38 protein-coding genes, 1 CRISPR repeat array and 1 riboswitch are annotated in these 42,464 nt (G+C 41.0%); of the genes, 22 read left to right on the top strand and 16 right to left on the bottom strand.

All coding sequences use genetic code 11. The features are described from left to right. Window positions 1-51: 51 nt before the first annotated feature. A CRISPR array of direct repeats spans window positions 52-499; the repeat unit is 28 nt; unit sequence TTTCTAAGCTGCCTATGTGGCAGAGAAC. Window positions 500-628: 129 nt separating this feature from the next. The 7 genes from cas6f to BCU68_RS16710 form a co-directional block, all read right to left on the bottom strand. Further along, complete coding sequence (gene cas6f, locus BCU68_RS16740; RefSeq protein WP_102565868.1) at window positions 629-1,276, bottom strand: type I-F CRISPR-associated endoribonuclease Cas6/Csy4; 648 nt, start codon at window positions 1,274-1,276, stop codon at window positions 629-631. Window positions 1,277-1,294: 18 nt separating this feature from the next. Further along, window positions 1,295-2,275 carry a type I-F CRISPR-associated protein Csy3 gene (csy3, locus tag BCU68_RS16735; RefSeq protein ID WP_102565867.1) on the bottom strand — a complete coding sequence of 327 codons (981 nt, stop codon included), beginning with the start codon at window positions 2,273-2,275 and terminating at the stop codon, window positions 1,295-1,297. 18 nt (window positions 2,276-2,293) lie between these two features. Then, window positions 2,294-3,475, bottom strand: a complete 1,182-nt coding sequence (csy2, locus tag BCU68_RS16730; RefSeq protein WP_102565866.1) for a type I-F CRISPR-associated protein Csy2 — start codon at window positions 3,473-3,475, stop codon at window positions 2,294-2,296. Continuing rightward, entirely contained in the window at window positions 3,472-4,992 is a 1,521-nt protein-coding gene (csy1, locus tag BCU68_RS16725) for a type I-F CRISPR-associated protein Csy1 (protein ID WP_102565865.1), read from the bottom strand. The genes csy2 and csy1 overlap by 4 nt, the downstream gene beginning before the upstream one ends. Then, complete coding sequence (gene cas3f, locus BCU68_RS17200) at window positions 4,992-8,285, bottom strand: type I-F CRISPR-associated helicase Cas3f (RefSeq protein WP_102565864.1); 3,294 nt, start codon at window positions 8,283-8,285, stop codon at window positions 4,992-4,994. Before cas3f ends, csy1 begins: the two co-directional genes overlap by 1 nt. Then, on the bottom strand, window positions 8,282-9,259 hold the full coding sequence (gene cas1f, locus BCU68_RS16715; RefSeq protein ID WP_102565863.1) for a type I-F CRISPR-associated endonuclease Cas1f: 978 nt from the start codon (window positions 9,257-9,259) through the stop codon (window positions 8,282-8,284). The genes cas3f and cas1f overlap by 4 nt, the downstream gene beginning before the upstream one ends. Window positions 9,260-9,478: 219 nt before the next feature. Continuing rightward, entirely contained in the window at window positions 9,479-10,042 is a 564-nt protein-coding gene (locus BCU68_RS16710; RefSeq protein ID WP_241901399.1) for an OmpA family protein, read from the bottom strand. A gap of 205 nt (window positions 10,043-10,247) precedes the next feature. On the opposite strand from BCU68_RS16710, the gene BCU68_RS16705 reads away from it, so the two are divergent. Together BCU68_RS16705 and BCU68_RS16700 are read left to right on the top strand one after the other, a co-directional pair. Continuing rightward, on the top strand, window positions 10,248-10,904 hold the full coding sequence (locus BCU68_RS16705; RefSeq protein ID WP_102565861.1) for a thiol-disulfide isomerase: 657 nt from the start codon (window positions 10,248-10,250) through the stop codon (window positions 10,902-10,904). 9 nt (window positions 10,905-10,913) lie between these two features. Continuing rightward, window positions 10,914-11,387 (top strand): FKBP-type peptidyl-prolyl cis-trans isomerase, encoded by a 474-nt coding sequence (locus BCU68_RS16700; RefSeq protein ID WP_102565860.1) that lies wholly within the window; start codon window positions 10,914-10,916, stop codon window positions 11,385-11,387. Window positions 11,388-11,497: 110 nt separating this feature from the next. Here BCU68_RS16700 and BCU68_RS16695 read toward each other — a convergent pair whose 3' ends face one another. From BCU68_RS16695 to hutW, 4 genes are all read right to left on the bottom strand, one after another. Beyond that, entirely contained in the window at window positions 11,498-13,666 is a 2,169-nt protein-coding gene (locus tag BCU68_RS16695; protein ID WP_102565859.1) for a TonB-dependent hemoglobin/transferrin/lactoferrin family receptor, read from the bottom strand. A 105-nt stretch (window positions 13,667-13,771) separates the two neighbouring features. Beyond that, the gene (hutZ, locus tag BCU68_RS16690) at window positions 13,772-14,305 is read right to left on the bottom strand and encodes a heme utilization protein HutZ (protein ID WP_102565858.1); all 534 of its coding nucleotides are present in this window, start codon (window positions 14,303-14,305) and stop codon (window positions 13,772-13,774) included. Continuing rightward, window positions 14,302-14,820: a heme utilization cystosolic carrier protein HutX gene (gene hutX, locus BCU68_RS16685; protein WP_102565857.1), complete on the bottom strand. Its 519-nt coding sequence runs from the start codon at window positions 14,818-14,820 to the stop codon at window positions 14,302-14,304. Before hutX ends, hutZ begins: the two co-directional genes overlap by 4 nt. 12 nt (window positions 14,821-14,832) lie before the next feature. After that, on the bottom strand, window positions 14,833-16,185 hold the full coding sequence (gene hutW / locus BCU68_RS16680) for a heme anaerobic degradation radical SAM methyltransferase ChuW/HutW (RefSeq protein ID WP_102565856.1): 1,353 nt from the start codon (window positions 16,183-16,185) through the stop codon (window positions 14,833-14,835). A 157-nt stretch (window positions 16,186-16,342) separates the two neighbouring features. Between hutW and BCU68_RS16675 the strand changes: the two genes are divergently transcribed. The 12 genes from BCU68_RS16675 to tenA all read left to right on the top strand — a co-directional run bounded on the left by BCU68_RS16675 (window position 16,343) and on the right by tenA (window position 26,007). Next, window positions 16,343-17,077, top strand: coding sequence for an energy transducer TonB (locus BCU68_RS16675; protein WP_102565855.1), 735 nt, complete (start codon window positions 16,343-16,345; stop codon window positions 17,075-17,077). Window positions 17,078-17,080: 3 nt separating this feature from the next. Continuing rightward, on the top strand, window positions 17,081-17,734 hold the full coding sequence (locus BCU68_RS16670; protein ID WP_102565854.1) for a MotA/TolQ/ExbB proton channel family protein: 654 nt from the start codon (window positions 17,081-17,083) through the stop codon (window positions 17,732-17,734). Next, window positions 17,715-18,134 (top strand): biopolymer transporter ExbD, encoded by a 420-nt coding sequence (locus tag BCU68_RS16665; RefSeq protein WP_102565853.1) that lies wholly within the window; start codon window positions 17,715-17,717, stop codon window positions 18,132-18,134. Before BCU68_RS16670 ends, BCU68_RS16665 begins: the two co-directional genes overlap by 20 nt. Next, a complete protein-coding gene (locus BCU68_RS16660) occupies window positions 18,134-19,033 on the top strand; it encodes an ABC transporter substrate-binding protein (protein WP_102565852.1) in 900 nt (299 codons plus the stop codon). The genes BCU68_RS16665 and BCU68_RS16660 overlap by 1 nt, the downstream gene beginning before the upstream one ends. Window positions 19,034-19,040: 7 nt before the next feature. Then, the gene (locus tag BCU68_RS16655; protein ID WP_102565851.1) at window positions 19,041-20,096 is read left to right on the top strand and encodes an iron ABC transporter permease; all 1,056 of its coding nucleotides are present in this window, start codon (window positions 19,041-19,043) and stop codon (window positions 20,094-20,096) included. Then, on the top strand, window positions 20,096-20,875 hold the full coding sequence (locus tag BCU68_RS16650) for a heme ABC transporter ATP-binding protein (protein ID WP_241901398.1): 780 nt from the start codon (window positions 20,096-20,098) through the stop codon (window positions 20,873-20,875). Before BCU68_RS16655 ends, BCU68_RS16650 begins: the two co-directional genes overlap by 1 nt. A gap of 194 nt (window positions 20,876-21,069) precedes the next feature. Beyond that, window positions 21,070-21,480: an alternative ribosome rescue aminoacyl-tRNA hydrolase ArfB gene (arfB, locus tag BCU68_RS16645; protein ID WP_102565849.1), complete on the top strand. Its 411-nt coding sequence runs from the start codon at window positions 21,070-21,072 to the stop codon at window positions 21,478-21,480. A gap of 96 nt (window positions 21,481-21,576) precedes the next feature. After that, a riboswitch (TPP riboswitch) is annotated at window positions 21,577-21,676 on the top strand. A 74-nt stretch (window positions 21,677-21,750) separates the two neighbouring features. After that, window positions 21,751-22,599, top strand: a complete 849-nt coding sequence (thiD, locus tag BCU68_RS16640; protein WP_102565848.1) for a bifunctional hydroxymethylpyrimidine kinase/phosphomethylpyrimidine kinase — start codon at window positions 21,751-21,753, stop codon at window positions 22,597-22,599. A gap of 5 nt (window positions 22,600-22,604) precedes the next feature. Beyond that, the gene (locus tag BCU68_RS16635) at window positions 22,605-23,375 is read left to right on the top strand and encodes an ABC transporter ATP-binding protein (RefSeq protein WP_102565847.1); all 771 of its coding nucleotides are present in this window, start codon (window positions 22,605-22,607) and stop codon (window positions 23,373-23,375) included. Between the two features lie 31 nt (window positions 23,376-23,406). Next, the gene (locus tag BCU68_RS16630) at window positions 23,407-24,195 is read left to right on the top strand and encodes an ABC transporter permease (protein ID WP_102565886.1); all 789 of its coding nucleotides are present in this window, start codon (window positions 23,407-23,409) and stop codon (window positions 24,193-24,195) included. Between the two features lie 104 nt (window positions 24,196-24,299). Then, window positions 24,300-25,241: an ABC transporter substrate-binding protein gene (locus BCU68_RS16625; protein WP_102565885.1), complete on the top strand. Its 942-nt coding sequence runs from the start codon at window positions 24,300-24,302 to the stop codon at window positions 25,239-25,241. Between the two features lie 103 nt (window positions 25,242-25,344). Further along, window positions 25,345-26,007: a thiaminase II gene (gene tenA / locus BCU68_RS16620; RefSeq protein WP_102565846.1), complete on the top strand. Its 663-nt coding sequence runs from the start codon at window positions 25,345-25,347 to the stop codon at window positions 26,005-26,007. An 88-nt stretch (window positions 26,008-26,095) separates the two neighbouring features. Here tenA and viaA read toward each other — a convergent pair whose 3' ends face one another. Both viaA and BCU68_RS16610 read right to left on the bottom strand, forming a co-directional pair. Further along, complete coding sequence (gene viaA, locus BCU68_RS16615; protein ID WP_102565845.1) at window positions 26,096-27,541, bottom strand: ATPase RavA stimulator ViaA; 1,446 nt, start codon at window positions 27,539-27,541, stop codon at window positions 26,096-26,098. An 8-nt stretch (window positions 27,542-27,549) separates the two neighbouring features. Beyond that, window positions 27,550-29,211 (bottom strand): ATPase RavA domain-containing protein, encoded by a 1,662-nt coding sequence (locus BCU68_RS16610; RefSeq protein WP_102565844.1) that lies wholly within the window; start codon window positions 29,209-29,211, stop codon window positions 27,550-27,552. A gap of 284 nt (window positions 29,212-29,495) precedes the next feature. Between BCU68_RS16610 and BCU68_RS16605 the strand changes: the two genes are divergently transcribed. Next, window positions 29,496-30,020 carry an NUDIX hydrolase gene (locus tag BCU68_RS16605; RefSeq protein ID WP_102565843.1) on the top strand — a complete coding sequence of 175 codons (525 nt, stop codon included), beginning with the start codon at window positions 29,496-29,498 and terminating at the stop codon, window positions 30,018-30,020. Window positions 30,021-30,083: 63 nt separating this feature from the next. Here the strand turns inward: BCU68_RS16605 and BCU68_RS16600 are convergent, their stop codons facing one another. Beyond that, the gene (locus tag BCU68_RS16600; RefSeq protein WP_102565842.1) at window positions 30,084-31,070 is read right to left on the bottom strand and encodes a GTP-binding protein; all 987 of its coding nucleotides are present in this window, start codon (window positions 31,068-31,070) and stop codon (window positions 30,084-30,086) included. Between the two features lie 270 nt (window positions 31,071-31,340). Here BCU68_RS16600 and BCU68_RS16595 point away from each other — a divergent pair, with 270 nt between their 5' ends. From BCU68_RS16595 to BCU68_RS16585, 3 genes are all read left to right on the top strand, one after another. After that, entirely contained in the window at window positions 31,341-32,387 is a 1,047-nt protein-coding gene (locus BCU68_RS16595; protein WP_102565841.1) for a polysaccharide lyase family 7 protein, read from the top strand. 422 nt (window positions 32,388-32,809) lie between these two features. Further along, window positions 32,810-34,213: a H(+)/Cl(-) exchange transporter ClcA gene (gene clcA, locus BCU68_RS16590; protein WP_102565840.1), complete on the top strand. Its 1,404-nt coding sequence runs from the start codon at window positions 32,810-32,812 to the stop codon at window positions 34,211-34,213. 143 nt (window positions 34,214-34,356) lie between these two features. Further along, window positions 34,357-35,325 (top strand): TDT family transporter, encoded by a 969-nt coding sequence (locus BCU68_RS16585; RefSeq protein WP_102565839.1) that lies wholly within the window; start codon window positions 34,357-34,359, stop codon window positions 35,323-35,325. Between the two features lie 118 nt (window positions 35,326-35,443). Here the strand turns inward: BCU68_RS16585 and folE are convergent, their stop codons facing one another. Further along, complete coding sequence (gene folE, locus BCU68_RS16580) at window positions 35,444-36,097, bottom strand: GTP cyclohydrolase I FolE (RefSeq protein ID WP_102565838.1); 654 nt, start codon at window positions 36,095-36,097, stop codon at window positions 35,444-35,446. 151 nt (window positions 36,098-36,248) lie between these two features. On the opposite strand from folE, the gene moeA reads away from it, so the two are divergent. Together moeA and moeB are read left to right on the top strand one after the other, a co-directional pair. Further along, a complete protein-coding gene (gene moeA, locus BCU68_RS16575; RefSeq protein ID WP_102565837.1) occupies window positions 36,249-37,487 on the top strand; it encodes a molybdopterin molybdotransferase MoeA in 1,239 nt (412 codons plus the stop codon). 8 nt (window positions 37,488-37,495) lie between these two features. Further along, on the top strand, window positions 37,496-38,260 hold the full coding sequence (moeB, locus tag BCU68_RS16570; protein WP_102565836.1) for a molybdopterin-synthase adenylyltransferase MoeB: 765 nt from the start codon (window positions 37,496-37,498) through the stop codon (window positions 38,258-38,260). Window positions 38,261-38,310: 50 nt separating this feature from the next. Here moeB and BCU68_RS16565 read toward each other — a convergent pair whose 3' ends face one another. Then, window positions 38,311-39,330 (bottom strand): sugar-binding transcriptional regulator, encoded by a 1,020-nt coding sequence (locus BCU68_RS16565; RefSeq protein WP_102565835.1) that lies wholly within the window; start codon window positions 39,328-39,330, stop codon window positions 38,311-38,313. Window positions 39,331-39,788: 458 nt separating this feature from the next. On the opposite strand from BCU68_RS16565, the gene tal reads away from it, so the two are divergent. Next, entirely contained in the window at window positions 39,789-40,739 is a 951-nt protein-coding gene (gene tal / locus BCU68_RS16560; protein ID WP_102565884.1) for a transaldolase, read from the top strand. An 87-nt stretch (window positions 40,740-40,826) separates the two neighbouring features. Further along, the coding region (gene tkt / locus BCU68_RS16555) for a transketolase (protein ID WP_102565834.1) at window positions 40,827-42,464 on the top strand (1,638 nt) is incomplete at its 3' end.

Below are 42,464 nucleotides of genomic sequence, written 5' to 3'. Positions count from 1 at the left end.
TGCCTATGTGGCAGAGAACCAAAAACGCCCGCTTTGCCACTCTGTGAACTTTTTCTAAGCTGCCTATGTGGCAGAGAACCCTTCCCTTAAATTGCACGAGCATTACGGAATTTTCTAAGCTGCCTATGTGGCAGAGAACTATGGTTATACATTTGAAATTAGGGCGAAAAATTTCTAAGCTGCCTATGTGGCAGAGAACGTAGATCCTGACGCCTACAAAAAAGCCATCGATTTCTAAGCTGCCTATGTGGCAGAGAACTGATCACGCCTCTAGGTAATCCTGCACCAGGGTTTCTAAGCTGCCTATGTGGCAGAGAACTGAAAGTATTCTGAATTTTCAGCAAGCCATGATTTCTAAGCTGCCTATGTGGCAGAGAACCCTTAGCAACAGCTTGGGGTAAGACACAAGGTTTTCTAAGCTGCCTATGTGGCAGAGAACGGTCACAGGTGAAGTCACGACGCGATCTTACATTTCTAAGCTGCCTATGTGGCAGAGAACACTAGAATAACAAGCAAAAAATAAGTTACAACAGATAGCTAGGTAAAATTAGCCCTTTTTACCAAACTTTCTAGCACTGTCGTAACCTATTGTTTTATTTTTTGATTTGTTAAAGAGCAAAATTAAAGGTTAAAACTGGGGAATACTTGCAAACAGTCCTGCTTTGTTATCGTTTGCACTCAAACCGTAACAATTAAATACACCCACCTGCCGATCTACAACTTCAACTCTTTTAATAAATAATGGAAACTTTTGACTTCCACCTAAATTACGCTGTTTAGTTTCTTGGCTTTCTAACCAAATAAAAGGTAATTTGGCTTCATCTCTATTTGCTTTAGGCTTGCTTTTTTCCAGTGACTTCAAACATTCATTAATCGGTTTATCAAATTTACTAGATAAGTATTCAGCCTTAGCTTGCATCTTCTTCTCAACACCGATTAAGCCTTTAACTTGCTGTCGAATGAAACAAACATGCGATACATTTTCAGGTACAGGTTTTATCGACTTAATATGCGTGTAATCTTCAAGACGGTTTAGCCATTTGGCGATATTTAATTTAGTGAGTTGAGACTCTTCATTAGCGAGTAACCTCAATTGATCACCTAACGGAAATGCTTGCTCTGCATAGCGAGGAAAACTCACTGCAATCACTGACTCGTTTTTATCTACTTTATTATCAACTAATGCAATATGTACTTGTTGATAAACCTTTTGCCAAAGAAAGCCGAGATTGACGTCCGAATCTGGTAAAAGGGTTATGTCGAGATAATAGTTCATAGGCACCTCTCGCTTCTTTTACTTAGATGACTTACTAAATACACCACCACGAATTAAATTAGCGGTAACATATGCTTGTTGCTCTGGGAGTAATTCGCCATCATTTACCCAATCCACCATTAATGAATATAAGTCACCTTCTTTTTTATTTTTACGAAAAGCATCACCTATTTGGGTAACCGCACCGAAGGGCTCAATCGCGATAGGCTGGCCCTGTTCTTCGTATCGATTATACCAAGTATCAATAGTGCGAACCGCATTACCTATTTTTACATTATGAATAGCAGCGCAGCCTTCAAGTTTAAATAATACCTTGCCTTTTTCACCCATGTTCATTTCTTGTGAAGGGAACACGTGTTGTTGATTGCCTAATTTCACAAAGGCATTAATTTCAACCAGCACAAAGCTTTGTTGATCACCTTGCAAACCCTTAGCAATGATCGTTGCTAACTGTTGCAACTCTACATTACCACTAGATTTTTCAAACTCATTTAAAGAAAAGTCATAAGCATTAAATTTAAAGCTACTGTCCCCTGCTTTGACAATAATCATTATTTCTTCAGCACCAACACGGTTACGCCATAAAAAACGCCCATTGGCTAAGTTGTAAGCATAACGATAAGCTAAGGTATCAATCCCTTCACTTTCTTTAAAATCCGTTGTTTTAGCTTTAATTGCATCACTAAAAGCAGGTGAGTTACAGCCAAAAGGAACACCTAGATTACCTACTACTCGCAAACTAAAGCTTACTTTTAATGTGTTATGTTTCAGCGGTAGGTTAGCATCATCACTATCTGATGATACGGGATTAGGCTTGGTTTTATCCGCATCACTTGTGCCATGTGCACTTTGAGTAGAGCGGTTTTGTCTTTTGGTAATGGGAATAGCCTGCCATTTTGCAACAGATGCAATATTTTCCCACTCGCCTGAGAACATTAAAGCGTCGGAAGTTTCAATTTTACGTTCAAAAGCTAACATACTTGGTAGTTGGATAGTCATAGATCTTACCTTTTTAAATTAATAATAAACTTCATCGGATGTTGGTTCGTTGGTTAATTCTTGGAATTCTGTTACTACGCCTTGCTGACACAAATACCAACCTTTTTCATAAGTCGCATAGTTCCACACACTCGCTTGCCATTGTTCTTGTTTTTTTAGGCGATGCACGCTTTGCCATTCGCCAACAGAGTGTACGGCTTCGACAAAACACAGATCTGTTACAGAGTCTCTAGCACCGTCAATTTCTCCTGCAGCGTAAACATCTGTAATGGCTTTATAACCTGTCATTATTGGCACCAAGTAACCCATTTGTTGTGGTTTTTTGACGTATTCCCAATTTGCTGATGTTTTTCCAGTGGGCTCTAAGTAACTTTGCCACTGTGTTAAAGTTTTCGGGTTAATACTTTCCTGCTGCTCTGAAAAGTAAGTAATGATCTCATTCGGTAGGTTTTCTTGTTGATAGGGCTGACTTTTATGCTCAAGCCAAATATCATTCAACGCTGAAAGCAATGCGGATTTTTCTGCTTGCTTGGCCAAGTGCTTATCTAATAATTCACAGGCAGGTCTAGCCACTTGTTTTAATGCAATAAAGTCAAACCATGCATCTAGTAACTCGGCTTTGGGGTTACTCTCTTTAATAGTTGAAAAATGCTCTGATAAAAAGTCAGATCTATCTTGTAAAATAAAACCAGGTAGTAGCTTTCTTCTAGTGCTTTTAAGTTGCTCTTCATTCGCTAAATCCACAATATCTACATTTGCAACAGATAACACCGTTCCACCAGCCAATCGCTGTATTTGACATGCGTTTTTAATAAACGCTATCAATAAGTCTTGTAAACCACCTAAGTAGCCATCTACTGGTATTAATAAAGAAACCGTCATATTCATTTTGGCTTCTTCATTAATTGCAGGATCTTTGAGAATCCCTTTGTCAAATTTCAAACTTAAATATTGCGCTGTTTTATATTGTGAAAACCTTGTGATAGCGCCATCTTTATAAGAGTGGGCATGCTGTTCATGAGCTACAACCATGCAACCATTTAGAGCTAAGTTACTTAAGTCACTATTAGAATTAAGCTTTCTATTTAGATTATGACTAAAGCCTAAAAAGTGAGTTATTGCTGGAAACCCCCAAGTAAAACCAGACGCTGCATTAGCGTTTTGAACCTTAATTCTTTCAATTAACAGGTACTGGCTCATACTGTTTTCTCCTGTTGAGTTAATCTTTTTTCATCAAACTCTTCTCTAAAATTAGCTTTAAATATTTTCTTCCATAACTTGCTATGTGAATCTTGTGGCGTAAATTTTTCGCAGGTTTTAGCTAATCGATTATTTAGCCAACTGGCAAAGTCTTGAGTAATGACCGCCTGCCAATCACTATTATTTTTCATCGTTATAAATTCTTCATCTTGGCGATAACAATCTAATAATACTTGGTGCTCAGGCTTTAACTTAATATCTTCGGTAACAGACCATCCCACCGGCAAGGCTTGTATAGTTTTCACGTAAACCAGTACCTCATCAGCTAGGTTCTCTATCCACTGTTCAACCCAACGCATGCGTTTGGGATCTTTAATGCTAAGTTGCAAATTCTCGAAGCGTGTTAAAAAATCCGATAAATATTGAATATTTTCTTTTACTTCATAATTCCTAGATAGTTCGTAAAAAAAGTTTGTTTTATAGATAGGGGCTTTTAGCTGTGAATGCCAAACGGGCGGTTGACAAGAAAATAAACCTAAGCGACCGCCTCGTTTACCATTTAACTGAGAGGCATTACCGTGATTACTTGCCGTAATGGAAATACTTGCCCTATTAGGAAAGTTGAAATAGGTTTCCTCTGAATACTTATTACTATTTTTTATTTTAAAAGCATTTTTTGAATTTCGACGAGAAAACTCAAATAAAGCCTGAGCTTTAGATGAAGAAACCACATTGCAAAGAAGATGATAGTGGATACTAAGGCTAGCTGTACTTATAGGAAAATATGTTTGCTTCAATAAAAAATGAGCCCGAGGTTTTCCTCTGCTTGTCGCTGCTGCAAACCCCTGATTCCAAATCTGCAGTTGCTCATGGTTTTTGGCAAAGCTTTCTAGTAAACCTGTATCTAAACTTACAAATTCACTGACTAATTTTTTACCACTAACTTCCAACTCTAAGAATTGATATATCGGTGAATATTGATTCCCTTGTACTGCACCATCAATAGCAACATTAGCTAAACTAGCCGTAGATAAATGGGTATTTTTTGCTGCTTCAGTGGCGCTAAAAAGTGAAGGGCTATCAATAATAGAGTGCGTTAATTTAGTCACATGTGTTGCAAAAGTAACATTTTTGGCGTTTTCCGATGCCCAAGTTATCCATGTTTCGGGGGCATACTTGCTGACGAGAAATTGATTTTTAGCGTTTATATCGTTATGTAAGCTTTCAAAATTTATTGAAATTGGCTTTTCACTAAACTCTTTCAGCAAAGTTATTTGCTCTAAAATAAACGCAGTTTCTTTTTGCTCATCGTTTTTTTTATTTTTCCGATTATCAAAAATAAAGGCCAGATTTTCATTGTTAAAAAAATCTTCTTTTTTATAGGTATTGCCAATTTTTTTAAATAATATTTTTAAATACTTGGCAAAGTCAGCCTCATATTTATCAGCGAGAAATTTAATAATAACGCCTTTCCAGCCCTCATCATACTCACTAGTTAAGTGTTGTTTTTCAGCCATTATTTCACCTCTTGGTAAATTCCTAAATTAGAAAAATATTTGTATTCATTTATGTCATTTTTTTTGTAGCTAACTAGCCTTAACTCACCAAAACGTAGAGAGGTATCTTCTACGCTGATATCAAAATCAGTTGCTAGTTCTGCGTATATACTTAGTGGGTTTAAATCAAACCAAAAACTAATGCCCTCAGCTGACACAATGACGGGGTCTTCTTCAATGGAGATACCAGAACCTGATAGCGCCCCCATCTTAGGCGGATAAAACGCTTCGTTCTTCCACTCCCATGTCAGTTCATCGCTCTTGTAGAGTAAATACAGAACTTCATCTTTGGCTGATTTTCTGAAGACTTGTAAGTTTTGTAATACCCCACACCAATGTGCTTGTTCCTTCCACCAAAGTTTGGCTGAATTAGGGTTTTTAAATAGCTTTTCAAGCAATGCTTGATGCTCTAATGCCACCAAGTTGTCTAGCGGTTTTCGCTTGCTTTTAACCACTCGCTCTGCCGCATTAATAGGTTGATATTGTGACTCTTTCAATATTTCCTTTAAGGTATGCTCATTCAGTTTGAGTTTTAAGTTTTCCACCTCAAAGCCAGGCTGATTAAAACAGCGTTCACTACCTTTAAGCTGTTTGATATTTTGGTTAATGAGTAAAATATTCTCTTGCTCAGGAAGATGGTCACGATGTCTTAACACCCGTCCAGCTATCTGAATAATCGAACGCATAGAGCTAGGTTCAATGATCGCCCAGTCATAATCATGGTCACGACCGACCTCCGCTACTGGTGATGCTAATACAATAAATATCTGATTTTTGGCAGCTGTTTTTTTTACTCGATTTTGTAACTCTTGAGGCGGCCAGTTTTCCTTACGATTCAATATATGATCTAGCTTACTTTCTAAATTAGAACGTACGGCCAATGGATAACGGCTGTGGTAAACACATAAATGTATATGAATATCTTCGGGTATAGGTGAGTTTAATAACGCTTTAGCGACTGCAATCATTGGATTAATATTAGCCATGCGCACTAAACCAATAGAAATTTTATTATCATCTAGCATTACGTGGTTATTTTTATGCAAGACAAGAGCGCCCTGCATAATTGTTTGAGCAAAATTGATATAGATATTGCCTGCTACAGCCAGATTATCGATAATTTCAGCTTTATGCTTTACCGCACCTAAACTTAAATATTCTGCCCGTTTTTTCACGTACTTCTCGTGCTGCTCTTTAAAGCTTGAAAAATCTCGAACTTCTGCTTTATTAGTACCACCCTTTGAGCGTTCATCAAACCAAGCGCAGTTAACACTTTTGTTCCAATCTGAAATATTCACTTTGGCATATTCAGCCCAACCTGCTTGATACGCTTGAAAAGCAGCAAAAGCTAAATCTGGTGGCATGGTGGCAGTAGAAAGTAGAACTCGGCTACCTAACATGCCAGCCCAATAAACCAACCGACACAATGCAGGTAAATCTTCTAAGCCGAAATCATCGGGTTCATCAATAACTAAATCAGAGGAAAGTAGTCTTAACATCGGGCCGATTTGTTTACCGCCTTTGGTGCCATCTGTCGCTGGAATTAAATGATCAATTGTGCAAACCAACACAGGCGCTTGCACAAGTTTTTCAATGCGGGGGTTAGCGCCAGTCCAAGTGTATAAACTGTGTTCTACACCTGATAAATCATAATCAACAAATAATTCTGGATCTAAAAAGTCTTCAACCGACTCACTGCCTGTTCCGAAGCTTTCTTCAGCTGTTTTTTTATATTGCTCATTTTCAAATAAGGCTTTAGAAGCAGAGCCACCGACGGCAATCGCTAATTGCTCTACAGTTAAATCCAATTGCTTACGATATTCTCGACCTGTTTGTAAGGTGAGTGTTCTTAAACCCAGCGCAACGGTAAAACGACAATCTTGCTCTTTATTCGCCAAGGCATACATAATTTTGGCATTTGCTAACGTTTTCCCCCTACCCGTCGATGCCATATTAATACCAAAAAAGCCTTGCTTCTTACTGGATTCACTTAGCTCTAAGGCCACTTTTTGTGCTGTGATTTGCCAAACGTATTTATCATCAGCTTTGGTATTTTTTAAAAATTGATTCTCTTCCAACGCTTGTAAGCTGCTTTTTAATTGTGGCAAAGCGCCTACAATATCTACCGCATGTTTTGCGACACCAATTAAGTGCTCATCAAGCTGTTGCTTAAGCGCTTTCGTCTCCCTATCTGTATTAGCAAAAACTTGATAATTAGGGCTTCGCCATTCTGTGGCGGTCTCTTTTTGTGCCGAATAATGATGATCGGCAAGCATCAATGCCATTCGCGCAAGATGACTGGTAAACAATTCATCATGTAGCAGGTTTTTATCAGATATTTGATTGATATTTTGTAACGCATTATCTGCCGCCTCTATAACTCTCAACCGCCATTTTCTGCTTTTATATGGCAACCCATCACTATGAAACGTCCAGTTATCATGTAAGAAGCTTTGGCTATCTTCGTCATTAAAGTTATAAGAATTCCAGAAAACTTGTAACTCCACGGCAAACCAACTGTTTAGTGGACTAATTCCATTCTTATGAAGAATTGCGGGCGATGTTTCTTGAGTTAAAGCCTTCTTCCAACCAGGTACAAAAGGCAACTTGTGATGGCTAAGTATTAACCAACCAACTAACTGAGCAAAAGGTGGTAAATCAAATAGTGGGTTATTTCGACCAGCGCTAATACCATCTTGATAAATTTCATCATTATTGCTTTGATCTATTTCGGTTAACGCAACTAGCCACTGCTCATCAGTTTTATGACCCACAAATGCTTGAAAAATTCTTAGTGATATCCATTCGTGCCTTACTGGTTCATATTTATTTTTACCTTCGCCTTTCAATTTCTGCTGAAATAAAACATTTACCTTACCAAAGTCGTGAAACAACGCGGCAATAGCAACTGCATTTTTCATTAAACCTAAACTTTGCCATTTTTCTTTATCTATAAACTGTGCAATATCACCATCGGTATAGTTAACAGGCACAATACCCTGTCCATTAAATTTACTTTTATTCCCCACGACCCACAGTAATTGGCTACGCGAACGACTTCGGATCCAGTGACAACTCACCGCTGTACTTCGACTTGCGGTTTTGCGCAGCATTTTTTTTACTGTCAGTAAGCCATCTTCAGTAATCAGGGTTTGCCACGTGTTATCACCAATGCGGTTAGCAAATGCATCGAGCACACGACGTGTCTTTTTGAGGGCGTTCTTTTCACATTGAGAAACAAACGTCACCATCATAGGTTTTGTTCCTCTCTTTGATCGGCAGTGTAATCTTGTAAGGCTATGTTCTTTACTGTATCGAACATAAAGTCGAGGGTTTTATGATCGGTAAAAGCTTGTAGTACCTGCTGCCTAAACTCTTGCTCCGTAGCGTTTTCTTTCGTACAAATAAACGCCCAAGGTAAAACGATGGCATCTTTGATAAGATCCGCGACATCAAAAACCAATGCACCTCTGCGAGTTTTTCCATGCATAACAGCAAAGCCATGTGGAATACCTAACACCCACAGGCAGCTTGCCGCTAAGCCATAGGCGAGATAGTTACCATGATTTAAAAAGTCGTTGGCTTTGTCTTGTGATTGATGCTGACGTTTAAAGTTGCTGAGCTTGGTGTTATTAGCAGCAAATTTATAAAGTACTTTGGTGAGTTGGGCTTCGGTAAGTAGTAAATCTGATTGTTTTGTTGCTAGATGGGTTCGGGTATGAAAAGTCTCTAAGGCCATTTGAATTTGAGCGTCGGAAAAATCAAACCCATCCATTTTTAAGTCACGATCTTTACTCCACACCCTTTCTAGATAATGGATCCGTGCCTGTTGGAAAGTTTTCGCAGCATGGAGGCGTTTATCATCATCGAACCAAAACTGCATCCAACCGTGTAGATACTCCGTAGGTCTATATTCACTTTGCGGCGTTAACCACTCGACTTCGTTTGCCATGTAGAGTGGTGTTCCGCCTCCTCCACAGAATCCTACTAAGACACCAGCTTGCGCTAACATACGCATTGCAGCCTGTGTTATAGAAGTGCCATTGCCTAATAAGATGACAGTCGTATTCGCTATCGGGATATTGAAATATTGATTTTCTTTCTTTGCTTCGGTGAGATAAAGCACTCGCCCATCTTTCTGCATGACACGGCAATATTCTAAATAGAACATATTGGCTCGCTTTGAGTGCAAAACGACCTTTAAATCTGAAGGCGAGAAATCATCCATGAGTTATCCATTTCACTATTAAGCATGCTATAGGTTAAATAGGATAGCTTATACTGTATAGGTAACGTTATGACGGGGATCACTATTCATAAATAGTATTAATAGTGTTAGATCTATTAGTTTAGTCCACAAAAAAGCGAATACATGAACGACTCGACGTCATTTAGGCATTCGCTTTATGGTTTATCAACAATACTGCTTAAATCAAGTTTGTTGCTTCTAATTCTCAGCGATCAGCATTAATTCCACGCGACGATTGCACGCTTTGCCACTACTTGAGTTATTTGAACATTCAGGCATTAACTCACCATAGCCACGCGTGTATATTGCTCTGTGCGAGACTTGCTGGTTAAGCAGTAAAGTCTTAACCGTTTTGGCGCGTTGTTCAGAAAGTCGTTCATTAAGAGTTTGATTACCCGTGCTATCCGTATGCCCATCTAAGACTACTTGAACATCTGGGTGTTGGGATAAGTAACGCCCTAAGTTCGCTAACCAAGAAACCGATGACGGTGACAGTTGGGTTGATCCACTTTGAAAGTGAATATTGTGCTTAAGCTGAATCATTGTGTGCTCACCCGGTAAGACATCGTAACCGACACCGAGCGATCCTAGGTAGTTTTCCAAAGATCCATTCAGTGATTGATGAGGCTGAGCGTTTGATACATAGCTAGGATCAACAACCATATATTGTGGATAAGGGTCGGCTGGCAAGCGCCCCCACTCTGGGTACTTCACTTCATAATCTGTTTTCGGGGCGACATCAAGCATATTATTATATGGCATACTCTGGCACCCTACTAATAACAGGCTGATTAATACCGTCAATGATTTCATCTCGACCCCTTGATTTATTGCGAGTTAGTTCTGTTACTAGGTTATCGGCAATAAAGCAGAAACTTTAGTTATTTTCCCTAAAAAATCGTAATAATACTTCCGTTATTACCCTTAGTAGGTAAAATTAAACTACCTCAATTTATGTGAAATCATTATGTTAAAAACAATCTCAAAATTCGCTTTAATTGCGACCAGTTGTTTTGCTGTTATCGGTTGTAGCGAAGAAGCGCCAGCAACTCAAACAACTACAGCCTCAGTTCCACAAGAAGGCGTGCAGTACCAACGTTTACCAAACGATTTATCGCAATACAACCTGCCACCCGTTACCGAGATATTCTCATTAACATGTGGTCATTGCCGCCAGATGGAAGATAACATTCCAACGTTAGAACAGCTCACTTCACACCGCTTTGGCAAAATGCACGTCATTTTCAACGAGAGCGCTCAAATTGCTGCCATCATTTATTACACCGCTGAAATGCAATTAGGTGAAACGCCTGATCATGACTTTATGATTGAGCTATTCGCCGCGGTACAGATGGGTGGAGATGTGACCCCTGAAGAGCAGCAAGCCGCAATTAGTGATGCCTTTGAATCTCGCCAGTTAGTCAGCCCATACAACCTATCGCCTGAGCAACAAGAGCAACTATTCCCGTACTTAGATATGGCACAAAATGCATCGGTTGATGGTGAGATTAACTCTGTTCCTACGTTTATCGTACAGGGTCAATATCAAGTGATCACGGGTGGTCATGAGAATATCTCTGCAATGGCAGACACCATTACATACCTTCTAAACAAAAAAGATTAAGGGACTATCATGTCTAAGTTTATCGTTCCGGTTATTGTTTTTATCTTAGCGGGTTTTATGATCTACCGTACTTGGGTGAACCATAAAGCTTCTGAGAAAAACATTGAAATTAGCAAAGCATTCTTAGTTGAAAATAGCCAAAAAGAAGGCGTAAGAACAACGGAAAGTGGTCTGCAAATTTTAGTACTACAAGAAGGGACTGGCACTGAGCACCCAACAGCAACAAGCAAAGTGAAAGTACACTACCACGGCTCATTAATTGACGGCACAGTATTCGACAGTTCAGTTGAGCGTGGCGAGCCGATTTCATTTGGCTTAAACCAAGTCATTAAGGGCTGGACGGAAGGTCTACAGTACATGGTTGTTGGTGAGAAAGTGCGCCTATTTATTCCTAGCCAACTTGGTTATGGCAAAAACGGCACTGGTCCTATTCCACCAGCGAGCGTTTTGATCTTTGATGTTGAATTACTTGATATTCAGTAACCTACTTTAAGCTCTATTTTGTTATCATCACTCTGTGAGTTAGCATAAAAAAAGACCAGTATGATGCACTTATTATAACGGTGCTTATACTGGTCTTTTTGATCAAGCGGCTAGAAGATATACTCTAACTCTACTCCCCAGTTTCTACCTGGTTCAGTGCGACGATCTAGACCATCTTCACCGCTATTTCGACCCTCTAAGTTGCTATACAGCCAGTATTTTTCATCAAAGGCATTAAATAAACCAGCTCTTAATGTCAAATCCTGTTGTGGACGATAATAAGCGGTAATATCAGTCACGGTATAGCTAGGTGCTGTCATATTATCTTCATCACTCCAATCACTGCCTGACTTATTCGCCACTGCTTGTAATGAAATTTGACCACCATAAATTCGCTGCGGATTATGGTAACCCACTGCCACGTAACCAGTGAGGGGCGCTATCGAATCAATGGCTTCACCTGTCTTTTTATCCGAACCTTGTGCATACGCTAAGTTAAACTCGGCGTACATGCCTTGAGGAGCATTGAGCAGGTGATCTAAGCTAATTAATGAACTTAACTCTGCACCGTAAATTTCTGCTTTAGCGATGTTGACATTGGTATAAGTCACATCACCAGTATCACTCATCCCTACCTGATCCAGTTCGATAAAGTTTTTGTAGTCATTGTAGTAAGCGGCGACTTCAATACGACCAAATAAGTGGTTATAGCGTGTCCCAATCTCGTAACCAACACTCTCTTCTGGTTTTAAGTTGGGGTTTGAAACGATTTCATAGCCATGCCCACCATCACGTGAGTAATACAGCTCATCCAAAGTTGGCGCTTTGAAACCCTGACTGACCTGAGCAAAAGTACTTAACGATTCAGATAGGTGGTAAACCGCTCCAATACGTCCAGTTACAGCGTCATTGTTGCTCTTCTCAAAGCCAGACGACGAATCTGGTTTAGCGGTAAAGTTGTCGTAACGTAAACCAAAGTTCATCACTAAACGATCATCGAGGTAAAAGCCCTGATCTTGAATGAAAATACCCCATTTTTGCGAATCGGCCTGAGGGACTTCTGGAGCCGCACTTTCCTCATACCCTTTATCATAGAAATAGTTGGTATATTGCAAATCAAAACTATCTTGGCTAAAGCTTAAACCGTAATTGAGTTCATGATAGCTAGCATCCAGTTCAAAGGCCTTATCAAATTGGGAGTGAAACTGTAGGCTCTCTTCTTCACCATTTCGCTGGCGATTTCGATATTCGTTCATATCAGTATGATCATACGTATCATGGTTTGAGTAGCTGGTTTGATAAGCAAGACTCCAATCAAGGCTATCAAATGCATAGTTATTGGCTTGCCATAAATGTTCGATACTCACCCTACGGCGTTGATCTTCATCTTCAGCACTATTTCGCGTATAAGTATAACCAGGCATAAACGAGTAGCCTTCTTTGGATAAAATATCCCCTTCGCCGCTACGATTAAACTGCTCAAGTGTTAAGCCGATACGGTGATCATCATTGGCTTGATAGAAGACTTTTGCCAAAATATTGTCAGATTGAATATCAAAAGGATCGGCTTGACCACGATCCGGACCGTTAATGTCAGCACCATCGCCATGCGTTGCTACCTCATGACCGTCTTTATAGGTGTACATTAATAGCGTTTCCCAGCGACCGGTTCGATTTGCTAGTGTCGCTGTAGTTTTAAAACTCTCATCAACACTTGCATAGCCTGTTTTAATGCTGACATGGGTATCATCACCTTCACCGAGTAGGTCTGATGGGTTTTTCGTACGCATGATAATTGCGCCGCCCAATGCATCACTACCATATAAGCTAGAGACTGGCCCTTTATTAATTTCAACCGCTTGCAAGGTATCGACTTCGATTGTGCCCTGCCCTTTACGCATGACATCATCATCACCAGCCCCAGTATTGTAACTTGAGCTTTGCTGGATCCCATCGACAACAATCTTAACGTAGTTCTCATCACGGCCACGGATATTAAAGTTGCTAAGACCAAAACGCCCTTGACCTTGCATCGATACGCCTGGCTCTGAGGCTAATGCTTGCTTTAAATCGCCAGCCATTTGGTTATCAAGATCTTCTGCCGTTACAGTACCAATTGAAGAAGCAACGTCCTTTAAATTTTGCTCTGAACGCGTCGCTGAAACAACAACCTCATCAAAAGTAAAAGCCGTTGACTCTTCAGCCGATACTGACGCTGCCATGGTACTCAAGCCGAGTGCCAAGTAGATAGAGTGAGATAAGTGTGTGCGATAAAACATCTAAGTGATTCCTTATACCTAAATTTAGACAATAAAGTGCTAAGGACAGTGGCGAACCACTGACCGAATATATTTATAAATGAGATAACTAGAGCAAGAAGCGAGTTAGGTTAGCGGTTGCTTCTGCTTAGCAAGGTGACCTTCGGTTAAGTGGACAATCTCCACCATTTCGTCACCGCTGACATCAAACGCCTGACCAAAGCCCTTCACGTAGCGACCTTTTTCTGGGGTTAAACGATAAAGATGGAAATCACCTAATTGGCTTAAGTTATCGATGATGTCACCAAAGCGTTGGCGTAGTGCGTGCAGTGCATCTTGCCCACCCACTGAATCTTTATTAACTTGTTGTGCGACCGTATCAAAGCCAAGGCGACGGCGGGCATAAACAGATTTTGCTTGCGATTCATCTTCAATCATCATGATAGAGACACTACGCGATGACTTAAGGTTTTGCCCATGCTGAGCTAAATCACTCACTAATATAAAGTAACCTTCTGCTGTGTATGCAAAAGGCGAGTAACTTACGTGCGGAATGCCGTCATTAAGCGTTGCAAGTTGTAATGTTTTGCATTGGTCTCTAAACGCTTGGATCTCTGGGACTAAACGGCTTTGTAAACGCTCTTGTTTCGTATCTATCATGCTGCTAGCTCTTCTTTTAGTGCCATAAAGGTTGCGATTTGCTCTGGGAATAAATTGCGTGCTTTGTCACGACCTAGGTAGACCTTAAAGACACAATCCCCGTGCATATCATAAAAACCAATGTAGTGACTTTCCATGGTCATAAAAGGCTTACTTACAAATGCGATACGTTCAATTAAGTCGATACGTAAGTGCCCATGAAGCCCCTCTTTACCCATAATGTTATAGTAACCATGGGCACATTTTCCTTTCGGGAACGGATTTTTAAATTCAAAGATAGAGCCTAATGACTGGACAATTGTGGTCACTTTACCCCACTCCGGTAGCAAAGAAAGTACCGCTTCTGTATGCGCACCATCAACCGATGTCATCATGTCACCAGGCAGTGCAAACGTCGCCTCGCCTTCTGTGATGTCTAATGCCTCACTAAGCGTTGTCAGTGATTGATTTGGATCGACTTCCAATACTTGAGCTACCCTTGTTTTTACCTCTTCATGGCTTTTTTTCAGATACATACCTTCTTCCTTTTATGCGACTTTTGCTTGATTATTATTTTGAATAACTTGTAGTAAGTTCTGCGCTAATGTTGTTGACCAAAACTGTCCGGCCAACGTTAATGCCATATAGTCTTGGTTCACTTCTGCTAAACCATTCTTTTTCCAGGCTTTAAACAGCGGTAAACACTGCTCATATAGCGATCTTTCTGCTGCTGAATCCAATGCGTTACGAGCCAATACGCCACGATCAAAAGCATGTTTGATCAGACTCATCATTGGGGCTTGTGGCGAACTTAACATTGCTCCCATCACTGGAAATTCGCGCTTTTTAACCCCTGCAATATAGGTATCCATATCACGAGACTGCATGATGTTCAGCCCGCCAAAATTACCGCCTGCACCTGCACCAACAGGCAAGACTTCAGCGGTTGTTTTCGCCAAACTATTATAGATGCTGCGCTCACGGTTACCCGATGCCCAGTGGTTAATGCTCAATCGGCGCTGATGATGATTCGCCATAAAATCAACGCCCATTTTGTACATGGTTGCTTTCATTGCCGTATCGGCTGGCATTGGTAACTTGCCCTGCTTAATGGCGAGTTCCATAGGCAAGCCTTTCATCTCAATCAGTTGGTACAGGTCCACACCATCAACGCCAACTTCAAGGTAGGTTTCTAAATCTTGTTGCCAATTTTCAAGTGTTTGATAAGGAAGACCATAAAGAAGATCCATCACAATAGGCGCACTTTGATAGCTCACCATTGACTTTAAGCGCTCAATAACATGGTCACCGTCATCAAGACGCTTAGCACTGCGGCGCACTTTAGTATCAAAGCTTTGCACGCCAAAAGAGAAACGGTTAAAGCCTCCCTCTAGTGCCGATTCAAATTTATCATTGCCAAAACGGTTCACTCGCCCTTCTAAGGTAATTTCACAATCAGGAGTCAAAGGGAAGTATTGGCGTATTGCTTGACCAAGTTGGCGAAGTTGCTCTGCAGAGAGATCGGTCGGTGTCCCGCCGCCAACATAAACGGCTTGAAAAGGTGCGGATTGGGTCCATGCTAAACTTGCTTTCCATTTTATTTCTTCAAGTAAAACACTGAAATACTGCGCCATCATTTGTTCTGAAGAAGCGTATTGGAAGAAATTACAATAAGTACAACGCACTCGACAAAATGGAATATGGATATATAGGCAACGTTGAGAATGAGGCTCTGCAGGACAATCAAGCGCTTGCTTTAATTCCGCCTGCACCTTATCAGACGGCACCATTTGCATACTTCCTCCAACGTGTGGCCCTTTTTTGCGAGCAAAGGAAAAACGCAGCGGATCTGGGGTCGATAGCCCCACAAGGTCGGTATTATCAAGGTCAATTACAAACATGATTTATTTCTACATCAGCATTTTAAGTAATGAGTTTTCACTCGAGATGCTATTTATACTACACAACCGAAATGCAAACGCAAATAATAATTGATCTCATTTGCATTTGAGTGGATAATTCACCTTATCGGCTAACCCCTTCTCATCAGGAACTGAGATGAATGTAAAAAGATATGCGCTCTGTATTGTTTTTTCTTTTGTTATTCATGGCATTGCATTTTCTTCAAGTGATGAACCTATAGAGCTATCTATGGACTCAAACGATAATGGTACAACGGTAAGCTTGCAATTTGTTGCACCGACACCACCACCTGCGGCAACAGCACCAGTAGAGGAAAAGCCTAAAAAAGCCCCTCAAAAGGTGGAAAAAAAGCCGGAGCCAACGCCTGAAGTACAGCAAGAAAAGCCGCCAGTATCTAAGCCTAAATCAATAAAAAAGCCTGAACCGGTAAAAAAAGCACTACCTGTTAAGAAAAAAACGCCAAAGCCAGTTGAAAAAAAGCCAGAGCCTAAAATTGAAGAAAAAGTTCAGCCGATTGAAACAGCGCAGATAACAAAAGAACAACTGTTGGAAACAAAAAAGGAACCGAGTCATACCAGTAGCGCTATGCCTAAAATGGTCTCAAAGCCAAGTTTTAAAACCAAACCAACACCAATTAATTACCCTCGTTTAGCGAAACGTCGCAACTGGCAAGGAGATATTTTAATTGAAGTATGGTTAGACCAATCAGGCAAACAGATTAAACAACATATCGTGAATTCTTCCGGTTTTGATCTTCTCGATAGCACAGCGCTAAAAACGATTTCGAAATGGAAATTTGAGCAGTACCAAGAGTCTGGGCAACCTATTGCTCACCGTGTACAAATACCCGTCACCTTTAAATTGGATTAATACATGTTATTTTTTACTTCAATTCATGCGCAGTTAGGCTTAATGACCTGGCCACTCACTGTTCTCTCTTTATTAACCCTTGTTATTATTAGTGAGCGTATTGTTTTTTTAACCCTACATTCTCGCTCAAGAAGAAAAGATTTTATTAAGCAGCTTTATCAACAAAAAAGCCCGAGTGAGTTTTCAGCATTATCCTCTCAGTTATTAATGAAAAAAAGTACCTTTGAACAAGGTGCAGGCATGCTATTACGCCACGCTCATTTTGAGAAATCATTAAGAGAAGAGACCGTTAATATTTGGCTGCAAAAAAAGCGTCGTACTTACCTTGCTGGTATTCGTTTATTAACCATCATTGGCATTATTAGTCCATTGATTGGCTTACTCGGTACTGTGTTAGGGCTTATTGATATGTTTAAAGATTTGGCGACAACTCAAGGTTCTATTGAGCCAGCATTATTAGCCGATGGTTTAGGCTTAGCGATGTCTACAACGGCTGCAGGACTGCTTATCGCCCTACCTGCTATTACCAGTGCTCAACTCTTCACTTTATGGGTTGATAATATTCTGGCAAACATTGAACACGCTCTAAACCATTGTAACTTATACCTTGAAGGAGTTGGTTTAGAAGGGGAAAGTCATGATCCAATCGCAATCTAAATCGCAAGAGTCAGACTTTAGACCGGATCTAACTCCGTTATTAGATATCATTTTTATTGTGATGGTGTTTCTGCTATTAACGGCCAATATTAGCATCCAATCAATGACGGTTGATTTACCGACAACAGAAGAAAGTTCAGTCTTAAGTTCCACGGATAGCCCGTCATTAACCATTAATTTATTAGTTAGTGACCCCGTATGGGCTATTAATGACACGACGTTTGATACTTGGGAGCAATTCAGTCAGTCATTGATAGCGATGATTGAAAGTTCACCTAAACAACCGATTATGATTAATTCAGATAAACAAGTACCCGTTGAGCGTATGCTCCAATTATTTGCTTTTATGCAAAAAAATAATATTAATGCCACCAGCATCATCATGGAAGAGAAAATATAATGAACTTACTTACTACTCAATGTAATCGTCATGTAGCTAACCTGTCTTTATTGACGAGCTTATTTATTGCCACGTTCAGTTTTGCTGGTGTAAATAATAGTGAAGACAACCAACCTCTGCGTATTATTAGTGTCGGTTCGAGTGTCACTGAAATATTTTATGCTTTGGGGGTGGAAGACCAATTAGTCGCAGTGGATGTCACTAGTCGTCATTTCGTTCAAGAGAGCGGATTGCCTCAAGTGGGCTATCATCGTCAGTTGTCTGCTGAAGGTTTAATGGCGCTAAACCCTTCTCACCTTATTGGCTCAAATGAAATGGGCCCCAATAATACGCTTGATTTACTTAAAGCCAGTCAGGTCAATATCATTAATGTCTCTTCTGGAGATAACATGGATGATTTAGATCAGCGTATTGATAGGATTGCCTCGCTGACTGGTGCGCAAGACAAAGCAGAAGCGATCAAACTGCAAGTACAAAAAGAGCTGCAGCAGTTGGCCAATGACGCCCCTAAAAATCACCCTAGTATGCTGTTTTTAATGCTGAATAAAGAACGCCCTGCAACCGTTGCTGGCTCTGAGACATCCATCGATAAAATCATTACTCTTGCTGGAGGCACGAACCCAGCGGCTCAATCAATGCGCTCTTTTAAGCCTATTTCTTATGAAGCGATTATCACCATGCAGCCTGATTATTTATTGGTTAGTCAACGTGTATGGGATCAATTTGGCAGCGCTGAAGCCATCATTGCCGCTTTCCCGTTACTTGCCGCTACACCAGCCGGGCAAACCGCTACGATTGTACCCGTCCCTAGCAGTGCCATTATCGGTGGCTTTGGTCTAGAAAGCTTACAGTTATCACAATCACTCAATCAGCAAATTCGCTTACACGCCTTGGATTAAATTTTTTATGACCACTTATTCTCGTTCCGGCCAATTATCCAATAAATACTTAGCGCTTATCGGTTTTGCCTGTCTTTATGCTGCTACTGTCGCGTCTATTTCAATGGGCCCCATGGATATCGATCTCACTCAGAGTATTAACGCGCTTTTGCCTAAATCATTACAGCAAGTTGCTATTCCTGATCATATTGCGCTCGTTATTCAGCAAATCCGTTTACCACGCACCCTGCTCGCGATAACCGTTGGTGCGATCCTGGCGTTATGTGGCACGGTGATGCAAGGGTTATTTCGTAATTCATTAGCTGATCCGGGCATTATTGGCGTTTCTTCAGGGGCATCATTAGGAGCTGCGATTGCCATTGTCTTATTTGGTTCACTTTCTCAAAGCTACCCTCAGTTACTGCTGTTGGGTACGGTGCCTGTTTTCTCTTTTTTAGGCGGAGCGTTAACCACCATCATTGTTTATAAGTTAGGCACGAGCGCACAGGGTACCTCCGTTACTATGATGTTGCTTGCTGGCGTTGCCATTGGTGCATTAGCCGGTGCTGGTTTAGGTCTGATGAATTACTACGCCGATGATCAAGCGCTGCGTGATCTTTCCTTATGGACAATGGGATCACTGGCAGGCGCAACATGGCAAGGGATCATGCTTTCGTTGGTGACTTTGATTGTATTAGGTGGGTTATTTTATCGAGATGCCGATCGTCTTAATGCATTGTTACTGGGTGAATCTGAAGCAAAACATATGGGCATTCGTGTGCAATCTTTAAAACGCCGCTTGATCCTACTGACCGCGGCTGGTGTTGGGGTCACGGTCTCACTGGCAGGCATGATTGGCTTTGTTGGCTTAATCGTTCCACATATTGGTCGTATGCTGATTGGTCCAAACCACCAGCGCTTAATCCCCTTATCCATGCTCATTGGCGCATTACTGCTACTGATTGCCGATATGATAGCGCGGACCATTGTTGCACCACTTGATATGCCCGTTGGTATTATTACTGCTTTAATCGGCGCTCCTTTCTTTATGTGGTTATTGATTAAACAAAAAGGACAACTATAGTGACTTGTCATCCTGCTATCACCTTAGAAAACATTAGCTTAACCTTAGGTGATAAGACCATATTAAATAACGTGTCGACCCATTTTAACTCTGGTCAATTAACCGCATTGCTCGGTCCAAATGGGACAGGCAAAAGTAGCCTATTAAAAATTATCACTCAGGAGTGGAAATCACCACAAGGAAAAGTCTTCTATTATCAAAGACCGGCTAGTGAGTGGGCGCCTGAAGTGCTGGCTCGTCATCTCGGCGTACTGCCCCAATCAAGTAGCCTAAGCTTTAACTTCAAAGTGCGAGAGGTGGTGGAATTAGGGGGAATACCATTAAGCATCAATAAGGCAAACTTAGAAGAGGTTGCTCGCGAGAATATGGCGTTGACCGATGTCAGTCATCTTACTTTGCGCCGCTACCCTAGCCTATCGGGTGGTGAGAAACAGCGTGTACATTTAGCCAGAGTGATGACTCAATTAGCTCAATGTGGTCAGCAATGTATTTTACTGCTTGATGAACCTACTTCAGCGCTGGATCTTTCTCATCAACATAAAACATTAGCTCTCGCTAAAAAGCGTGCTGAGGAAGGGGCTAGCGTCATTATTGTTTTGCACGACTTAAACCTTGCAGCCCAATATGCCGATCGCTTAGTGATGCTTAATCAAGGGAATATCATTGCTGATGGCACGCCTTGGGAGGTCTTAACACCGGAACTGATTAGCTCGGTTTATGATTGGCAAGCGCAAGTGATCCCTCATCCAAGCAAAGATTTTCCCATGGTGGTCAGCTAGTCTCCCCTGCTAGTTCTAATGCTTTAACTCATCTAACCATTACTTATGAAAACCAGATAATGTGGGTGCGGTGGTAGCTGCGCAGCACCTGCATTATGGCTAGATAAAGTCACAATAATAAAATGGTCATCAATCAAATCGCATCAATGATATAATCCCGCTAATTGTTTTATTACTACAGCGATACCTTTTCTATGCTCGACATTTCTAATTCCGTCTCCTTGCAAAGCTGGGAAATCCAACTCACAGCCATTCGAGCTCAAGGAGCAGGTGGTCAAAATGTCAATAAAGTGTCTAGTGCTATCCATTTACGTTTTGATATCACGCATTCTACCCTGCCTGATTTTTATAAAGAGCGACTACTCAAACTCAATGATCATCGCATCACAAAAGAAGGCATTATTGTTATTAAAGCTCAGCAATACCGCACTCAAGAGCAAAATCGTGAAGATGCCTTACTGCGCTTAAAAGAACTCATTTTATCTGCGACCAAAGTTGAGAAAGCACGTCGAGCAACTAAACCAAGTCGCTCAGCAAAACGAAAACGCATGGATAAAAAGACCCAACGTGGCGCGACCAAATCGTTACGTGGTCGTGTTGTATAAATATCTATTGAATCAATTCAATCTATTTATTTGCTCAATGTCTCGTTTATTAACAAAATAACTTACTATTGAATAAAGATTTAGTGGTAGTATTGAGCCAATTAGTCGGGGAGCCTAGTGCTGAGATCACAGATATTGTGAACCCGTTGAACCTGATTCAGTTAACACTGACGTAGGGAACTAGTCGCCTCACTATACCCATTTTACGCTATTTATTTAGTGCGTATTCTAGTGTCGCTTTTGTTCCTATGCGTTAGTAAAGGGATAAATATGACAACTCAAACACCTGCGACATCTCATCACATTACAACTCCTATTGTCCTGACCATTGCTGGCTCTGACAGTGGCGGCGGTGCAGGTATTCAAGCCGATATCAAAGCGATCTCAGCTACCGGTGGCTATGCATGCTCTGTGATTACTGCGTTAACGGCACAAAATACTCAAGGCGTCAGCGGTATTTTATCTATTTCACCTGAGTTTGTTGAGCAACAACTTGATGCGGTATTTACCGATCTGAATGTGGTTGCGGTTAAAATCGGTATGCTCAGTGATACCAACATCATTGCCGCGGTTGCCAATAAAATTCGCCAATATAAGCCAAAGCACCTTGTTATTGACCCTGTTATGGTCGCAACCAGTGGTGACTTATTGCTTAAGTCTAATGCTATTCAAAGCCTCAAAAACCATCTACTGCCTTTAGCCGATATCATCACGCCAAACTTACCAGAAGCGGCAGCATTAACTCAGCGTCCATTACCAGAAAGTGAGGCGGATATGGAAGCAATGATCAGTGAACTTAGAGAGTTAGGTGCACAGTCTGTGTTATTAAAAGGCGGACATTTAGAGCAAGATGAAAACAGTACAGATTTGCTTATTTTGGCTGATAGCGTAGAGCGCTTATCGGTAAAACGTGTGCACACCAATAACACCCATGGTACTGGCTGTACTCTTTCATCGGCTATCGCTTCATTCTTAGCGCAAGGCAATGACTTATTCGATGCTGTCGTGAAAGGGAAAACCTATATCTCAGAGGCCATCGCTCATGCCGATGAACTCAATATCGGTTCTGGTCATGGCCCTGTTCACCACTTCTATGCGACTCAATCAGCGAAAAGTTAATCGATATGACGAATACAACCTTATCAAAAGCCTTGATTGGGATTGATATTAAACAAGCATCGCTGCAATACAATGACAGCAATGCTTGTACATTATCAAATATCAATATGCACTTTCCTGCTGGTCAATGGACCGCAATTTTAGGTAAGAGTGGCTGTGGTAAAACATCATTGCTGCGTTACTTAGCGGGTTTACTTGATGAGCAAGTGACTTGGCAAGGATCACTCACAAGCAGCGATAATGGCTCTATCCGTGATCGAATTGCTTATATGGCGCAGCAAGATCTATTAATGCCTTGGCTCAATATTATCGATAATGTTTGCTTTAGCCTCAACTTTAAAGCGGGCAAAGGGAATACAGATCATCAGGAAAATGCCTTACAGCTGCTCGATCTTGTTGGCTTAAAAGATCAGGCTCTTAGCTTTCCTCATCAACTTTCTGGCGGCATGCGTCAACGAGTCGCACTGGCAAGGACCTTAATGCAAGATCAACCCATTGTATTAATGGATGAACCTTTCTCTGCGCTCGATGCGGTAACTCGTCATCGCCTGCAAAACTTAGCGGCTAAAGTCTTGGTGAATAAAACAGTGCTTTTGATCACTCACGATCCACAAGAAGCATTACGTTTAAGCCAGCAGATTTATATCATGCAAGGAAAGCCTGCCAATGCGGTAGCTTTACCTGTGCCAAGTTCTTCAATTCCACGTACTATCGATGCCGAATTGGCAGATCTTCAACAGAAGATCTTAACCACACTGGAAGCGGATTATGAATAACTCTGAAACGACCACACCACCAATAGCAACGATGGCGCAACCGGTGCAGGCAACATCTGGGTTAAAGCAAGGGATGCAGTCATTATTTCGTATCCTTGTCAGTGCCGCGATCATTTTAGGTCTTTGGCAAACTATTGTCGTGATATTCGAGCTGCCGCCGTTTATTTTGCCGACGCCTGGTGCTGTTTTAAACAAGTTGATCCTACGTCATGATGTGTTACTGGCGCACTCTTGGGTAACGGGACAAGAGATCATTTTAGGCTTACTACTCGGTCTATCAATGGGTTTGATGTTTGCCTTGCAAATGCTGCTCTTTGAACCATTACGACGCTGGCTGCTACCTATCCTTATTGCTAGCCAAGCGATCCCTGTCTTTGCCATTGCGCCTATTTTAATGCTTTGGTTAGGCTATGGCATCACTTCAAAAGTGGTCATGGCGGCACTGATTATCTTCTTCCCTGTGACCACTTGCTGCTACGACGGTCTACGTAATACACCAGCGGGGTATGTTGATCTAGCCAAGACAATGGGGGCGAATAAATGGCAAATGCTACGTGATGTTCGCCTCCCTGCGGCACTACCAGCCCTCGCTTCAGGTATACGTGTTGCTGTGGTGGTTGCGCCTATTGGTGCCGTGGTTGGTGAATGGGTAGGCTCAAGTGAAGGACTTGGCTATTTAATGCTACAAACCAATGCACGCATGATGATTGATGAGATGTTTGCCGCTCTATTTATTCTTGCCGCTCTCTCTATCAGCCTCTATTTTATCGCTGACAAGTTAATTCGTTATGCGATCCCTTGGCAACACGACAGTCAGTAACGGATAACCTATCGCTGATTGTCGATAAACTTAACCATCGTTATCCATTTTATTTTTAATTTAATTGATACCCTTAAAAGGAATTTGTGATGATAACCGCTTCAATGAAAAAACGTTGTATTACAACCGCACTTGCTCTACTCACCTCTTTGTCGGCTACGGTTACCTATGCCAAAGAGAAAGACATGACTTTGATGCTTGATTGGTTTGTGAATCCAAATCATGGTCCGATTATTATTGCTGAAAAAAATGGCTACTTTAAAGACCAGGGGCTGAACGTCAAAATTCAAGAGCCAGCGGATCCAACCGTTCCAGCTAAACTGGTTGCTGCGGGTAGTGTTGATATGGCCGTTTCTTACCAAGGCGCACTCACCATTGATGTCGCGGCAGGTTTACCACTGATCCGCTCTGCAACGCTAATTTCTACACCGCTGAACACACTGACCGTATTAGAAAAAAGTGGGATTAAAACACTACAAGATTTCGACGGTAAGAAAATCGGTACAACAGGTGGCGAAGATAACACGATCAAAACAATGCTAAAAAATGCGGGCGTTGATGTGGATACGGTACAAATTGTTAATGTCGGTTGGGCGCTGTCTTCATCCCTCGCTTCAGGTCAAGTTGATGGTATTTGGGGTGGGATGCGTAACTTTGAAACGAACCAATTAGAACTTGAAGGGTTTAAGCCACATGACTTTTTCCCAGAAGAGCATGGACTTCCTTCGTATGATGAACTCGTTTTTGTTGCCAATGCGAATAAATACGATGCTGAAACAATCAAAATGTTCAACGCATCATTAGAACTTGCCACGCAATTTATTGTTAATCACCCGGAAAAAGCATGGGATGTGTTTGTCTCTTATGCACCAGATACTTTGGACAATGAATTAAACCGCCGTGCTTGGCTTGATACGTTAACTCGTTTTGCTTTACGTCCTTCTGCCGTTGACTTGAACCGTTATGACCGCTTCTCGGAGTTTATGTTCGAGCAAGGACTCATCAAGGTACTGCCAAAAGCACAAGACTTTGTTCCAACGCTTTAAGCCTAACGATACACCCTATCCATCTATTTAATCCCCTACTTACTTTGCCAGAGCGCTAAGGTAAAGCGCTTAGGCAGAGTGAGTATTTTAAGAGAATTTAACGATGAACTATCAAGATCTTATTCAAGCATGCCATTCAGATTGGATCGAGTACACAGAACACGAATTTGTGAATACCTTAGCAGAAGGGACATTAGCACAACCGGCTTATATCCATTACCTGAAACAAGATTTTCTCTTTTTAAAACAGTATGCACGTGCTTATGCGCTGGCAATTTATAAGTCAACTTCGCTAGAAGATATGCGCTATGCCTTGCCAAGTTTATATGCCTTACTGGATTCAGAAATTTCCCACCATGTGAGTTACTGTAAGCAGTGGGGAATGAGTGAATTAGATATGGAAAAGGAACCGGAAGCCTTTGGTACTGTTGCCTACACCCGTTATGTTTTAGATACAGGGATGACTGGTGACTTAGTCGACTTGTATGCCGCTCTTGCACCTTGTGCGATTGGTTATGCCGTTATTGGCAAAAACCTCAGTGCTAGCAATAATACGCGATTAGAAGGCAATCCATATCAAAGCTGGATTGAAATGTACGCTGATGAGGAATACCAATCTCATGTAGCGAAAGGCATTGATCACCTTGATACCCTACTCGCTGATATTGAACTTGATAGCCCACGTGGACGTCGATTATGTGAGATCTTTAAAACCGCAACACGCATGGAAGTTGCGTTTTGGCAACAAGGTTTAGATGCTGCGTAGTCTGTGAACGATGAGATATAAAAAAGCAGCCAGCGATATAATATCACTGGCTGCTTTTTTTATTTCTCAGTGCTTATCAAATAAACACTTACCATTTTTTCATTAATCGTCCAACCAGGCTTGGATGATAAGACCAACAGTGATCAAACATGGACATTAAATCTGGATTGCCATATTTTGATAAACCAACAGCGTGAAAGCGGTTTTTATTCTGCTTTAAATCTGCCACTTTATTGAGCATTTCATCAGACTGCCGAGGAGCAATAAAATCAGAAAGTACCACTAAGTCTGCATTTTTATATTTATCCGTCAGCATTAAATCAATCGACTTGATCAATACTGGCTCAAAATCTGTTCCACCATGGAAGCTGTAACTCAAAAAATCACTGGCTTCACGCAGACCATCTTGACGTGTTAGTTCGTAGGTAATTTGCTCTGTTGAAAATAGAATCACAAAACAATCACGCTCTTCTGCTAACGCAATCTGCATTAATGCATACGCCATCGCCTTTGCACACTGCTCTGGAAAACCTGCCATAGAGCCTGATGCATCAATACAAACAATGAACGGACCTTTCTCCACATCAACTTGTTGAGAATCTGGCGTGTAGGCTTTAACCCTACGCAACGTTCTCGACTTACCTTGTGTGCGGTAGTTCATTAAACGCTTATCAACTAAGTGTTTATAAAAGATAACTTCAAGTTCAGGATAAGCCAAAAACATGGTTTCATTGGGTAATAACTTATTCAGGTCATCCCCTTCATGAATACCAACAATGTCATCTGTCGCTTCATCACTGACCTCTTCAACTAGCTGAAGCTCTTCTTTTGGTGCCTTATTCAAATCAGGATCATTGACTTCACCTGCCATACGACCTAGCTTTTCCGCAATTTCTTGCAATCCTTTATTTTTCATTAAAAAGGTCGCGTGGTTTTGCATAACCGTTAGATCGGTTTTACTCAGTTTAGTCGAAGCCATATCCCATAAGCGACCAATGCTACTTTCATCGCCAGACTCCGCAACTTTCTCCATACTGCGCATCGTTTCCATGCGCTGATAAAGTTCGGCTAAAACTTTTTCTTTGTTAGCTTCTAATTCTGACAGTTGTGCTTGTTTAATCGCATCGGTTAAGCTTACATACCACTGCTCACAGAAATAGTGAGGGAACATCGGATTATCGATACCCTTATTTTTTTCAAGTAACCGCTTGGCTTGTAGGTAAAATGTTGAGTGCCACTCGAGTTTTTTCACCACTTGAGAGATCTCGGCAAAAAACGTTACTTCATTCCAATGAATAACCTCTTGATACAGAGCAAGTTCCTGTTGGAATCGTTCTGTTTCCGTCACCCTAGTCATACGATGTTTAACGCTATTATGCCATTTAGCAAGATGATTTTTGACTGAGCTCTTTACTCCTGGGTTCTCTACTGCGACCATGACCTGTGAGCGAGCTAACAGGTCATTCACGGCAGTTTCAACCATACCTGAATCTGCCACCATCATGGCTAAATTAAGACTATCGGGACCTAGCATGCTGCTCCTTATGCAAAGTATTGGTTGAGAAGCTTAATTCTCATCGCTATTCTATCACTTTCTGACTTAGTCACTTCCAACAAATGCGTAACAGCTTGTAAGCTTGATTCCATCGCATGAGGTAAAGATTGCTCAATAAAGTTATGTGGTAATGCAGCATGAAAGTTTGAGCGTACTTGTATTAAGTGGTGTGAAGCATGATTTAATTGTGTCAATGCTTGATCCGCTTTACCTAACCACTCTTGGTAAAGGCTGTCACTTAACCCAGCCTGGGTCACCAAACTGACCAGTACTGCTCGATTAGCAATATCTTTAATAATCAACTGATTTGATGCGTTAACATCTAAGCGCAAGCGGCATAAGTTAGTATTTTGATTCACATATCCGTAAACGTCACCACTGCCCTCTCTAATCACTCGATCTAGCTCGTCTTTTGGCAAATACACCCAACGACTGTCACCTTTCTCCGATTCGGATACCGATAAGTTGCTCTGTAATAGAACCAGCTTAACGAGATTGCTTGCAGCGCCGACACGATAATATTTTGCTTGTGACGTATCATATTGGAAGACATCTTTACGGCGTAGCCCTGTTAAAGACTCCATTGATAACAGCATGCTAAATTCAGATTCTAGCTCTTCTTGAACATCGATAAGATCGTCTTTGCACTGTTGTATCTGCTGCTCGACTTGGCGCTGATCAAAGGCATGGTTAAGGGCAAAATCTTTTACAACTTGACGAACAATGTCGCGTGAATCTGGGCTGTTCCACAAACAGTCTTGCAGTAACAAGATATCTAATGGATTAATCTCATCGCGCCCATTAAAAAAGGCACTCGCTTTTAATAATTTCACCGCTTTTTTCCAACGGCGATCTGAAACGTACATGTCAGTATCAGCAATGCTAATACCTTGAGACTCGGCAGCCTCTTCTAACATGGTTTTTAGCTTAAACAGTTTTTCAAAACCATCATCACTGAGTGTCAGCTTATCCAGCTCTTGTTGCCACAAATGATACTCTTGATCTGTGATAGCCAGACCTTGTGGAATTTTTGCCTCTTGAGAGGTGCCTACCGTCAGCATCGATTTGAAATTTTGCTTATCTTGAATACGGTTGACAAAAACACGGACCAACATGCGGTCAAATAATGCATCTAAGCCACTATCTTCATCTGGAAGTTCATTCGAAGCTGAGACCAAAAGACGCATAGGCACACGCTCAATATCACTACCATTTTTAAAGGTTTTTTCATTCACTACTGTTAGAAGAGTATTAAGAATAGCGGGTCCTGCTTTCCAAATTTCATCTAAAAAAACCACTTGCGCGGTAGGTAAGTAACCTTTGGTCAAACGAACATAGCGCCCATTATCTTTCAATTCTTGAATACTTAAAGGACCAAAAACCTCTTCAGGTGTAGAGAAGCGAGTCATTAAATATTCAAAATAACTACTATTATCAAAGGCTTGAATTAGCCTCTTTGCAATTAAACTTTTTGCTATTCCTGGAGGACCAAGTAAAAAAACACTCTCACCGGCTAATGCCGCAAGCAAGCACAACTTGATGGTTTCTTCACGTTCGTATACGCCATCAGAGAGTGCTGTTGCTAGTTTGGTAATCCGTTCAGAAAGTAACGCCTTATCTCCATGAGATGCAATTGGTTGGGGGGGCATCGCGATACTCCTAAAAAATCAATGCTATTATATTAGACCTAAACCCATACAAATGTTATAGGTATGTTACATTATTCATTTACATAGGGGGCTATGGTTATAACAGATTTAAGCTTTCATGTATTGATAGTAATCATAGTTTCCGATTTTGCGATGTCTATCACTGTTATCTCAATAAATATAAACTAGTCGCTTCTATTTATCTTTTGTTCAAATATGATTAGGGTTATTGTGCTAATAATGCTTCCTTTCATGAAGACCACCGACCAATATGGCGATAAACAATGCATAAAGTGATCCATAAATGGAAATCCATCTCTCTTATTGAAGAAAGCGTACGGCTTCCTAATCATCAAGACATTGTGCATACCACGATTCACCATCCTGGCGCTGCAGTGATCCTACCTATTACCGACTCAGGGGATATTGTATTAATTAATCAATACCGACCTTCTTTAAAAAAATGGTTAGTTGAACTTCCTGCTGGCACCATGGAAGTGCAAGAGTCGCCTGCTGACTGTGCATATAGAGAGTTAGAAGAAGAAACGGGTTACAGTTGTAATGAATTGATTCCATTGGGGCAACTCACCCCTCTTGCCGGTTTTTGTGATGAGATCCAATATCTATTTGTCGCCAAGCAACTTAACTATACTGCGCAACTGGCTTGCGACGAGGATGAGGTGATTGAGGTAATAACCCTATCGGTTGCTGAGTTAGAAATGATGATCCGCAATGACCAAATATCAGATACAAAAACTATTGCTTGCCTATCAAAAGCAAAGTTATGTGGCTATCTCGATGTGAATTAAATGACAAGCTACACCACTACCTACGAGTAACAATGGTGTAGCTAGGCTGGCTTTATTGGATGATTAGCTTTCGATGCCTGCTAGATTAAGCAAGATAGCTTCCAAGTCATCCCATGGCATCAGTTGTGAATCGATCACTTCAATGCGCGATTCAAACCCTTCTAAACTCATCTCATTGACAGAAACAACGCCACCAGCAACATTAAATGCAAAACAGCCTTTCTCTGTATTCACAACCGCTTTGGTACGCTCTGCGGTTAACGATGAAAATAATGAAAATAGTGTATCAAAGTCAAAGTTGTACTCTGCGCCAAATAACCAACCACAGCTAAAGTGCCCTTGTCCGCGATTTTCTTTACGTACAAAAGCGTCACCTGGTGCCAATTGGAACTGTGGCTCTTGATGCGCATGCTCATGATGGTGAGACTCTATGCGCGATGATGAGCCGTGATCAATTCTGTCTATATCTAAAGTCTCTAAAGGTAACTGACCCTTTTCAACAAGTTGACTGAATACTTTCTTTGGCTCTTGGCAAGCCACCCAATCATTGAAAGCTTCTACATCACCTATTGAACATTGATCGGCTTTGTTACCAATAACCACATCAGCAGTCGCTAATTGATCAATGAAGTTTTGATTCAGGGCGTATTTGTCATTGCGAAGATTACGCGGATCAACAAGAGAAATCGTGGCTTTTAAATCAACATAATCAATATACTGGCTAGAAATTAAGGTTGCTATTACCTGCTTAGGGTGACCTAGACCTGTTGGTTCAATCAGTAATCTATCTGGTTTTTGACGTAATAGTGCGGTAATTCCCACTGACATAGGCACACCGGCTGTACAACACATGCATCCACCAGGTACTTCTTTTATCATCGCACCTTGATCGGTCATCAAAGCACCATCAATACCTATTTCACCAAACTCATTGACAAGTACAGCCCATTTTTCATTCGCAGGCTTGTTTTTCAGCAGGTTTAAAATAGTTGTCGTTTTACCTACCCCTAAAAAGCCAGTGATAATATTGGTTGGTATTTTATGCGTCATAAATTTTCTCTCCGTTCATTTTGCCAGATTATACAAGAGGCAACGAGTTTCAGGTAATAGATTCATGCTACCAATTGTGTGATCTAAGTACATTTACGAAAAATATAGAAAACAAAATATTTGATCTCCGCACGAAATCTGCCTTTTAGTGTGTGATCAAAGAGACACATTTTAACGACAGGTCTTTTTTTAACCTCAATAGTGCCTAATATATTTAACAATTCATATAATATGACAATATAACAAACAGAAACATAAAGGGACTACGAAATGAAAAAACACCTTGTTCTTGCTGGGTCTATCTTACTCGCTCTGCCTACTGTTGCTCTAGCTGATGTTGTAAATAATGGGGTTTCATACCCTGTACCAGCAGACAAATTTGACATGCGCAATTGGAAAATTACGATTCCTTCAGATATCAATCAAGACGGTCGTGTTGATGAAATTGAAGGGGTAGCCATGCTGAGTTATTCGCATGAGGATTTTTTCTTCTTGAATGAAGATGGTCATATGGTTTTTGAAGTACATAACCAAGCCGTTACAACCAAAAACTCGAAAAATGCTCGTACAGAATTACGTGAAATGCCACGTGGTGCTAAGTTTCATATCGATACCGCTGACAAGCTAAATCAGTGGGCACTTTCAAGTCACCCACAAGCAGATGAGTACAGCCGAGTAGGTGGCACATTAGAAGCGACGCTTAAAGTTGACCATGTACCAATGCACTCAAAGTTCTCAGAGCGCCCACCCGCTCACTCAGTGGTTGTTGGTCAAATTCATGCGAAAAAGCATGATGAAGTCATTAAAGCTAAAACTGGGTATGGTCATGGTAATGAGCCAATCAAAATTTTCTACAAAAAACTGCCAGGTCATGAGTACGGTTCAGTATTTTGGAACTACGAGCGTAACCTAGAAAAGAACGATCCGAAACGTATTGATATCTCGATTCCTGTCTGGGGTAATACTTGGGAGAACTTAGAAGAACCAGGTAAAGCGGGTCTTGCTTTAGGTGAAGAGTTCAGCTACAAAATTGACGTTCAAGGCACAATGATGCACTTAACGTTTGAAACTGCACGTCATAAAAAAGTAACTTACGAAATTGATCTAAGCAAAGGCTACGATGCAGAAGATTTCGCAAAAGGTTATGCTGAGGATGATTTCTACTTCAAAGCAGGTGCTTACGGACAATGTAGTGTCAGTGATAAGCATGAGGTTTGGGGGACTGGATGTGCAGGTACTGGTGACTTTGCTGTTGATAAGAAAGACGGCAACTACAGCAGCGTAACGTTCAGTGAATTAAAGTTGAATGGTCAATAAGCGCTGATGGATAAGCCATTCTCTGGCAAGTTATCAAAAATTAATGGCTAAAAAAGAATAAAAGGCGTACTTGTCTGTAGTACGCCTTAAACCTCGTGACTCAATCGTGAGTTTGCGAATCAGGATATTAATCACACCCTGAACATTATACGAGGATTTGTAATTTATCTTTCGATTCCGTCCAAATTGTATGTAAAACTTCATATTCCTCCATGGTAAGTCCATTTATGTTGCTTTACCCTTTAAATATGGCTCATATCCTGAATAACGCAAGTAAAAATAGCATTAAAAAAATTAATCCACTCATTTACCATTTATGGAATTGAACTTTCCAGCTTTATTACTATAGTTTTAAAATTGAGCCTTTATAATGTAAGTTATTATTTTGCTTACCCTAAAAGATATCTCGGAGTTTACCTTCCATGAGTAAAAGAAAGAAAATTAACCTGATATCTCTTGCGAAATTACCTCGGGATGCAGTTAATATATTTCTTTCACGAGACAATACGCCGGTTTCTGTACTTGTTCTTTCCTGCATTATTGGCATTCTTGCTGGCTTTGTTGCTACTTATTTCGATATCGCGGTTCACTTTGTATCAGAAACCAGAACCGAATGGCTAAAAACTGAAATTGCCCATATTCTTCCTTTATGGGTTATCGCTTTTATCATTAGTGCTGCCTTAGCTTTTATTGGCTACCTCTTAGTTCACCATTTCGCACCAGAAGCGTCTGGGTCTGGTATCCCTGAAATTGAAGGAGCAATGGAAAACATTCGCCCTGTACGCTGGTGGCGAGTATTACCCGTTAAATTTTTAGGTGGTATGGGAGCTCTCGGCTCAGGAATGGTGCTCGGTCGTGAAGGACCAACCGTTCAAATGGGCGGAAGTATTGGTCGTATGATAACGGATATTTTTCGTGTGAAAGATGATGATAGCCGCCATTCATTGCTTGCTTGTGGCGCTGCTGGGGGGTTAGCTGCTGCTTTTAATGCACCATTAGCCGCAATTATGTTTGTTGTAGAAGAGATGCGACCTCAATTTCGTTATAGCCTAATCTCTATCAAAGCGGTTATTATTTCCTCTATCTCTGCAAATATTGTTTTTCGCTATATTAATGGTCAAGATGCCGTTATTACAATGCCTCAATATAAACCACCTGAATTAGAACACCTTTGGTTATTTTTATTGCTCGGTGTTTTGTTTGGTTTAATTGGAGTGCTTTTTAATAAATTAATCACCTTATCTCAAGATATATTTGTGATACTACATAAAAATGAAAGACGTCGCTATTTATTAATAGGAAGCTTACTTGGTGGGTGTTTTGGCTTATTACTCTTATATATTCCAGAATTAACCGGAGGAGGTACTGAAATAATCCCGAATATTACCAATGGTAATTATAGCCTTAATGTTTTAATACTATTGTTTATTGGCCGCTTTATAACAACTTTACTGTGTTTTGGCTCAGGAGCTCCAGGTGGTGTGTTTGCACCAATGTTAGCCTTAGGTACTTTATTTGGCTATGCTTTTGGTTTATCTGCTGATGTGTTATTTCCAACTTACTCCATTGAGCCTGGTGTTTTTGCTATTGCTGGGATGGGGGCATTATTTGCCGCAACAGTCAGAGCGCCTATCACTGGTATTTTACTCGTGATAGAAATGACCAACAATTACTACCTTATTTTGCCATTAATTATTACTAGCCTTGGTGCTGTTATACTTGCACAAGCACTTGGTGGTCAACCTATTTACAGCCAGTTATTACATCGTACTTTAAAAAATGATAAACTCCGCCAACAGGACCTACCTAAAGACTCACAACAATAGTGACTAATGATTCCTCATATTCATACTTTCGTATCATTTACTCTTTAAAAGTATCAATTTCACTAATATTACTCGCTTATTTGTAATACAATTACCACGCTATTAAAAATTGATACATAAAGAATCATGATCGGAGATAAAGAGTGAACTGGAAACGACTAACTCAAGTACATAATGTCCCCCCTTCTCAAGCGTCTTTAGCGCTGGGTGTTATCGGCTTAGGTCAAGCATGGGCGCTTTATATGCCAGTCGTTGGTATTCCTCTTCAACCTTTTGCCGCTTTTTTGGGCGCACTGCTATTATTGCCAGTTTTACTTAAATACTTAACGAGCCCGCGCACATTTATCAATGATCTTAAGCACCCTCTACGTGGTAGTTTAATGGCGCCAATGAGTATGGCCCTTTTGGTTTTATGCGATTATCTCGCCATTATTTTACCTACTATCACCTACCCTATTTGGTTTGTTGCCTTACTACTTCACATTACAATGATGATGCTTTTTTTCATTTTTCAGCTACGAAACTTTAAAATGTCGAATATTGTCCCAAGCTGGTTTTTATACCCTGTTGGTGTGATTAGTAGTTCATTAGCGGGCAGTCACTTTGGTCATACGGTTTTCTCTGAAACGTTGGCGAACATGTGCATTGGTATCTACTTTTTTCTTCTACCTGTTGTGTTATATCGCTTAGTGTTTGAAGGGCGTCTGCCAAGACCTGCAAGACCCACTTTGGCGATAATGGCTGCACCTGTTAACTTAACGCTTGCCGTCTATTTGGTTAATTTTCCACAGCCAGACCCGATCTTAACAGGTGCTTTAGCTGGTATTGCAATCACGATGACTCTACTGATTTATCTCTGTTATGTAAGACTAACTCGCTTAAAGTTTCAGCCATCAATTGCAGCGATAACCTTCCCTTCGGTTATCAGCTCTATTGCTATGTTTCGCTTAACCGATTTCTTTGAAAAAGAGCACCCTCACTGGTACTGGTTACATAATTTTGGTGTCCTTGAACTTATGATTGCCACAGGCTTGGTGATATGGGTATGTGTCGGTTATATCAAAATATATTGGCCTGAATTATTCTGTCGTAAAAAAGTGGCTCAGTACTGATATAACAAAGCCAAAACTATTAAGATAAAAGTGACTCAAACAGAAATAACAGCGACAAAAAAAGCCCTTATCAAATGAAGGGCTTTTCTATATATACTTTTATCTTTATTTATACCAATTAGCGTAATCCATGCAAGAATTCATGGCGGGTTGCTGGTATCGATTTAAATATCCCACCTAACGCTGTTGTTGTCGTTTCACTCGTTGCATCCATGACACCTCGAGATTTCACACAGTAGTGAACGGCATCAATGGTAACCGCGACATCCTCGGTTTCTAATAAGGTTTGTAACGCGACAAGAATTTGCTGCGTCATTCGCTCTTGTACTTGTGGTCGCTGAGCAAAGAATCGCACGATACGATTAATTTTAGACAGACCTATAATTTTTCCGCGTGGGATATAAGCGACAGCAGCTTTGCCATCAATTGTCACTAAGTGATGCTCGCAAGTACTGGTTACCGTGATATCTTTCACGCGCACCATTTCACTTACTGACATTTTATTTTCAATCACTGTGATTTTAGGGAAGTTGTTGTAATCTAGACCAGAAAAGACCTCATCCACATACATTTTAGCAACGCGTCTTGGTGTCTCTTCCAAGCTATCATCCGTAAGGTCTAACTCCAGCAGTGATAAAATTTCACGCATATGGTGCTCTATCTTTGCTTTCTTATCATCTCTCGTCGCATTATTTGCACGCATTGGTGTTTCCAGCCCACGACTTGATAGCGCATCTTTTACTACCTTTGCTGATTCGCTAAGACCTAACATTGATATCCCTCTTAAATAGCCCCTTACAGATAATGGCTAAGGATACTCGCAAATTTGAAGAATTACACCCATATTTTAGCTTGCTACATTATTGCCAAAGTGAATTTTATGCTAAAGTGCGCAAATATTGATATTCTTAAAGGACCACAAAATGGGATGCTGTGACACACCAGGTTTAATGCCAATTGAAGACGCTTTAGATAAGATGCTCTCGCGTATTCAACCCATTCAAACTACCGAACAGTTACCGCTCGAAAAAGCGCTCGGTTTTGTATTGGCAGAGGATTTACTCTCGCCTATTTTTGTACCTCCTTTCGATAACTCAGCAATGGATGGTTATGCTATCCGTTTAAACTGTTTCAATAACTCTTCTACATTACCGCTTGCAGGTAAGTCTTTTGCCGGACAACCTTTTGAAGGTGATTGGCCTCTAGGTACTTGCATTCGCATCATGACCGGCGCAAAAATTCCAACCGGATGTGACGCTGTTATCATGCAAGAAAACACGACGGTTACCGAGCAAGGTATCCATATCCAACAAACTGATATCACGGCACAAAACAATATCCGCCCACTTGGTGACGATATAAAGCAAGGCGATATTGTACTTCGTAAAGGGGCGCGCCTCACTCCTCGTGATATCCCAATGATTGCTTCTCTTGGCATTAGTCATGTTTCAATTATACGTAAGCCAAAAGTGGCTTTTTTCTCTACTGGTGATGAATTAAAAGCCCTTGGTGAACCGTTAGCTGAAGGTCAAATCTACGATAGTAACCGCTATGGTATTCAACCACTAATAGAAGCTTTTGGCTGTGAATCTATTGATTTAGGTATTATCCCTGATTGCCCTGAACAACTCAAAGCGACGTTTGAACAAGCGCAAGATCTCGCTGATGTTGTTGTTACATCCGGTGGTGTTAGCGTGGGTGAAGCCGATTACACTAAAGATATATTAGAAGAATTAGGTGAAATTGGTTTTTGGAAATTAGCCATCAAACCTGGTAAACCTTTTGCTTTTGGCGCGTTAGATAAAGCTTGGTTCTGTGGCTTACCTGGCAACCCTGTTTCTGCTATGTTGACAATGTATGTTCTCGTTCAACCGATGCTCGCTAAACTATCAGGAAATACTGAATGGCAAGCGCAGCCATCCATTCCTGCGATAACCAAAACTGCCTTCAAAAAGGCTCCAGGTCGCACGGATTTCCAACGTGGTGTTTATACCTTAAACCATGATGGTCAATTTGAAGTAGAAACAACGGGCAATCAAAGCTCTGGTGCGTTCCGCTCTATGAGCTTAGCCAACTGTTTCGTGGTACTAGAAAAAGATCGAGGACGTGTTGAAGTTGGTGAAACCGTTCACATTCAACTTTTTAATGCCACATTATATTAGGGCTTTGTATGCTAACTAATAATGAGCAACTCACTGATAGTGAAATGTTACGCTACAACCGTCAGATAATTTTAAAGCAATTTGACTTTGATGGACAAGAAGCTTTAAAGCGCAGTTCTATTCTAATTTTAGGCGCTGGTGGTTTGGGATGTGCAGCCTCGCAATACCTTGCAACTGCTGGTGTAGGTAAGCTAACCATTATTGATGATGATGTTGTTGAGCTTTCAAACCTACAACGACAAGTTTTACATAATGATGCCGATATCGGTAAGCGAAAAGTTGACTCTGCGGCGCAATCATTACGTCAACTGAATCCGCATATTGAAGTTAATACCGTTGCTCAAAGATTAGATGATGCGACTTTGCTCGATCTTATCAGCAATCACTCATTAGTGCTAGATGGCAGTGATAATGTTGAAACTCGCAACCAACTTAATCGTTTATGCTTTCAAACTAAAACACCATTAGTTTCAGGCGCTGCGATTCGAATGGAAGGGCAAATCAGTGTCTTTACATACCAAGACAATAGTGCACCTTGCTATCAATGCTTAAGCGCATTATTTGGTGCTGGGACGCTCTCTTGTGTTGAAGCAGGAATTTTATCACCAGTTGTGGGAATTATCGGTGCAACACAGGCTTTAGAAGCGATCAAAGTATTAAGTGATATGGGGAGTAGCAAAGAAGGTAAACTGCTAATGTTTGATGCACTGAGTTTAACTTGGAGAGAACTCAAACTCTCCAAATTAGCCAATTGCCCAGTTTGTAGCAAGTAAGCCTTTAAAATCGAACCACCTATCGTTCACTCTCAGTACAGCAGCATAGATTATTGAGAGTGATCGCTATCTTCTTCTTGCGCTGTTTCAACAAGAAGTTGCTGATCTAAGTTCAGTACAGTTAATGCATTACTCACACTCGTTGCTATCACATCAATTACGCCAGTACGCAACGCGCCTAACAGCGCCAAAGGCTTCGAGTTTTCAGCTGCAATTGCGATAACTTCAGCAATGGGACGAAACTCTTCGATACCTAAACCGATGATCCTATCACTCATTACGGTATCAGCTGTTTTTCCTTTGATATCAAAAAAATCATAACCAGCAAAGTCCCCAACAACTCCTTGATGTAATCGAGACTGTACAACTTCATCTGGCGTGAACCAGCCAAGATCAACCATATAACTATTTTCACTCATATCACCAACCCCCACTAATGCAACATCCGCTTTTCGGGCTAAGTCTAAGGTTTGCTTAACTGTGCTATTTTGCATAAATGCCATTTTTTGAGCTTTATTTTCAGCATAAGCCGGTGCATAGAGTGTTTCCGATGAACCACCATATTTCTTAGCCAATTGACGACAGATATGATCAGCATTAAACATCCCTCCACGTGGGTGGATGCCGCCAATACCACAGACAAACTTGCAATCCTTCGGTGTGATCACGCCGGTATAATGTGCTACCGATGACACATTTCTACCTTGCCCAACGGTCACAACCATGCCATTTTTTAATGTACGAGTTAAATAATTGGAAACTAAACCTGCTAGTTGATTTCGCTGCAGATCTTCTGTTGGCTGATCTAATGCTATAAGCGCTCGTTTCACGCCAAATCGTTCGATAAGACGTTGCTCTATTTTGGCACTAAAAACTGGGTGGTATTTCACCGTAATTTCAACAATACCTTCATCACGTGCTTGCTTAAGCATCCTTCCAACTTTGGCACGAGAGATAGCAAACTTTTTCGATATATCTTCCTGTGTTGCACCATCTTGATAATAAGCAACCGCAATCTCTGTCAATATGTCTGTACTTTCAACTGCTGTTTCCGATAGATTTATCGCCATTTTCTCTCCTACAATACGATATAGACAATAATAGATTCATTAATTAAAGCTCGTAAAGCTCATTAGCCGAACAACTCACACCTGAACATTTGCTCCATAGTGATACATTTGCGCATTATTTATTTTATCCTGATTTATAAAATAAATAAAAAAATAATCTGCAAATATAGCTAAATTTTGCTTTTACGTGAGGCGGATTGGAAATACATAATCTTATTAATTAAATACCAGATTATGTAATTGACTTTATTGCTATATCGGACAAATATGACTACATCATTTACTCATCAATTGATCAAATGCTCGATGCAAATATTCAATTGGTAATTTTTATTTTGTCCGCTACGTTTTGTAACTAGTGAATGAACTAGATTCGTAGTTGACTTGCTTTCAAGTGCCTGAGTGCTTACCACCAAAATCAGTGGTTTAAGTTAACGTTAAGAAATAGGATGATCGATATGAGCAATAAATTAGAGCAACTTCGCAAACTGACTACTGTTGTTGCCGATACGGGTGATATTGAGGCGATAAGCAAATATACGCCTGAAGATGCAACAACTAACCCTTCTCTCATTCTTAAAGCTGCTCAAATCGCTGAGTATGCACCTTTGATTAATGCCTCTATTGAATATGCAAAATCTCAAAGTGATGATAAAGCACAACAAGTTCAAGATACTTGCGACATGCTTAACGTTAATATCGGTAAAGAAATCCTTAAAGTGGTTCCTGGACGTATCTCAACAGAGGTAGATGCTCGACTCTCTTATGACTTAGAAGGTAGCGTGGCAAAAGCCCGTCAACTTATCAAAATGTATAACGATGCTGGTATCACTAATGACCGCATTCTTATCAAACTTGCCTCAACTTGGGAAGGCATCCGCGCTGCTGAGATTCTAGAAAAAGAAGGAATTAACTGTAACTTGACGCTTCTTTTCTCATTCGCACAAGCTCGTGCATGTGCTGAAGCAGGCGTATTCCTTATTTCTCCTTTTGTTGGTCGCATCATGGACTGGTATAAAGCAAAAGAAGGGCGTGATTTTACCGCTCAAGAGGACCCAGGTGTCATCTCTGTTTCTCACATTTACAATTACTACAAAGAGCATGGATACAAGACGGTCGTAATGGGTGCTAGCTTCCGTAACATTGGTGAAATTCTTGAGCTTGCTGGTTGTGATCGCCTGACTATCGCGCCGCAACTGCTTGCTGAGCTAGAAACGGCTGAAGGTGATGTGATTGAAAAGCTTGTTGACTCTAATGGTGACAAAGCTCGCCCAGCGCCAATGACTCACGCTGAATTCTTATGGGATCACAACCAAGATCCTATGGCAGTTGAAAAACTAGCTGAAGGTATTCGTAACTTTGCCGTTGACCAAGGCAAACTTGAAGACATGATTATGGCGAAGCTATAACACAGAACATATTTCAGAGGGGAGCTAATTGGTTCCCCTCTCTTTATTTGAATTTTATTTTTATCTTTAACCTGTACGGTGATTAATATGGATCGTAAACATCTCGCTAATGCTATTCGTGCTCTAAGCATGGATGGTGTACAACAAGCTAACTCTGGTCACCCTGGTGCTCCTATGGGTATGGCTGATATCGCTGAAGTTCTTTGGCGCTCTCACTTGAACCACAATCCATCAAACCCTAGCTGGGCAGATCGCGATCGTTTTATCTTGTCAAACGGTCACGGTTCAATGCTGATTTACTCTCTACTCCATTTATCGGGTTATGAACTCTCAATTGAAGACCTTAAGAACTTTCGTCAATTGCATTCAAAAACACCAGGTCACCCAGAATATGGCTACGCACCAGGTATTGAAACAACAACGGGCCCATTAGGTCAAGGGATTACCAATGCGGTTGGTATGGCGATGGCCGAAAAATCCTTAGCAGCTCAGTTCAATAAAGAAGGTCATGACATTGTCGACCATTTCACTTATGCCTTTATGGGTGATGGTTGTTTGATGGAAGGTATCTCTCATGAAGCTTGTTCATTAGCGGGTACTTTAGGGCTTGGTAAACTGATCGCTTTCTGGGATGACAATGGTATTTCGATTGACGGTGAAGTTGAAGGTTGGTTCTCTGACGATACGCCTAAGCGCTTTGAAGCTTATGGATGGCACGTAATTCCAGCGGTTGATGGTCATAACTCTGATGCAATCAATACCGCTATCATCGCAGCAAAAGCCGATCCTCGTCCGACTCTAATTTGTACGAAAACAGTGATTGGTTTTGGTTCTCCAAATAAATCGGGTACACATGACTGTCATGGTGCACCTTTAGGCGCTGAAGAAATTGCAGCAACGCGTAAACAATTAGCTTGGGAGCATGGTCCTTTTGAAATTCCGTCGGAAATCTACTCACAATGGGATGCGAAAGAAACAGGCGCAGCTAAGGAAGCAGCGTGGAACAAGAAATTTTCATCTTATGAAGCAAAACACCCCGAGTTGGCAGCTGAATACAAGCGTCGTGTAAATGGTGAACTACCAGCTCAGTGGGAAGAAAAAGCATCAGCAATTATTGCCGATCTTCAAGCTAACCCTGCGAACATCGCATCACGTAAAGCATCACAAAATGCACTAGAATCTTTTGGTGCAATGCTCCCTGAGTTTATGGGCGGCTCTGCTGACCTTGCCCCTTCAAACTTAACCATGTGGTCGGGTTCTCAATCTCTAACTGCTGAGGATTTCTCTGGTAACTACATTCACTACGGTGTACGTGAATTTGGTATGACAGCAATCATGAACGGTATCGCACTACACGGTGGTTTCGTACCATACGGTGCAACCTTCCTAATGTTCATGGAATACGCTCGTAATGCTATGCGTATGGCTGCCCTGATGAAAGTTCAGAACATTCAGGTATACACGCATGACTCTATCGGCCTAGGCGAAGATGGTCCAACTCACCAACCGGTTGAGCAGATCGCATCTCTACGTCTAACACCGAACATGAGCACATGGCGTCCATGTGACCAAGTTGAATCAGCAGTATCTTGGAAGCTAGCCATCGAGCGTAAAGATGGTCCTTCGGCACTTATCTTCTCTCGTCAAAACCTAGCACAGCAAGATCGTGATGCAGAGCAAGTTGCTAACATCGCTAAGGGTGGTTACATCCTGAAAGATTGTGCA

Origin of the sequence: Vibrio sp. 10N.286.49.B3 (assembly GCF_002873395.1) — a bacterium.
GTDB lineage: Bacteria > Pseudomonadota > Gammaproteobacteria > Enterobacterales > Vibrionaceae > Vibrio.
Note: the sequence above shows the minus strand (reverse complement) of the source record. Positions and strands in the feature narration are given on the sequence as shown.

Excerpts from the sequence above, each read along its gene's own strand:
- viaA (WP_102565845.1), bottom strand. The coding sequence starts at position 27,541 with ATGCTAGGTCCCGATAGTCTTAATTTAGCCATGATGGTGGCAGATTCA.
- BCU68_RS16565 (WP_102565835.1), bottom strand. The coding sequence starts at position 39,330 with ATGGCGATAAATCTATCGGAAACAGCAGTTGAAAGTACAGACATATTG.
- BCU68_RS16665 (WP_102565853.1), top strand. The coding sequence starts at position 17,715 with ATGATCCAATCGCAATCTAAATCGCAAGAGTCAGACTTTAGACCGGAT.
- BCU68_RS16600 (WP_102565842.1), bottom strand. The coding sequence starts at position 31,070 with ATGACGCATAAAATACCAACCAATATTATCACTGGCTTTTTAGGGGTA.
- cas1f (WP_102565863.1), bottom strand. The coding sequence starts at position 9,259 with ATGGATGATTTCTCGCCTTCAGATTTAAAGGTCGTTTTGCACTCAAAG.
- tenA (WP_102565846.1), top strand. The coding sequence starts at position 25,345 with ATGAACTATCAAGATCTTATTCAAGCATGCCATTCAGATTGGATCGAG.
- cas6f (WP_102565868.1), bottom strand. The coding sequence starts at position 1,276 with ATGAACTATTATCTCGACATAACCCTTTTACCAGATTCGGACGTCAAT.
- BCU68_RS16670 (WP_102565854.1), top strand. The coding sequence starts at position 17,081 with ATGTTATTTTTTACTTCAATTCATGCGCAGTTAGGCTTAATGACCTGG.
- BCU68_RS16700 (WP_102565860.1), top strand. The coding sequence starts at position 10,914 with ATGTCTAAGTTTATCGTTCCGGTTATTGTTTTTATCTTAGCGGGTTTT.
- hutX (WP_102565857.1), bottom strand. The coding sequence starts at position 14,820 with ATGTATCTGAAAAAAAGCCATGAAGAGGTAAAAACAAGGGTAGCTCAA.
- BCU68_RS16610 (WP_102565844.1), bottom strand. The coding sequence starts at position 29,211 with ATGCCCCCCCAACCAATTGCATCTCATGGAGATAAGGCGTTACTTTCT.
- thiD (WP_102565848.1), top strand. The coding sequence starts at position 21,751 with ATGACAACTCAAACACCTGCGACATCTCATCACATTACAACTCCTATT.
- clcA (WP_102565840.1), top strand. The coding sequence starts at position 32,810 with ATGAGTAAAAGAAAGAAAATTAACCTGATATCTCTTGCGAAATTACCT.
- hutW (WP_102565856.1), bottom strand. The coding sequence starts at position 16,185 with ATGTTTGTAATTGACCTTGATAATACCGACCTTGTGGGGCTATCGACC.
- hutZ (WP_102565858.1), bottom strand. The coding sequence starts at position 14,305 with ATGATAGATACGAAACAAGAGCGTTTACAAAGCCGTTTAGTCCCAGAG.
- BCU68_RS16660 (WP_102565852.1), top strand. The coding sequence starts at position 18,134 with ATGAACTTACTTACTACTCAATGTAATCGTCATGTAGCTAACCTGTCT.
- tal (WP_102565884.1), top strand. The coding sequence starts at position 39,789 with ATGAGCAATAAATTAGAGCAACTTCGCAAACTGACTACTGTTGTTGCC.
- BCU68_RS16630 (WP_102565886.1), top strand. The coding sequence starts at position 23,407 with ATGGCGCAACCGGTGCAGGCAACATCTGGGTTAAAGCAAGGGATGCAG.
- BCU68_RS16595 (WP_102565841.1), top strand. The coding sequence starts at position 31,341 with ATGAAAAAACACCTTGTTCTTGCTGGGTCTATCTTACTCGCTCTGCCT.
- folE (WP_102565838.1), bottom strand. The coding sequence starts at position 36,097 with ATGTTAGGTCTTAGCGAATCAGCAAAGGTAGTAAAAGATGCGCTATCA.
- BCU68_RS16605 (WP_102565843.1), top strand. The coding sequence starts at position 29,496 with ATGCATAAAGTGATCCATAAATGGAAATCCATCTCTCTTATTGAAGAA.
- BCU68_RS16710 (WP_241901399.1), bottom strand. The coding sequence starts at position 10,042 with ATGCCATATAATAATATGCTTGATGTCGCCCCGAAAACAGATTATGAA.
- csy3 (WP_102565867.1), bottom strand. The coding sequence starts at position 2,275 with ATGACTATCCAACTACCAAGTATGTTAGCTTTTGAACGTAAAATTGAA.
- arfB (WP_102565849.1), top strand. The coding sequence starts at position 21,070 with ATGCTCGACATTTCTAATTCCGTCTCCTTGCAAAGCTGGGAAATCCAA.
- cas3f (WP_102565864.1), bottom strand. The coding sequence starts at position 8,285 with ATGATGGTGACGTTTGTTTCTCAATGTGAAAAGAACGCCCTCAAAAAG.
- BCU68_RS16635 (WP_102565847.1), top strand. The coding sequence starts at position 22,605 with ATGACGAATACAACCTTATCAAAAGCCTTGATTGGGATTGATATTAAA.
- moeA (WP_102565837.1), top strand. The coding sequence starts at position 36,249 with ATGGGATGCTGTGACACACCAGGTTTAATGCCAATTGAAGACGCTTTA.
- BCU68_RS16655 (WP_102565851.1), top strand. The coding sequence starts at position 19,041 with ATGACCACTTATTCTCGTTCCGGCCAATTATCCAATAAATACTTAGCG.
- moeB (WP_102565836.1), top strand. The coding sequence starts at position 37,496 with ATGCTAACTAATAATGAGCAACTCACTGATAGTGAAATGTTACGCTAC.
- csy1 (WP_102565865.1), bottom strand. The coding sequence starts at position 4,992 with ATGGCTGAAAAACAACACTTAACTAGTGAGTATGATGAGGGCTGGAAA.
- BCU68_RS16675 (WP_102565855.1), top strand. The coding sequence starts at position 16,343 with ATGAATGTAAAAAGATATGCGCTCTGTATTGTTTTTTCTTTTGTTATT.
- BCU68_RS16695 (WP_102565859.1), bottom strand. The coding sequence starts at position 13,666 with ATGTTTTATCGCACACACTTATCTCACTCTATCTACTTGGCACTCGGC.
- BCU68_RS16705 (WP_102565861.1), top strand. The coding sequence starts at position 10,248 with ATGTTAAAAACAATCTCAAAATTCGCTTTAATTGCGACCAGTTGTTTT.
- BCU68_RS16625 (WP_102565885.1), top strand. The coding sequence starts at position 24,300 with ATGAAAAAACGTTGTATTACAACCGCACTTGCTCTACTCACCTCTTTG.
- csy2 (WP_102565866.1), bottom strand. The coding sequence starts at position 3,475 with ATGAGCCAGTACCTGTTAATTGAAAGAATTAAGGTTCAAAACGCTAAT.